Consider the following 54,861-nt stretch of genomic DNA (forward strand, 5'->3'; position numbering starts at 1 on the left):
CCCACTACGTCCTCGTCTCCACCGCCGACACCGACGGCGCCGGCCCCTTCCAGTTCCGCTCCTTCACGATCGTCGAGGGCGTCGTGACGGAGGAGGAGGTCAAGGTCGTCGAGGCGTACGAGGACTGACCGCCGGACCGCCGCATCGGGACCGACCTGCCGTCGAGCGACCACCGTTCCGGCAGGCGGTCACCGATCATCCATCATGTGAGATCACATTCCGGAACCCGGACCGGGAATCGATACGATGAGCCCATGGTTTCCCACGACGTGAGCGAAGAGACTCCGAGCAGCACCCTGCTCGTGGCACGCCTGCACGTCGACCTGTGCCGCCTCGCCAGCGCGATCTGTACCTGACACCGGCCGCACCTCAGCGCCGCGCTCCGAGCGACCGGCCGAGCGCCCTCACCGTACGACCCCCTCCGCGCGGGGCCACAGAAGCGCGCCCATCACGCCACTTCCGACAGGAGCCCACGCCATGGCCATCGAGGTCCGCATCCCGACCATCCTCCGCACCTACACCGACGGCGAGAAGGCCGTCGAGGGCAACGGCGAGACCCTCGCCAAGCTCTTCACCGACCTGGAGACGCGCCACCCCGGGATCGAGGCCCGCATCGTCGACGGCGGCAAGCTCCGCCGCTTCGTCAACGTCTACCTCAACGACGAGGACGTCCGCTTCCTCGACGGCATCGACACCCAGCTCACCGACGGCGACAGCGTCACGATCCTGCCGGCCGTCGCCGGCGGCATGGTCTGATCCACATGCGCTACGACTCCTCGCTGGCCGCGGTCGGCAACACGCCGCTGGTCCGCCTCCCCCGGCTCTCGCCCTCGGACGACGTCCGCATCTGGGCGAAGCTGGAGGACCGCAACCCGACCGGCTCGGTCAAGGACCGCCCCGCGCTCCACATGGTCGAGCAGGCGGAGAAGGACGGCCGCCTCACCCCCGGCTGCACCATCCTGGAGCCGACCAGCGGCAACACCGGCATCTCCCTCGCCATGGCCGCCAAGCTCAAGGGCTACCGCATCGTCTGCGTCATGCCCGAGAACACCAGCGAGGAGCGGCGCCAGCTGCTCGCCATGTGGGGCGCCGAGATCATCTCGTCCCCCGCGGCGGGCGGATCGAACACGGCGGTACGCGTCGCCAAGGAGCTCGCCGCCGAGAACCCCTCCTGGGTGATGCTCTACCAGTACGGCAACCCCGACAACGCCGGCGCGCACTACGCCACCACCGGCCCGGAGATCCTCGCCGACCTCCCCTCCATCACCCACTTCGTGGCCGGTCTCGGCACCACCGGGACCCTGATGGGCGTCGGCCGCTACCTGCGCGAGCACAAGCCCGACGTCAAGATCGTCGCCGCCGAGCCGCGCTACGACGACCTCGTCTACGGCCTGCGCAACCTCGACGAGGGCTTCGTGCCCGAGCTGTACGACGCCTCCGTCCTCACCACCCGCTTCTCCGTCGGCTCCGCCGACGCCGTCACCCGCACCCGCGAACTCCTCCAGCAGGAGGGCATCTTCGCCGGCGTCTCCACCGGCGCCGCCCTCCACGCGGCCATCGGCGTCGGCAACAAGGCCCTCAAGGCCGGCGAATCCGCCGACATCGCCTTCGTCGTCGCCGACGGCGGCTGGAAGTACCTCTCGACCGGCCTCTACACGGCCAGGACGACGGAGGAAGCGATCGAAGCGGTCCAGGGCCAGCTCTGGGCCTAGCCGTGGGCATGCGTTCCTCCCCCGGACTTCGTCCGGGAGGCGCCCCCCGGGCGGAACGGGTGGGCACAGCGGACGGCGCCCCAAGCCGGGCCTAGGCTTCCGCGCCGGAGCCCGCACCCGGCGGCCCCGCACCCGCGCTAACGCGCAAGATGGCGGACCTGGTCCCAGACGACCGGGTCCGCCATCCCCACTCTCCGGCGGAACTCCCACACCGGCACGTCCCGCAGCTCGTCCGTCTCCAGAAAGCTCGGCCGCCCCTGCGCGTCCCCCACGGACCCGGGCGGCAGCGCGATCACCCCCGGCCGCTCGTCGTGGTACTTGCTGGTGATCTTGACGACGACCGCACTGTCCCCCCGTACCACGAGCACCAGACAGGGCCGGTCCTTCGACCCGGGACCGTCCTCGAAGGGCACGTCCGCCCACCAGATCTCACCCGCCCGGGGAAGCCGCTCCGGCACCCGCCCCCGCGGCGCGGGCCCCCGCGTCGGACGGGCCGGCGGCCGGGTCCGCCCCGCGGGCCTCCGCCTCGACCGCTTCCGTCCGTCGGCGAGCGCCACCGCCAGCGCGATCACCACGACCGCGACCAGCGCGGGCCACCACGACGTGTCCATACCTCAAGAAGGTACCGGCGCGCGCCCCACCCCGCCGCCGAGCTCCGCCATCCATCCGAACCGGTGACAGAGCCCGTGAGTTCGCCCACAACGGGCCGTCACGGAGGAGCGACAGGCCCGGGTGCGCCGTACGCTCGACAGACCGCACAGCCTCCCCCCTCCCTCAGCGCGCTTTCCGCACCCGTCCACGGAGGTTCACGCTCCATGAAGCTCACCGTCGTCGGCTGCTCCGGGTCGTTCCCGTCCGCGGACTCGGCCTGTTCGAGCTACCTCGTCGAGGCCGACGGCTTCCGGCTGCTCCTCGACATGGGCAATGGCGCCCTGGGCGAGCTGCAGCGCCACATCGGTCTGTACGACCTCGACGCGATCTTCCTCAGCCATCTCCACGCCGACCACTGCATCGACATGTGCGGCTACTTCGTCGCCCGCTACTACCGGCACGAGGGCGGACGCTGCGACGCGATCCCCGTGTACGCCCCCGAGGGCGCCGAGCAGCGCCTGACCACGGCCTACGCGGACACCCCCTCGCCGTCCTCGATGGGCGAGGTCTTCGACTTCCACACGCTGAAGTCGGGCGGCAGCTTCGAGATCGGCCCGTTCTCCGTCCGTACGGAGAAGGTGTGCCACCCGGTCGAGGCGTACGGCATCCGGGTCGAGCACGGCGGCCGTTCGCTCACGTACTCCGGGGACACCGGGGTCTGCGACGCGCTGAACGACCTGGCCGCCGGCGCCGACCTCTTCCTCTGCGAGGCCTCCTTCACCCACGGCAAGGAGGACGTCCCGGACCTCCACCTCAACGGCCGCGAGGCCGGCGCGCAGGCGGCCCGGGCGGGGGTGGGACGCCTCGTGCTCACCCACATCCCGCCGTGGACCGACGGCGAGCGCAACCTCGCGGACGCGCGCGCGCTCTACACGGGCCCGTCGGAGCTGGCGCGGGCGGGAGCGGTGTACGAGGTCTGAGCGGGCCCACGGACATGGGGAAGGCCCCGGAACCCTCCAGGTTCCGGGGCCTTCCGCCGTGCCGACCGGCTCGTACCGGTGAGGCTCACGCCTTGGTGAGGTCCTCGATCTCCTCCTCGGGCTCGCGGCCCGGGGTGGGGAGGTTGAACTTGGTGATCGCGAAGCGGAAGACCACGTAGTAGATCGCCGCGAAGACGAGGCCGATCGGGATGATCAGCCACGGCTTGGTCGCGAGGTTCCAGTTGAGCAGGTAGTCGATGCCGCCGGCGGAGAAGGTGAAGCCCGCATGGACGCCGAAGGCCCAGGTGACGGCCATCGAGACGGCGGTCAGGACCGCGTGGATCGCGTACAGGACCGGCGCGATGAACATGAACGTGAACTCGATCGGCTCGGTGATACCGGTGACGAAGGAGGTCAGCGCGAGGGAGACCATCATGCCCATGACGGCCTTGCGGCGCTCGGGGCGGGCGGCGTGGGCGATGGCGATCGCGGCGGCCGGGAGGCCGAACATCATGATCGGGAAGAAGCCCGACATGAAGATTCCGGCGCTCGGGTCACCGGCGAAGAAGCGGTTGAGGTCACCGTGGACGACCTCGCCGGCGGCGTTGGTGAAGTCACCGATCTGGAACCAGGAGACGGTGTTCACGAACTGGTGCATGCCGACCGGGATCAGCGCGCGGTTGATGAGGCCGAAGAGGCCGGCGCCACCGGCACCGAGGCCGGTCATCCACTCGCCGAAGCTGGAGATGCCCTCACCGATCGGCTCCCAGACCAGGCCGAAGACGACGCCGACGGCGGTGCCGACGAAGGCCATGATGATCGGGACGAGACGGCGGCCGTTGAAGAAGCCGAGCCAGTCGACCAGCTTGGTGCGGTGGAACCGCTGCCACAGGACGGCCGAGAGCAGACCCATCAGGATGCCGCCGAGGACACCCGGGTTGTTGTACGTCGCGGCGACGTCGACACCCTTGTTGGCGGTCGTGTTGACGACGGCCTCGGTGATCGGGAAGGCCTTCAGCACGTTGCTGTAGACCAGGAAGCCGACGAGCGCGGCCAGGGCGGTGGAGCCGTCCGCCTTCTTGGCGAAGCCGATGGCGACGCCGATGCAGAAGAGCAGGGGCAGGTTGTCGAAGACCGCGCCGCCGGCGGTGGCGAAGACCGACGCGACCTTGTCCCAACCGAGACCGTCCTTGCCGAACACATCGGCCTGGCCGAGACGGAGCAAGATACCCGCGGCCGGCAGCACGGCGATCGGCAGCTGCAGGCTGCGACCGACCTTCTGCAGGCCCTGGAACAGGCCGGATCCGCGCTTCTTCGCGGGAGCGGCGGCCTGGGCGGTGGCCGTACTCATCAACTTCCTCCAGTAAGGCAAGGCGCCGCCAGGGCATGGACACGGGGGGAGGCGACGTCTCGTGGAACGCGGTGGTCTGGACCGCGTGGTCTACACCAATGAGTGGTGTAGACCAGTTGTAGCACGTGAGACTTAGATAAGGAACCTGTGAATTCTGTGGGTTCAGCCATAGCCGGAAATGCACGACAAAAGGCCCCCGGACGGTCAGGTCCGGGGGCCTTTCACGGGTCTTGCGAGGGGGTCGAAAGCCCCGAAAGGGGGCGGGCTTCGGGCTGTGATCGCGAGGCTACTTGACGTTCTCGCGCTCGATCTCCTCCTCGATCTCGTCCGGCTCGCGGCCGGGCGTCGGGAGGTTGAACCTGACGATCGCGAACCTGAAGATCAGGTAGTACACGACCGCGAACCCCAGGCCGATCGGAATGATCAGCCACGGCTTCGTCGCGAGGTTCCAGTTGATCACGTAGTCGATCAGACCGGCCGAGAAGCTGAAGCCGTCCTTCACGCCGAGCGCCCAGGTCAGCGCCATCGACACACCGGTCAGCACGGCGTGGATCGCGTACAGCAGCGGCGCGATGAAGAGGAACGAGTACTCGATCGGCTCGGTGATGCCGGTGACGAACGAGGTCAGGGCGACCGAGAGCATCATGCCGCCGACCGCCTTGCGGCGATGCGGCTTCGCGGTGTGGGTGATCGCGAGCGCCGCGGCGGGCAGCGCGAACATCATGATCGGGAAGAAGCCCGTCAGGAACTGGCCGGCGTGCGGGTCGCCCGCGAGGAACATGGGGATGTCGCCGTGGACCACCGTGCCGTCCGGTTTGGTGTACGTGCCGAACTGGAACCAGATGGGCACGTTCAGGAACTGGTGCAGGCCGATGACGAGCAGCGCGCGGTTCGCGAGGCCGAAGATGCCCGAACCCCAGGCGCCCAGCCCCACCAGCCAGTCGCTGAAGTTCTCCAGGCCGTCGCCGATCGGCGGCCAGATCCACAGGCAGATCGCGGCGAACGCGATCGCCACGAACGTCATGATGATCGGCACGAGCCGGCGGCCGTTGAAGAAGCCGAGCCAGTCGACCAGCTTCGTCCGGTGGTAGCGCTGCCAGAACCAGGCCGCCATCAGGCCCATGAGGATGCCGCCGAAGACGCCGGGGTTCTGGTACGTGTACCCGGTGAAGACCTGCTCGGGGGAGAGGCAGCCGCCGTTGATGTCCGCCGTGCCCGCCGGGCAGACCTTCGGGAACTGGCGCAGCACGTTGTAGTAGACGAGGAAGCCGACCACGGCCGCCAGCGCGGTCGAACCGTCCGCCTTCTTCGCCATGCCGATGGCGACGCCGATGCAGAACAGGAGGGGCAGGCCGAGACTGCCGTCGAGCAGCGCGCCGCCGGCGCCCGCCATCACCTTCGCGACGTTGTCCCAGCCCAGACCGTCGGCGCCGAAGACGTCCGGCTGCCCCAGCCGGTTGATGATGCCGGCGGCCGGGAGGACGGCGATGGGGAGCTGGAGGCTGCGGCCCATCTTCTGGAGCCCCTGGAAGGCGCCGCCCCAGGACAGGGACTTCTTGGGTTTGGGTGCGGCCGCAGCGCTGTCGGTACTCATCGCGTCCTCCCTGCCCGGAACATCCCGGGTCCGCATCTCGTTGCACACTGGTGTAGACCAGTTGCGATAGGCTCCGGGAGCCCGCTGAGGACAGGCCGCCGGTGATCGTCATCATTCGGCAGAACGGCTGCACACGCTCGCGAAGTTGGGCCAACCGTGGGTTACCGTGACAAAGCGGACCGTCGGTACGCAGAACGGACAGGGAGATACACATGGCCACCAAGGCTGAGAAGATCGTCGCCGGGCTCGGCGGCATCGACAACATCGAAGAGGTCGAAGGCTGCATCACCCGCCTGCGCACCGAAGTCGTGGACCCCGCCCTCGTCGACGAGGCCGCCCTGAAGGCCGCCGGCGCCCACGGCGTCGTGAAGATGGGCACCGCCATCCAGGTCGTCATCGGCACCGACGCCGACCCGATCGCCGCGGAGATCGAAGACCTGATGTGAGCCACTGACTCACATCGACGGGGGCCCGTTCCGGCAGGGGAACGGGCCCTCCGTCATGTCCGGCTAGGCTCGACCCATGTCTCGCATCGACGGCCGTACCCCCGAACAGCTCCGCCCCGTCACCATCCAACGCGGCTGGAGCAAGCACGCCGAGGGCTCCGTCCTCATCTCCTTCGGCGACACCAAGGTCTTCTGCACCGCCTCCGTGACCGAAGGCGTCCCGCGCTGGCGCAAGGGCAGCGGCGAGGGCTGGGTCACCGGCGAGTACTCCATGCTCCCCCGCGCCACCAACACCCGCGGCGACCGCGAATCCGTCCGCGGCAAGATCGGCGGCCGCACCCACGAGATCTCCCGCCTCATCGGCCGGTCCCTGCGCGCCGTCATCGACTACAAGGCCCTCGGCGAGAACACCATCGTCCTCGACTGCGACGTCCTCCAGGCCGACGGCGGCACCCGCACCGCCGCCATCACCGGCGCGTACGTGGCCCTGGCGGACGCGGTGGCCTGGGCCCAGCAGAAGAAGCTCGTCAAGGCCGGCCGCAAGCCCCTCACCGGCACCGTCTCCGCCGTCTCCGTCGGCATCGTCGGCGGCGTCCCCCTCCTCGACCTCTGCTACGAGGAGGACGTCCGCGCCGACACCGACATGAACGTCGTCTGCACCGGCGACGGCCGCTTCGTCGAGGTCCAGGGCACCGCCGAGGCCGAGCCCTTCGATCGCAAGGAGCTCAACGCCCTCCTCGACCTCGCCTCCGGCGGCTGCGCCGAACTGGCGGAAATCCAGCGCAAGGCACTCGAAGCAACCCTCTGACCTGTGACGGCGTCCTGACGGACGGGCGGGCGCGCGGATAGGCTCCGCGCACCCGCCCGTCCGCACGTCTGTACGCACCTGGGGGAAGGACCCGCCTTGAAGAAGCGCCGTCTCGCACTCGCCGTGGCCACGGCCGCCGCGCTCACTACCGTCCTGAGCGGCTGCGGAGCCCTCGACACGGCCATGGACTGCGTCAAGACCGCCGACGCGATAGCCACGTCCGTCCAGAACCTCCAGCAGGCGGTCTCGAACGCCACCAACGACGTGACGCAGATCGAAGAGTCCCTGAACCAGATCTCCACGGAACTCGGCAACATCAAGAACACCACGGACAACGCCGACCTCTCGAAGGCGGTCGACGACCTCACCAAGGGCGTGGACTCCGTCCGCACGGCGGTCAAGAACGGCGACACGACCCCCGACATCACGCCGATCACGGACGCGGCGGGCGAGGTGGCCAAGGTCTGCACCCCGGGATAATCGGGGGCATGACCCACCAGCGCCTGATCCTCGCCACCCGCAACGCGGGCAAGATCACCGAACTCCACGCGATCCTCGCCGACGCCGGCCTCGACCTCGAACTCGTCGGCGCGGACGCGTACCCGGACGTGCCCGACGTCAAGGAAACCGGCGTCACCTTCGCCGAGAACGCTTTGTTGAAGGCCCACGCCCTCGCCCGGGCCACCGGCCTCCCCGCCGTCGCCGACGACTCCGGCCTCTGCGTCGACGTCCTCAACGGCGCCCCCGGCATCTTCTCCGCCCGCTGGTCCGGCACCCACGGCGACGACCGCGCCAACCTGGACCTCCTCCTGGCCCAGCTCTCCGACATCGACGACACCCACCGAGGCGCCCACTTCGCCTGCGCGGCCGCCCTCGCCCTCCCCGACGGCATGGAACGAGTCGTCGAAGGCCGCATGCCAGGCACCCTCCGCCACGCCCCCGTCGGCACGAACGGCTTCGGCTACGACCCGATCCTCCAGCCGGAGGGCTACGAGGTGACGTGCGCGCAGCTGACGCCGGAGGAGAAGAACGCGATCAGTCACCGGGGCAAGGCGTTCAGGGCGCTGGTGCCGGTGGTGCGGGAGCTGCTGGGCTGAGGTGCCACATGCGAACGGCCTGCGCATCGATCCTTCGATTCGCAGGCCGTTTCTGTGCGGCGGAAGGGATTCGAACCCTCAAGCCCGATCAAGGGCCACAGATCCTAAGTCTGCTGCGTCGCCGTTGCGCCACCGCCGCTCAGTCGCCTGTCATCGTACCGGGCGCCACCCCGGCACCACGTGGCGGTGGTCGCATGGCAGTTGGGGCACAGCAGTCTCAGGTTGTCGCGCCGGTTGTCGCGCCAGTCCCCGTTGGCGTGGTCGATCTCCAGCGTCATCGGCTTGCCGAGCCACTCGGGTCCGACGCCGCATCGTGCGCATTGCTCAGGTGCGCCGACCTCGACCAGCGCGCGACGCAGTCTTGTTGTTGTCGTTCGGTACCCCTGGCCATGCCTCACCAGTACGTCCTCCGGACGTCTAGCGGTCGGGCTTGGCTTGCCCCGCTGGTGGGCCTGTCCCAGAAAGTGCGCGGTCGAGAGCTGATCGTCGGCGATCCACTTCCGAAAGTTCGCCCGCTGTGCACCGTTGTCCGCACGTCCAAGTCGGCGCAGAACTTCCCTGATGGAGGAGGATGCGCTGACGGCGGACTTCAGTTCGCCTGTGCTGGGCCGGGTGCGCCTGCCGATCGGTGGGAAATGCGAGACGTCGATGCCGTAGTGCGCGAAGCGCTTCATCAGGTAGCGAGGGAGGTTGGCGTAAGGCTCGCTACCGAGGAAGGCGACGGCCTCCTCGATGTCGGAGCACCGTGCTGCCGCTTCGGTCAGCCGCTCTCGGGTGTAGCGCATGCCGTGTGTCACGATGCTCGGCCCTTGTTGCGGCCACGGTAGGTGTCTGTCGCGGAGTGGCAGTTGGGGCAGAGTAGTCGCAGATTCTCGATCCGGTTGTTCCGCCAGTTGCCGTCGATGTGGTCGACCTCCAGCGGGAGAGGTTCACCCAGCCACACTCCCTCGTTCCCGCACTCTGCACACTGGTGCTCGACGCCGGACTCCAACATCACACCTTTGAGGCGGTCGCTTCGCAGGCGCCGGGCGTGGGGTGAATCGTTCTCGACCAGCACTTCCGCAGGTGTGCGGCGCCGCTGGTTGAACCGCATGTTCTCCGTCCAGGCGGAGGTGGTGAAGTGCGAGGTGTCGATGCCGTACGCCTTGATCCGGCGGCTGATATGCGTGTGCTGCCCGCCCACGACCTCCACCCCCAGCCGGCGCAGCACGTCGCACACGCTTGTGGACGCGGCCACCGCCTCTACCAGGACCTCCCGCGTCCACCGCACCCCCTCCCGCTCGAAGTGCGAGATGTCCACCCCCAGCTTCCGCATCCGGTCACGGACGTACCGCCGCGACCCGCTCTTCGGATCGATCCCCAACCGCTCCAGCGCTTCCGTCAGCGTCCGCGCCCCTCGCGCCGCCGACTCCAGCCGGTCCTTCGTGTACGGGCTCGTCCCCATCGGACCCCCTCCCCAGTACGGATCTCGCACGGGTTAACGAGCCGAATATCGGACGGTTACGCCATATCGCGTACTGTCGCGTGCGATAAACGGAACGGCCCGCACCACCCCGTCGGTGGTGCGGGCCGTTCCGGAAGAGCAGGGGATCAGACGCCCAGGTCCCGCATGATCTTGGCGACGTGGCCGGTGGCCTTGACGTTGTAGAAGGCGTGCTCGACCTTGCCCTGTTCGTCGACGACGATCGTGGAGCGGATGACGCCCGTCACGACCTTGCCGTAGAGCTTCTTCTCGCCGAAGGCGCCGTAGGCGGCGAGGGTCTCCTTGGAGGGGTCGCCGACGAGGGTGACCTTGAGGTTCTCCTTCTCGCGGAACTTGGCGAGCTTCTCGGGCTTGTCGGGGGAGACGCCGATGACGTCGTAGCCGGCGGAGGCGAGGACGTCGAGGTTGTCGGTGAAGTCGCAGGCCTGCTTGGTGCAGCCGGGGGTGAGGGCGGCGGGGTAGAAGTAGACGATGACCTTGCGGCCCTTGTGGTCCGCGAGGGAGATCTCGTTGCCGTCCGCGTCGGGAAGGGTGAAGGCGGGGGCGGTGTCGCCGGGCTGCAGTCGCTCGCTCATGGCTGGCTCTCCTCGGGGTGTTCTCGTGCGCATTCCAGAGCCTAATGGGGGTCTGACGCGACCCGATCGCGGCAGAGCTGACAGACTGACCGTCAATGACCGATTACGACTACGGAGGCAGCGCGGTGTCGGAGGCAAGGACCCCTGCGCAGATCGAGGCGGACATCGTCCGCCGGCGCGAGCAGCTCGCCGTCACTCTCGACGAGATCGGCATTCGGATGCACCCGAAGACGATCATCGGGGACGCCAAGGCGAAGGTCGCCTCGACGGTCGACCAGACGGCCGGACGCGCCTTCGTGGCCGTCAACCGGGTCGTCTCGGACGTGAAGGCCCGCTTCACCCACGAGGACGGCGCGCCCCGCCTGGAGCGGGTCGTTCCGGCGGCCGTCGTGGCCCTCGCCGTCGTCGGGCTGATCGTCTCCTCCTCGCGGAGGAACAAGGGGTGATCACTTTAGGGTCCGCCGAGGCAGGTAGGTTCACTCCGTGAGCGAGAACACGCACGACAAGCTGCCCATCCGGATGCTCCACGACCGGGTCCTGGTCCGCACCGACTCCCCGGAGGGGGAGCGGCGTTCCGGCGGTGGCATCCTGATCCCGGCGACGGCCGCCGTCGGCAAGCGCCTGGCCTGGGCCGAGGTGGTCGCGGTCGGTCAGAACGTCCGCACCGTCGAGATCGGTGACCGGGTGCTGTACGACCCCGAGGACCGCGCCGAGGTCGAGGTGCGGGGGGTCGCGTACGTCCTGATGCGGGAGCGCGACCTGCACGCGGTGGCCGCGGACCGGTTCCAGGGGACGTCGGACTCCACCGGGCTGTACCTGTAGGAGCAAGGAGCGAAGGCCCTGGTGACCGGAGTCACCAGGGCCTTTGCCTTTTCTTTGCTAGCCTGGAGACACCCCGACGAGACGCGCCGTACCGGGTTCACGACAAGACGACGCACCCCTGTTGATCCGTCTCTCGGAGGTGTCCGTCATGGCCTGGGTCCTGCTGATCGTCGCCGGTCTGCTCGAAGTCGGCTGGTCCATCGGAATGAAGTACACGGACGGTTTCACGCGGCTCTGGCCGAGCGTGTTCACCGGCGTCGGGATCGTCGCCTCCATGATGCTGCTGTCGCAGGCGGCCAAGACGCTGCCGATCGGTACGGCGTACGGCGTGTGGGTCGGCATCGGCGCGGCCGGTGCGGCGGTGCTCGGCATGGTGGTGCTCGGCGAGCCGGCGACCGCCGCCCGGATCTTCTTCGTGTGTCTGCTGCTCGTCGCCGTGGTGGGGCTCAAGGCGACGAGCGGTCACTGACCCCGGAGGGCCGTACGGAGGGCCGTGCGGCCCCCGGTCCCGCCTCGCCCGTCTGGTTCCGCTCCTCCGCCCCGTCCGGCACCGGCGGCGCCTCCGCGCCCGGCATCAGCCGGAGTTCGAAGTCCCGGGGCGGGGTCCCGTCCAGGGCCTCCCGGGTGAAGGCGCCCCAGATCTCGGCCGGGACCCCGCCCCCGTTGACGCGCGGCTGGCCCAGGGCCCCGTACAGCGGTTCCTGCGCGCCCGACTCGGGGTCCTGGCCCATGACCGCGACGACCGTCGCGAGCTCCGGGGTGTAGCCGGCGAACCAGGCGGCCTTGTCGTCCTCCGCCGTGCCCGTCTTGCCCGCCGCCGGGCGTCCGGCGGCCTGCGCGGCCGTGCCCGTACCGGCCTCGACGACGCTCCGCAGGATCGACGTGGTCGTGTCGGCGGCCTCGCGGCTCACCGCCTGCCGGCGGGCGGCGGCCGGGAGCTCCAGGCGCCGGCCGTTCCTGCTGATCTCCTCGACGAGCGAGCACGTGCCGTTCCGGCCGTGCGCGGCGAGCGTCGCGTACGCCGAGGCCATGTCGAGGACGCTGGCGGTGGCGGCGCCGAGGGCGATGGAGGGGGAGGCGGTGAGGTCGGGGGTGGTGCCGGGGACGCCGAGGTCGATCGCGGTGCGCCGTACGTGCGCGGGGCCGACGTCGACGGCCATCTGGGCGTACACGGTGTTCACCGACAGGTCGGTGGCGGCGCCCACGTTGATGTCGCCGTAGCTCGCGTCGTCCTCGTTGGCGGGGTCGTACGGGCTGCCGCCCCAGCCTTCCACCGGGCGCCGGTTGGTGCCGTCGTACATCGTGTACGGGGTGATGGGCCGGCCCTGCTGGGTCTGGGCGTCGTTCTGGACGGCGGCCGTGAAGACGAAGGGCTTGAAGGTGGAGCCGACCTGGTAGTCGCGGCGGGTGGCGTTGTTGACGTACTGCTGGGTGTAGTCGACGCCGCCGTACATGGCGAGGACCTTGCCGTTCGCCGGGTCGACGGCCGCGGCCCCGACCCGTACGTACCGGTCGGCGGGGGTGTTCGCCGGGTCGAGCCGGGAGACGACCCGGTTCTCGACGGCGTCGACGAGGGCCTCCTGCGTGGCGGGCTCCAGGGTGGTGGTGATGCGGAAGCCGCCGCCGGCGAGGGTCTTCTCGTCGATGATCCCGTGGCCGGTGAGGTACTCCTCGACGGCCTGGACGAGGTAGCCGCGCTGGCCGGAGAGGGCGGTGGCGGCGCGGGCGGTCTGCGGGGCGGGGAAGCGGGCGGCGGCGCGGGCCGCGGGGCTGAGCCAGCCCTCGCCGACCATGCCGTCGAGGACGTAGTGCCAGCGGGCGACGGCCCTGGCCCGGTTCTCGGGGTGGGTGGTGACGTCGTAGGCGCTGGGGGCGTTGAGGAGGGAGGCGAGGTACGCGCCTTCGGCGGTGTCGAGGTGCTCGACGTCCTTGCCGTAGTAGGCGCGGGCGGCGGCCTGGATCCCGTACGCGTTCCGGCCGAAGTAGCTGGTGTTCAGATAGCCCTGGAGGATCTCCTCCTTGCTCTTCTCGCGGCCCAGTTTGATCGCGATGAAGAACTCCTTGGCCTTGCGGGTCAGGGTCTGTTCCTGGCCCAGGTAGTAGTTCTTGACGTACTGCTGGGTGATGGTGGAGCCGGACTGGCGGCCCTTGCCGGTGACGGTGTTCCAGGCGGCGCGGACCATGGCCTTGGGGTCGACGGCGCGCGAGGTGCGGAAGTCGCGCTCCTCGGCGGCGAGGACGGCCTGCCGGACGGTGAGCGGGACCTGGTCGAGGCGGACGTTCTCGCGGTTGACCTCGCCGTCGCGGGCGAGGGGGGTGCCGTCCCGGTAGAGGTAGACGTTCGACTGGGCGACGGCGGCGGCGTTGGCGGGCGGGATCTCCACCAGGAGGTAGCCGGCGGCGAAGGCGACGGCGAGCAGCAGCGTGCCGAACAGGAGGAGCCCGAGGAGGGTCCGCAGGACGCGGCGCGGGCGGCGGCGTCTTTCCGCCGGGCCGGGAAGGGTGGGGTCCCTCGGCTCCCAGCCGTCCGGGTGGGGGTCGTCGTCGCTCGTACCGCTCGTGCCGCTCGCACCGGAAGAAGGGGACATAGCACCACATACTGCACGGGATGCCCGGAAACTCCCCCAACCGACCCGAAGGTGGCGCGAAAACCGCTCGCGGCACGCCGGGCGGCACCACTAGGGTCGTGCGCTTCGCCATCCACCGCGCGGAAGGGGACCCGCATGCTGCGGCTGTACGCGACGGTGGCCGCGGGCGGTTTCCGGCGCTTCGCCACCTACCGCGTGGCCACCGCCGCCGGCGTCTTCACCAACAGCGTCTTCGGCTTCGTCCTCTCCGCCACCTACATCGCCCTCTGGGACCAGCGGCCGCGCCTCGGCGGCTACTCCATGGACGACGCCCTCGCCTACGTGTGGATCGGACAGGCGCTGATCACCGTCTGCGGACTGATGGGCGGCGGCTTCGAGGACGAGCTGATCGAACGGATCAGGACCGGCGACATCGCCGTCGACCTCTACCGCCCCGCCGACCTCCAGGCCTGGTGGTTCTCGGTCAACGCCGGCCGCTCCGCCTACCAGCTGCTCGGCCGGGGCATCGCCCCGATGGCGCTCGGCGCCCTCGCCTTCGACTTCACCCTGCCGTCGAACCCGGGCACCTGGCTCGCCTTCCTCCTGGCGGTGGCCCTCGGCTCGACCGTCGGCTTCGCGATCTGGTACCTGGTGGCCATGAGCGCGTTCTGGCTGCTCGACGGCCAGGGAGTGACACAGGTGGCCTGGCTCGGCGGCCTGTTCTTCTCCGGAATGCTCCTCCCGCTGAACGTCTTCCCGGGCGCCCTCGGCGAGCTCGCCCGGATGCTGCCCTGGGCGTCGCTTCTCCAGGTGCCGGCCGACGTGTACCTCGGGAAGTACCAGGGCTGGGAACTGGCGGGGGCGTACGCCTTCCAGGGCTGCTGGGCGCTGGTCCTCCTCGGAGCGGGCCGGGTGGCGCAGGCGGCGGCGACGCGGAAGGTGGTGGTGCAGGGTGGCTGAGAGGACCGGGCAGGGGACCGGCTCCCGGCGTACGCACGGCAGAAGCGGACCGGCGCTCGGCTCCTGGCGTACGTACAGGCTGGTGGCGGGCATGTGGATCCGCTCCACGATGGCGTACCGCTCCTCCTTCGTCCTGACCCTCGTCACCAGCTTCTGCGTCACCTTCTTCGACTTCGTCGTCATCCTCCTGATGTTCGGTCAGGTCCGGGGGCTCGGCGGCTTCTCCTTCGCGGAGGTCGCCCTGCTGTACGGGACGGCCGGCACGTCGTTCGGGCTCGCGGACCTGACGATGGGCTCGCTCCAGCGGATGGGCAAGCGGGTGCGGGACGGCTCGCTCGACACGTTCCTGATGCGCCCGGCGCCGCTGCTCGCCCAGGTCGCGGCGGACAAGTTCGCGCTCCGGCGGTTCGGCCGGGTCGCCCAGGGCCTCCTCGTCCTGGTCTGGGCCCTGGCCCTCCTGGACGTCGAGTGGACGCCGCTGAAGGTGCTCCTGCTGCCGGTGACGGTGGTGTGCGGGGCGGTGATCTTCGCGGCGGTGATGGTGGTGGGCGCGTCGACGCTCTTCTGGCTCCAGGACGCGGCGGAGGTCACGAACTCCTTCACGTACGGCGGGAACACCCTCCTCCAGTACCCCCCGACGATCTTCGCCCAGGAACTGGTGCGGGGTGTCGTCTACGTCGTACCGCTCGCGTTCGTGAGCTGGCTCCCCGCGCTGTACGTCCTCGGCCGGCCGGCCCCGGCGGGGGTGCCGGACTGGGCGGCGTTCGCGTCGCCGCTGGTAGCGGCGGTGAGCTGCGGGGTCGCGGGGCTGGCGTGGCGGGCGGGAATCCGCTCGTACAGATCGACAGGAAGCTGAGGCTCTTGGTGTCCTTCATCGAACTGGACGGCGTGGAGAAGATCTTCACGGTCCGCCGCAAGACCGCCGGCCTGCTCCGCCGCGAGAAGAAGGAGGTCCGGGCGGTCGACGGCATCACCTTCGGCGTCGACCGCGGGGAGATGGTCGGCTACATCGGCCCGAACGGCGCCGGGAAGTCGACGACGATCAAGATGCTCACCGGCATCCTGACCCCCAGCGGCGGCCGGCTGCGGGTCGCGGGCATCGACCCGGCACGGGAGCGCACCCGCCTGGCCCAGCGGATAGGGGTGGTCTTCGGCCAGCGCACCACGCTCTGGTGGGACCTGCCGCTGAAGGACTCGTACAGACTCATGCACCGCATGTACCGCATCCCCGACACCCGCTACGAGGAGAACCTCGCCCGCTGCGTGGACCTCCTCGACCTGGGAGACCTCCTGGACGTCCCCGTACGCCAGCTCTCCCTCGGCCAGCGGATGCGCGGCGACATCGCGGCGGCGCTGCTGCACGACCCGGAGGTGCTCTACCTGGACGAGCCGACGATCGGCCTGGACGTGGTGTCGAAGGCGAAGGTGCGCGAGTTCCTCCGCGATCTGAACGCCGACCGGGGCACCACGGTCCTCCTGACCACCCACGACCTCACGGACATCGAACAGCTCTGTTCGCGCGTGATGGTCATCGACCACGGACGGCTGATGTACGACGGCGAGCTCGCCGGCCTCCACGCGGTGGGCGAGAGTGAACGGCTCCTGGTGGTGGACCTGGAGCGGGAGCTGCCCCCGATCACGGACGTGCCGGGCGCCCGCTTCGTCCGCTCGGAGGGCCCCCGCCAATGGCTCGCCTTCCCCGCGGCCGACTCGGCGGCGCCGCTGGTGGCGGCGGTGGCCGCGAAGTACCCCCTGCTCGACCTCTCGGTGCGGGAGCCGGACATCGAGGCGGTGATCGCGAAGATGTACGGGGGAACTCGGGAGGATCGCCGGGAGTCCCTGATGTAGGGACGGAGGAGGTCGAGTCGATGGTGAGTTTCTCGTACACGGCGGCGGACGAGGAGAAGAGCAGAGGCGTCCGCCGGATGAAGACCCTGGCGACCGCGCTGCTGGCGCTGGTGGCCGTGGTCTACGCCCTGGCGACCTGGGCCCGGAACGCGGGCTGGGGAGCCTGGGCGGGCTATGTCGCGGCGGCCGCGGAAGCGGGCATGGTCGGCGCGCTGGCGGACTGGTTCGCGGTCACGGCCCTCTTCCGGCGCCCCCTGGGCCTCCCCATCCCCCACACGGCGATCATCCCGACGAAGAAGGACCAGCTGGGAGCCTCCCTGGGCACCTTCGTGGGCGAGAACTTCCTCTCGGCGGACGTCGTACGGGGCAGACTGCACGCCCTGGGCATCGGCCGCCGCCTGGGAACCTGGCTGGCGGACCCGGCCCACGCCGACCGCGTGACGGCGGAACTCTCCACAGCGCTGCGAGGCGCCCTGACGGTCCTGCGTGACGCGGACGTCCAGGCGGTGGTGGGCGAGGCCATCACCCGCCGCGCCGAATCGGCGGAGATCGCCCCGGGCCTCGGCAAGACCCTCGAAAGGATCGTCGCGGACGGGGCACACCGCAGGGCGGTGGACCTGATCTGCACCCGCGCCCACGACTGGCTGATCACCCACGGCGAGTCGGTGATGGACGCCGTCCAGGGCGGGGCCCCGGGCTGGACCCCCCGTTTCGTCGACCGCCGCATCGGCGAACGCGTCTACAAGGAACTCCTCCGCTTCGTGACCGAAATGCGCGACATGCCCGGCCACCCGGCCCGCGGCGCGATCGACCGCTTCCTCGCCGACTTCGCCGCCGACCTCCAGGCCGACACGGACACACGGGCCCGCGTCGAACGCCTCAAGTCCGACCTCCTGGCCCGCCCCGAGGTCCAGGACATCATCGCCTCAGCCTGGTCGTCAGTACGGTCCCTGATCATCGCCGCCGCCGAAGACGACCGCAGCCAACTCCGTCTCCGCGCCCGCGCCTCCCTGATCTCCCTCGGCACCCGCCTGGCGACGGACACCCGCCTCCAAGGGAAGGTCGAAGGCTGGGCGGAAGACGCGGCGGCGTACCTCGTCACGACCTACCGCCACGAGATCACCTCCCTCATCACCGACACCATCGCCGGCTGGGACGCCACCCAGACCTCCCGCAAGATCGAAGCCAACATCGGCCGCGACCTCCAGTTCATCCGCATCAACGGCACGGTGGTCGGCGCCCTGGCGGGGCTTCTGATCTATACGGTGAGCCGGGCGGTGGGAGGCTGAGGCGGCCTTCGGGTCACTGCTTCCGGTGGTTGACGGTCTCGGCCGTCAGCCCTTCCCGCGGGTGACGGCCCAGGAGGCGGCCGCCATGCCCCCAGCCACGGAGAACACGGCCGGCCAGGCCCCGATCTTCTTCGCGAGCGGGTGAGACCCGGCGAAGGCGGCCACATAGGCCGTCGTCAGCCCCACGGCAGCCTTCGCCCCACCGACCTGCTGCCACTCCCGAGCGGCCACCCCACCGGCCGCAGCCAGCACGACACCCCCGAGCGGCCGCTTCTTGGTCCAGCGCGCGACGGCGTAACCACCGACGAGTCCGGCGGCGGCTATGGCGGGGGAGGGGATGCGGGGCATGGTGGGGCCTTCCTGGTCGACTGATCGATGGGTCGTCCTTCGAGCGTACGGGAGTCAGCTACGAGCGTTCAGGGCGCACTCGGCGCAGTGCGTCTCGTCGCCGACGGGCCGGAACAGCATGGGCTGGGTGTGGTCTCCGGCGCATTCGCGGGTGCCTTGGAGGCGTGGTGAGAGCTGGTGGGTGCGTGCGGGTTGGGGCGGCAGGGAGCGGGGTGGTACGTCGCGGAGGAGGTAGCGGATGAGGCCGCCGGGGCGGTGTACGGGGGTTCCGGTGCCGGGGAGGCTGCGCAGGATGTGTTCGTGGATGTCGGTGGGGGTGTGGCCGGCGTCGAGCCAGCGGGTGGCGAGGCGGGCGAGTTCGTCGCGCATGCCGGGTGGGATGTGGCGGAGGGCGGGGGAGAGGACCGGGAGGGTGCCGATGAGGGCGCGGCCTTCTTCGAGCCGGGGCGACTCGTCCTCCTCCTCGGCTGTCTTGTCGGCCTGCGGGGGAAGGTTGGAGGTGTCTTCGCCACGGTCTTTCTTTGGATGACGGTCGGTGGGCGGGGGTGTCGGTTGACCGGCGGCCGGTTTCCGGGCACTCGGTACGACCTGCGGAGACGCGGGTACGGGCTCCCGGGCGAGGAGCTTTGCGGCCTGGTCGGTGGTCAACGGGGTGTTGGAGAGGAGCTGTTGGGTGCACCAGCGGCCGCCGGGGCCCTGGACCCGTCGCTCGTGTACGAAGCCTTCCTCCTTGAGCTGTCGCTTGGCGCGTGTGAAGGCGCATGCTCCGATCCGGGCACGTTCAGCTGTGCGGGAGAGTGATTCGCGGGCGCCGTGGGGGAGGGAGAGCTGCCAGGTCAGGAGCCGTACGGCGTCGGAGGAGAGCCGGGGGTGCCGGATGATCTCGTGCGAGAACTGGGTGAAGCCGCGTGCGGGCGCGTTAAAGTGCCGATAGATCACGGTGGAACTAGTGCCTTCCACGAGTGGTTCAGGCCCTCGCAGATGGTTGGCGCCATCGCGAGGGCCGTTTTGCGCGAACGTAACGCACCGAACGCACCCAAACGGAAACGGCGATGGAAGAACGCTCGTGTGGGTGACGGAAGGTGCGCCTCAAAGACCGACCGACTCCAAGCGGGGCTTATGCGCAGCGGCCTGCCATCCTCAACTCCTTATGTCGATAAGGGGCGTGGCGATGAAGAAGATCGGGCTGATCGGCGGGATGAGCTGGGAGTCGACGGCTGAGTACTACCGGTTGTTGAACGAGTTCACGCGCGACCGTCTCGGCGGACTCCACTCGGCGCGGTGTGTGCTCTACTCGGTGGACTTCGCGGAGATCGAGCAGCTGCAGGTCCAGGGCCGCTGGACGGAGGCCGGCGAGGTCCTGGCCACGGCCGCTCAGGCTCTTGAGGCAGCCGGCGCAGACATGGTGCTGATCTGCACCAACACCATGCACAAGGTCGCCGACCAGGTCGAAGCGGCAGTCTCCATCCCCCTGCTGCACCTGGCCGACGCCACCGCAGAGGCCGTACGGGCGTCGGGCCTGCGTCGAGTCGGCCTGCTGGGCACCGCGTTCACCATGGAGCAGGATTTCTACCGAGGCCGTCTCGAAGCCTGCGGACTCGATGTGCGCATCCCGGACGCCGACGGCCGCGCGGAAGTCCATCGCGTGATCTACGAGGAGCTCTGCCTGGGCATCGTGCGCGAGGAATCACGCGCCGCCTACCAGAAGGTCATCACGAACCTGGTCGCCGACGGCGCGGAAGGCATCATCTTGGGCTGCACCGAGATCGAACTCCTCATCGGATCCAAGGACAGCCCCGTCCCAATCTTCCCCACCGCACGCCTCCACGCCGCAGCCGCCGTACACGCAGCCCTGCCCGACACCCAGGCACCAACACCACGAGCGTAACGAGGGGTTCCTCAGGGTGCCCCGGCTCCGTGGGCTTCTGGTGCGGCCGCCCTCTTTCCGAGTGTGGCGTCCTCCACCACCGCCTCAAGGGCGCTCCTCCGTCGCGTCGGCTCCGCCGATTCCGCTTCGCTCCACCCTTGACCCGGCGGCGGAGGCCGCCTTTTCACACTCGGAGGGCGGCCGGGGGCGAGGGTCCACGCGGGGGCGCCGGGGGCGTGTTGCGCCGTGGGCGGGTGACGGGTCCGGGGGTGGTGGCGAGGCCGGGCATCGGCTGTGCGGGTGTCGGCTGTGCGGGTCGGTGGGTGGGGGCTGGGTTCGTGGCGGGGGTGGGTGGGTTCGGTTCGCTGGGTGGGGTCGCGCGGTCGTTGCATGGGGCGGCCCGGCCGGGCTTGGCGGATGGCGGCCGTCGGATGGCTGGGACTCAGGCCCCGCTGGTCGCTCCCGGTGGGTGGTGGGTGCGAATAACTCCGCGCTACCGTCAGTAACACCCCCGGATCGGGGCCCCAGAAGGGGCATATCGCCCAACCGGCCTGAGTTACTGCAGGAAACCACCCGCCGGGAATGACCAGCGGGGCCTGAGCCCCAGCCGACCGACAGTGGTCAGCCGCTGAGCGCTGCCGGGCCGCCCCATACAACGACCGCGCACCCCGAGCCGACGGAAACGGCCCCACCCGCCCCCGCCGCGAACCCAGCCCCCACCCACCGGCCCGTCAGGCGCGTATCGGCCCCGGATGCTGCCCGGGGCTGGGCGGGGACCCCGGCCCCCGGACCGCCCTCCGAGAGGTCTTTCGTGCCTGGAGCCGCCGGGTCAAGGGTGGGCGCAGCCCATCGCGCAGCGACGCCGGAGGCGCCCTTGACGCGGTGGCGGAAGGTACGACTCTCGGAGAGAGGGCGGTCCCACCAGAAGCCCACGAAGCACGCCCACCCCGAGGGAGCCGGCCGCTCCTTCCTCAGCGTTCGGAGGCGTCTCGCCAGTAGTCCGCGAGCATCTCGCCGGGCCACGTCGGCTGGCTTACGGGCCCGCGAGGGAGCATTTCCTGAAAGACCGCCACAAGATCGACGACCTGAGTGCCGTCGTCGGCATCGAGGTCCACGACGTGCAGGTCGCGCCCGTCGACCTTGAGCAGTCGCGGAAAGGAAGTGGCCAGCCGGGCCGGGCGCCGATGGTTGTGGTGAACGAAGGTGCCGGTCGCCGGCCATGCCGGGTTGTCGCGGGGGCTGCGAGCATGAAGTGCGACGTCGTCCGGGGACCCGAGGTTGAAGAACCACGTGACCTGGAGGTGGGAGAACTGCTCGATGCCTTGCAGGGTCTCCACGGGGAACTCCGGTCGCAGGCGGATGACCGATTCCACGCCGCCCTTGAAGTCGTCGAGCCGTCCGGTATGGCCCCCGACGACGTCGGCGATGACCGGCACCTCGATGAACTGTGCAGGCACAGTTGGCCCTTCTTCCTTGTGAGGAACGCCACTTGTGGGGTACGGCGGCTCGATGCCGTCAGGTTACTCGTCGAAGTGCGACCCGGGCTCGCTCGTCCGCCTCGGAGAAACTGGGGATTCCGCGACTACGGAAGGGGGACAGGGGGGTCCGCATGGTGACGGCCGCTTCCCGCGTCCTGCCCGACAGGCCCCCCGCCTACTCGCAGAGCCTTCCGTAAGGACGGCAAGCTCTGGGCGGGCGATCAGGTGCGCGACGAGGCCGCCAATAGAGACGTCGTGATCATGGACCTCTTTCACTTGATGGGGCCCTTGGTCACGACGTTGATGACATGTGGGACATGGCGCAGACGCGGTTCGAAGCCGGCTTGTGAGTGGCGCGTGACTTGACGAGGTGGAACGAGCGTTGGTGTGCGGCGCGACCTCCTCATCTAGATTTCCCGCATGGGGATTCGAGACTTGCTCGGCGAGATCGCGAGCACATACGACCGTACGGCCGGTTCGGGGCGCGAGGTGAAGGGGCAGCAGGTCCTACGGAAGGTCGCGAGCCGTACCGATCTCGCGCTTCCGTCGGGCTTCAAGGCAGAGGGGCATGGGGGGCAGACCACGCCGGCCGCGACTCCGTGGATCGGCCTCTTCGAAGAAAATGGCCATCGTGACCCCAAGAAGGGGTTGTATCTCGCCTATATTTTCAGTGCCGATTTGAAGAACGTGTCGTTGACCCTGCAGCAGGGGATCACCTGGCTGGAGGAGCGACTCGGGAGAGGTCGCGCGCGCGAAGATCACCTCAGGCGACACGCCGCTCGACTCCGCCAGGCCGTGCAGCGGCAGCAGCGGCAGGGCTGGGTCGATGAGCCTGAACTTCGGGACGCGGCGGCACGCCCCAGGGCGTACGAGGCGGCCAGCGTCATCGCTAAGACGTACGAAACGGCCGCTCTGCCCAGCGACGTCACGCTCATGGAAGACCTGCTGCTTGGCGTCGAGTGCCTGCGGCGGGCTGAAGGGGCTGATCGCGTTTGGTGGGGGAGTGATGCCTCTGACGCGTTGGAGATGTCCTACGAGCCGGGTAGTCATGCCCCTCGGCCGGCAGCCGACCCGCTTGCCAACTTCCGACCGAAGGACAGTAGTGCCTATGTGGCGCAGATCAGCGCCCGTCAGCAGGTAAAGCAGCGGAGTCACGAGGAACTCATCAAGGACTTCGGTCTCTATATCTGCGAGCGCGGATACGAGCCGATCACGCATCTGCAGCATCCCAAGGATCTCGTGCTGCGCTCACAGGGCAATGCCGAGAATTCGGGTAGGGAGTGGCTAGTTGAGGCAAAGATTGTCCGTAGTGGGAATCCTACGAAGGCGGTTCGAGAGGCTATTGGACAGCTTTACGAATACCGGCATTTCCTGTACCTGAAACGACCTGAGCCGTTCCTCATAGGGCTCTTCTCTGAAGAGATCGGCGCCTACGCTCCGTACCTGGAGAAGCACGGAATCGCCTCGATTTGGCGCGACGGTTCCGGATGGGGCGGCTCCACCAAGGCGCAGGATTGGGGGATGACTTCGTAGCAGGTCCAGACTCAGCCCGCGTCGCCCCCGTGACACTCCCCGTACGTCCGCCCCGACCCGCACCAGCACTCCGCCCCCCGAGCCGGCGGCCAAGCCGTCGCCCGGGCTCGGGCCGCCAGGATCGTGGCGTACTGGGGGAGGAGGTCGGCGTGGGAGGGGTGGGTGGATTCGGAGGCGGCGAAGGCTTCGTAGGAGGGGACGGTGGCGCGGACGATGCCGAGGTTGGGGGTGCCGGCGGCGGAGAGTTCGCGGAGGGAGGCTTCGATGTCGGTCAGGTGGGCGCGGTAGGTGGGGTATTCGGCTTCGAGTTCCGGGTAGGCGGCGAGGAGCTCGTTCAGTTCCCGTTCGGGCCAGTGGAGGACGGCGACGGGGAAGGGGCGGGAGAGGGCGGTGCGGTAGGTGCCGAGCTCGGAGCGGAGGCGGGTGATTTCGGCCTGGAGTTCGGCGGGGTCGGAGGAGCCGAGGGACCAGAGGCGCTTCGGGTCGTGGAGTTCGTCGAGGGGGACCGTGCCGGTGTGGAGGTGGTCGGCGCGGTGGTCCCAGGTGTCGTGGGGGAGGGCCAGCATGCGGCGGATGCGGTGGCGGGTGGTGAGGAGGGACACCGTGGTGTGGGGGAGGTCCGCGGCCGTGGCCGTGGCCAGGAGGGTCGCGCCTTCCGTCAGGGTCGACTCCGCTGCTTCCAGCTCGTCGTGTGCTTCCAGGGTTTCTGCTGCGATCTCCCAGGCGGTCGCGTCCGTGGGCTTGGCGCGTCGTACGCCGTCGATGATGGCCCGGGCTTCGGCTTCGTGGCCGTACTCCCACAGGTTGGCGGCCTTGAGTGCCCTGATGAGGTGGGGGTTGGCAGGGGTTCCGGACAGGAGGGTGTCGTAGAGGGCGGTTGCGCCCTCGCGGTCTCCTGCGAGTTCTCGGTGGGCTGCGGCCTGGAGGTAGAGGGGCTCGCGGTCTCCGGGGTACTGCGCTGCCGTGCGCAGCAGTCGCTCGGCTTCGGTGGTGTGGGCGGCAGGCGTTTCAGGGCGCATGTTCTTCACCGTACTGCTGTACGGGCCTGGAGAGTTGGCGCCTCAGCGCTTATCGTGCCCCGCGTGCGGGCCAGGGGGCGGGAACGGGTGCCGGTGGTCGTCCAGAGGGGAGGACGATCTCGTACGGGCGCCCGCGCGCTGTGGCTGGGCGCCGAGACCGCCGTCACCTGCGGGGTTCTCATTCTGCTTCTTGTGGTCCATCAGCTCTGGTGGACGAATCGGGAGGCCCGCGCCGAGGCTCTGGGGCAGGTGCGCGTCCTGGAGAGGGAGTGGGACATCTCTCCGGCGCCCGAGATCGATTCCGGGGCCGGTCCTGAGGCTGGGGCTGATCCCGAGTCCGTGTCCGTGCCTGGGGCCGGGGGCGGTAGGGGGACGGTGGGGAGTGGGTCCGCCGCCGGGCCGCCTTCCGGCGGGGACTCCGCTCCTGCTTCCTCCGACACCTTCGCCGTTCTTCGGATCCCCCGGCTCGGGCTCGCCGTTCCCGTTGCCGAGGGGGTTTCCAAGAGGGCTGTGCTCGACAAGGGATATGTCGGGCACTATCCCGGTACCGCAGGGCCCGGGAGGGTCGGGAACTTCGCGGTGGCCGGGCATCGGAACACGCATGGGGAGCCGTTTCGGTACATCAATCGGCTTGTGCCCGGGGATGAGATTTTCGTGCGTACGCGGGCGCGTAGTTTCGTTTATCGCGTCGATCGGGTGTTGGGGTCGACCTCGCCCCGTGATGTGGGGGTCATTCGGGCGGTTCCTCGGTCGCTCGTCAAGCCTTCCTATGGGTATGACGTTCCCGGGGCCTATCTCACTCTCACCACCTGCACTCCGGAGTTCACCAGTGCTTACCGGTTGGTGGTGTGGGCGAAGCTCGTGTCGGCGGCAGGGTGATCAGGTGCGCTTTCGTCCCAGTGCGAGGGTGAGGGCGGCGCCGGCCACGGCCAGGGTCGCCGAGACGAGCAGGGCGGTGTTCGGGCCTGTGGTCAGTAGGGCCAGGGTGAGGGACACCCCTGCGGAGGAGCCGATGTAGCGGGCGGTGTTGTTGGCGCCGGAGCCCATGGCGGCCCGCTCGGGGGGTACGGAGTCGACGGCGAGGCGGGGGAGGGCGGCGTTCAGGAGGCCGCTGCCGAGGCCTGCGAGGAGGAGGCCGGGGAGGGGGCGGGGCCAGGGGCCGTCCAGGGAGCCGAGGAGGGCGAGGACGCCGGTCGCGGAGAGGGCGAAGCCCAGGGCCAGTTGGTGGGGGGCGGAGAGGCGGCCCGCGAGGCGGCGGGCTTGGAGGGCCGCGACGAAGGCCGTGCCCGACCAGAGGAGGAAGAGTGCCGCCGATGTCAGGGGGGACATTCCCGCTCTGCTCTGGAGGAGGGCGGGGATCACGCTGAACAGGCCGATCACGGCCAGGCCCGTGAACAGCGCCCCCAGCGTCGAGGCCAGGAAGGCGGGCCTCCGCAGCAGTGCCAGGTCGATCATGGGCGTACGGGTTCGGTGCTCGATCGCGGCGAAGGCCGCCGTCAGGGCGGCCGCCGCCAGGAGCGGGAGGCCTACGGGCGCCCTCAGCCAGCCGTCGCGGCCGAGGGTGAGGGCGGTGAGCAGGGCTGTCAGGGCCAGGCCGAGGGTGAGGGCTCCTGCCGTGTCCGGGCGGGGCGTTCCTGGAGCCTTCGTCGCCTTCGTGGCCTTCGTGTCCTTCGTGACCTTCGTGTCCTTCGGAAGCGTCCGTGTTCCCACGCCCGCGACCACCAGGGCCGCCGCTCCCAGTGTCCCGTAGGCCAGGCGCCAGTCGGCCAGGCTCAGGACGCCCGCGAGGAGGGGGCCGAGGGCGATGCCGCCGCTGACGGACGCGCCCCAGATGCCGGTGGCTCGGATCCGGTCCCGGCCCGCCGGGTAGGCGTGGGCGAGGAGGCCGAGGCTGCCGGCCAGGACGGCCGCGCTCGCCGCGCCCTGGGCGATCCGGGCCGCGGTGAAGGTGGGCGTCGAGCCGGCGAACGCCCCGAGGGCCGTGGTGAGGCCGAGGGTGAGGGTGCCGAGGAGGAAGATCCGGCGCCGTCCGTGCGCGTCGGCGAGGCTGCCGGCCACCAGGAGGAGGACGGCGAGGCCGAGCGGGGTGCCGTTGAGCAGCCATGCCTGCGCCGAGGGCGGGGTGCCGAACGCGGCGGCCATGTCCGGGAGGGTCAGCATCGGGGCCGTGTAGTTCATCAGCGCGACCGCGGTGGCGGCGGCGGTGACGGCGAGGGTCGCCCGGGGGTGGCCGGTGGGGGCGGGTGGCGCGGTGCGGGGCGTGGCGGCGAGCTGGGGCTGGGGCATGGCAGGGACCTCCACCCGTCGGTTCGGTGAATGAACTCACCGTAGCAGGTCGGTTCGATGAATGAATCCAGATCGGTTCGGTGAGTGAATCCCTGTGGGTTCGGTGAATGAATCGAGGTCGGTACGATGGGTCCCATGGCTCTCGGCAAGGACTACGCGCAGCAGCAGTGCTCCATCGCCCGCTCCCTGGAGGTCATCGGCGAGCGCTGGACCCTGCTCGTCGTCCGCGACGCCTTCTACGGCGTCCGGCGCTACAGCGACTTCCATGCCCACCTCGGCGCCCCCCGCGCCGTCCTCGCCGCCCGCCTCCAGGCCCTCGTCGAGGCCGGCGTCCTCGACCGGCGGCGCTACCAGGAGTCGCCCCCGCGCGACGAGTACGTGCTCACCGAACGCGGACTCGCCCTCTGGCCCGTCCTGCGCGCGCTCGGCACCTGGGGCCGGGCCGAGGCCCCCGGGGGCGTGCCGCTGCGCCACTTCCACCACGTCGACTGCGGCACCGAACTCGATCCGTACGACTTCTGCGCCTCGTGCGGAGTCGTCGTACCGCTCGCCGACATCGAGATGCGGCCCGGTGCCGGGCTCGATCCCGACCCCGCCGATCCCGTCAGCCGCGCCTTCCTCCGGCCCCGCCGCCTTCTCGTCCCCCTGGAGCACGCGAGCAGTTCCTGAGCCGGTGCGGGAACTCCTGGGTCTTCCCGTGCGTCATCCCCGTGAGACGTCGGTAGAGAGTCGAGAGGAGGTGGCGGGATGACCATCAGGGCCCTGGTCCTGCGCTTCGTCGCGCCGCTGTTCTTCCTCCTCGCCCTCGCCGATCTGCTCCTCTCGGACGGTGCGAGCATCTCCGCCGCCGTCGCCCTCGCCGCCACCGGCGTCGTCTGTGCCCTCTTCGGTGCCCGTACGGCCCCCGCCGTGCCGCCCACCGCCGTCCGCACCGCGATACGCGACCGCGAGCGGCGCACCGCCTTCCTGCCCCAGCGCGACCCCGATGCCGCCGGGCGGAGAAGACCTCGTGCTCCCGGCCGTCTCCTCCTGACGGCCGCGTAGGGAGCCCGTACCCGTACCCGTACAGCGAGCGCCCCTCGCGGATCCGTCATGCCGAATTCCCGTACCCCGGCACGACGAGACCCCACGGAGGGCTCCCTTGAACGTCTTCGCATCCCTGGTCGAGCGGCTCGCCGACCTGCTTCAGCCGCTCTTCGCCGGTGCTGCCACGGCAGCCGCGATCGTTGTCTTCACCTTGCTCGTACGGCTTGCCGTGCACCCGCTCTCCCGGGCCGCCGCGCGGGGGCAGAAGGCCCGGACCCGGCTCGCGCCGCAGCTCGCCGCGCTCAGGAAGAAGCACGCCAAGAACCCCGAGCGGCTGCAGAAGGCGATCGTGGAGCTGCACGCCGAGGAGAAGGTCTCGCCGTTCGCCGGCTGTCTGCCGAGCCTGCTCCAGGCGCCCGCGTTCTTCCTGATGTACCACCTCTTCTCCAGCGGGCGGATGGCCGGGCACAGCCTCCTCGGGGCCCCGCTCGGCGACCACTACGCCGACGCCCTCGCCCACGGCGGCGTCTTCGGCCCGGCCGGGCTCGTCTACCTCGTGCTGTTCGCGATCGTCGGGTCCGTCGCCACGTACAACTACCTCCGGGCCAGGCGGCAGCCGGCGCCGATCGCGGTCGACCCCGGGCAGCCGGGGGCCGGGGTGGCCGCGGGCATGGCCCGGTACCTGCCGCTGCTCTCCTTCGCGACCCTGGTCTCCGTCGCGGTCGTGCCCCTCGCCGCCGCGCTCTACGTCGTCACCAGCACCACCTGGACGGCCGTCGAGCGGACCCTGCTCTACCGGGACGTGCCCGGGGCGGCGACCGCGGTTACCGCCGCGTAAGGGTCCAGTGTGTGAACGGGGTCTTGCGGGCTGACCCGATGTCTTGGAGGATCGACCAATCCTCCGATGGCCGCACTCCATCGGCCGGGGCACCTCAGGGCCCTTCCCGGGCCCACCTCGACCACAGGGAGAAGACCATGAAGCTGCTGCGTGTCGGGCCGCCGGGAGCCGAGCGTCCCGCCCTGCTCGACCAGGACGGAACGCTCCGCGACCTGTCCGCCCTCGTCGACGACATCGACGGCAGTCTGCTCGCCGACGCCTCCGCCCTCGACCGCGTCCGGGGGGCGGCGGCCGCCGGTGTGCTGCCCCCGCTCGACGCCACCGGGCTGCGCGTCGGCCCGCCGGTCGCCCGCATCGGCAAGGTCGTGTGCATCGGGCTGAACTACCACGGGCACGCCGCCGAGACCGGCCAGACCACCCCCGCCGAGCCCGTCGTCTTCCTCAAGGCCGCCGACACCGTCGTCGGCCCGGACGACACCGTGCTCGTGCCGCGCGGCTCGGTGAAGACCGACTGGGAGGTGGAGCTCGCGATCGTCATCGGCCGCACCGCCCGCTACCTGGAGACCGACGAGCAGGCCCTCGCGCACGTCGCCGGATACGCGGTCGCCCACGACGTCTCCGAGCGCGAGTTCCAGATCGAGCGCGGCGGCACCTGGGACAAGGGCAAGAACTGCGAGACCTTCAACCCGCTCGGTCCCTGGCTCGTCACCGCCGACGAGGTGCCGGACCCGCAGGACCTCGGCCTGAGACTCTGGGTCAACGGCGAGCTCAAGCAGGACGGCCGCACCTCGGACCAGATCTTCCCGGTCGCGGAGGTCGTCCGGTACGTCAGCCGGTTCATGACCCTGTACCCGGGCGACGTCATCAACACCGGCACGCCCGCGGGCGTCGCCATGGGACAGCCCGAGCCCAAGCCGTACCTGCGCCCCGGCGACGTGGTCGAGCTGGAGGTCGAGGGCCTCGGCCGGCAGCGGCAGGAGCTCAAGAGCGCCTGATCACACGGGTCGTGCGCGCCTGGCCGCAGGGGCAGGAGACGCGCCTGACCGCACGGGTACGAAAGGGGCGGCGCTCCGCGTGGAGCGTCGCCATTTTCGTACCCTTTTTGCATATTGCCCGATATGGAAAGAATCCCGAGCGGGCGTCGGCGCGACCGTCGCCGTCTCGCCCTCATCGCCGCGTCCACGATCGGCGCCACCGCCCTCGTCGGCGCGCTCGCCGTCACCGGCCACGCCGATCCGCTGCCCGGTGGCCTCGGCCCCTGCAAGCCGGGCAACTGCCCCACGCGATACCCCGACGACAACGGCAGCGGCCCCGTCACCTACCGCGACAACAACATCAACGTCTTCGTCGGCGGCGACTTCCACGTCCGCCAGGCCGCGGCCGAGGCGGAGGGCAAGGTCGTCGTCCTCGGCGGCTTCGACCAGAACAAGAGGGCGGGCGTCTCCGCCGTCTACAACGTCGGCGTCGCCGGCGTCGGCTCGCGCGTCCCGCCCGAGAACGGCACCGACTTCCTCACCGTCGGCAAGGACCTGACGGTCGCCGCCGGCCAGCGCCTGCTCGCCGAGGAGGGCACGGTCAGCGGCGTCGTACGGTACGGGGGCGCCCTCTCCGGCACGGTGATCCCGACCCCCGTCCACGACGCCGCCGCGGCCGACCCGTACAAGGCGCTCCGCGGGCAGCTCACCGACGCGAGCCACTGCTACGCCTATGTGGACGGCGCCTCCCGGACCCCCACCGGCACCGCCGTGAACAACAACTACGAGACGCTCTTCACGGGTGACGGCACCTCGGCGCTCCAGGTCTTCAACGTCGACTTCGACCTGGAGTCGTCGAGCGGCGGCCAGCAGGGCATCCGCTTCGACAGGATCCCGGCCGGCGCGACGGTCCTCGTCAACGTCCTCGGCGCCGACCGCACCGTCGACTCCTACGTCAACCAGCTGCCGGACGGCCTGCGCGAGCGGGTCCTGTGGAACTTCCCCGACGCCACGGCGGTCAGGTTCGAGGGCACGGCCCAGTTCGCGGGCAGCGTGCTCATCGGCAACCAGGCCAGTACGACGACGGTGACGATGCCCGGCATGAACGGCCGCTTCTTCACCACCGGCAACCTGACCCACAGCTCCGAGACCAACGGCGGCGGCGGTCAGGAGATCCACGCCTATCCGTTCGACGGCGACCTGCCCTCCTGTACGGAGCCCACGCCGACGCCCACGCCCACGGAGCCGACTCCGACCCCCACGGAGCCCACCCCGACCCCGACCGAGCCCACCCCGACGCCCACCGACCACACGAGCGGCGGATCGTCCGACGGCGGCGGTGACAACGGCGGATCGACCGACGGTGGCTACGGCGACTCCGGTGGATACGGGGACTCCAGCGGCTACGGCGACTCCGACGGGAAGAACCGCGGCCCCCGCCCCCAGGGCGAGCTCTCCGAGACCGGCGCCGGCACCGGGAAGATCGTCATGGGCGTCACCGCGATCGGCCTCGGCCTCAGCGGCGGCGCACTGGTGCTGATCAGCCGTCGTCGTGGACGCCGTACGAGCTGAGCGGTCGCTCCCGACCCTCGACGACCAGGGCGTGGTCCTCGGCCCGCGGCGGCCCCGAGACCGTGACCGAGCCGATCACGCCCGCACCACGGTTCCCTCGCGTACCGACCGCAGGGCCGCCTCCAGGACGTCGAGGGCGGCGGCGGCCTCGTGCGCGGTGACCGGGTTCTCTCCGGTGCCGCGCAGCGCGGCGGCGACGGCCGCGTAGTACGCCGGGTAGTCGCCCGGCAGCGACTCCACCGGAATGCCGCCGCCGGTCAGCGGCGACTCCCCGGAGCCGATCCGGCCCCACAGCTCCTCGGGCTCCACGCCCCAGGGCGCCCCGGGCCCGGGCCGCAGTCCCTCGCGGAGGGCGGCCTCCTGGGGATCGAGGCCGTACTTCACGAAGCCGGCGCTCTGCCCGAGCACCCGGAAGCGGGGGCCGAGCTGGGCGGTGGTGGCGCTCACGTACAGGTGGGAGCGGACCCCGTTCGCGTGCGTGAGCGCGAGGAACGTGTCGTCGTCGGCCTCGGCGCCCGGCCGGCGCACGTCCGACTCGGCGTACACCGAGACGACCGGGCCGAACAGCACGAGGGCCTGGTCGACGACGTGGCTGCCCAGGTCGTACAGGAGCCCGCCGATCTCCTCCGGCGCGCCGGACTCGCGCCAGCCGCCCTTGGGTCGGGGCCGCCACCGCTCGAAACGGGACTCGAAGCGCTGGACCTCGCCGAGCGCGCCCTCGTCGAGGAGGCGGCGGAGCGTGCGGAAGTCGTTGTCCCACCGGCGGTTCTGGAAGACCGAGAGCAGCAGGCCGCGCTCCTCGGCGAGGGAGGCCAGCGCGCGGGCCTCGGCGGCGGTTCCGGCGAGCGGCTTGTCGACGACCACCGGGAGGCCGGCCTCCAGGGCGGCCGTGGCGAGGGGCACGTGCGTCTTGTTGGGGGAGGCGACGACGACCAGGTCCAGCTCCTCCGCCCCGCGCTCCCACAGCTCCTCGGGGCGGGCGACGACCCGGACGCCGGGGTGGGCGGCGCGGGCCTCGGCGGCCCGGTCGGGGTTGCCGGTGGTGACGGCGGCGAGGACGAGGTCCTCGGAGGCGGCGATCAGCGGGGCGTGGAAGACGGAGCCCGCGAGGCCGTAGCCGACGAGTCCGACGCGGAGCGGGGCGGTCATGCGCTCCACTTAAGCAACGCGGTTGCCGAAGTGCAAGCGGCGGCGACAATGGGGGCGTGAGGAAGGACCTGGGGGAGTGAACGTGAACGCGAACGTGCAGGTGTCGGCGGCGCGCGGCCACAGCGCCGCGCGCGTGCTCGACCTGCTGCGCACGGCAGGGGAGACCGGGATCAGCCGCCTGGAGCTGGCCGAGCGGACCGGGCTCACCCCGCAGGCCGTCAGCAAGATCACCGCCCGGCTCCGGGCCGAGGGCCTCGCCGTGGAGGCCGGTCACCGCGCCTCGACCGGCGGCAAGCCCCGTACGGTCCTGCGCCTGGAGCCCTCCGCCGCGTACGCCGTCGGCGCCCACCTCGACCGCGACGAACTGACCGTCCTCCTCACCGACCTCGCGGGCGAGGCCCTGGAGGTCCGCCGCCGCCCCCTGGACCTCGGCGCGGGCGCCGGGCCGGTCCTGGACGCGGTGACGGAGGAGGTACGGGCGCTGCTCGGGACGGCCGCGCCGGGCGGGGCGGTTGCGTGGGGCGGGGCGCCCGCGCCGGGCGGGACGGCCGCGTCGGGCGGGGCGGCCGCGCCGGGCGGGGCGGTTGCGTGGGGCGGGGCGCCCGCGCCGGGCGGGACGGCCGCGTCGGGCGGGGCGGCCGCGTCGGGCGGGGCGGTTGCGTGGGGCGGGGCGCCCGCGTCGGGCGGGGCGGCCGCATCCGGCGGGGCGGCCACGTGGGGCGGAGCTCTCCCGTCCGGCGCGACCGTGCTCGGCGTCGGCGTCGCCATGCCCGGACCCCTCGACCACCGGGCCGGGGTGCCGGGCCGGGTGACCGGCTTCCCCGAGTGGGCCGGCCATCCCGTACGGGACGAGCTGGCGGCGCGCCTCGGGCTGCCCGTCGTCCTCGACAAGGACACCAACGCCGCCGCCCTCGGCCTCGCCCTCCGCCCCACCGCCCCCGGCTCCTTCGCCTACGTCCACCTCGGTACGGGGCTCGGCGCCGGCCTCGTCCTCGGCGGCGCGCCGCTGCGCGGGGACAGGACCGGGGCGGGCGAGCTCGGCCACCAGACCGTCCAGCTCGACGGGCCGCCGTGCGGCTGCGGCGGGCGCGGCTGCCTGGAGGTCCTGTGCCTGGCGGCCGTCGCGCGCGGCGAACTCGCCGAGGCCGCGCGGATCCTGGGCGCGGGCGCCGCCAACCTCGTCCGGCTCCTCGACATCGACCAGGTCCTCCTGGGCGGACGCGTGGTCCTCGCCGCGCCGGAGGTCTTCGCGGAGGGGGTGCGGGAGGTCCTGACCGGCCTCGGCCTGACGGCCCCGGTGGGCCTCGCGACGGGACGGGACGCGGTGGCGGAGGGCGCGGCGTGGCTGACCCTGGCGCCGGTCTTCGGGAAGTGACAGAAGGAGCTCCCACCTTCAGGAGCTCCCACCTTCAGCAGCTCCCGCCTTCAGCAGCTCCCGTCTTCGGGGAGCGGCCGGAGAAGATCCGATCATCGGAAAGTAGGCCGATCGGGCGGTAACTTCGACCCCGACGGGGGTGCCCCCGGTGTCGCTCCCCCGCCCGGCCCCTCCCGCGTGGCAGCGTCGCCGCCGTCCCCATGCCCGCGAGCAGCAAAGGCACCCGCCCCATGGCAACCGCCCCCCGGCGCCTGAGCGGCGTTCGCGCACTGACCGTGGCCACCACCGTCGCGGCCCCCCTCGCGATCGCCACCCCGGCCCCCGCGGCCCCGGCCCCCGACCCGCCCGCCCCCACCTGCGAGACCCCGGCCGGCGGCGGCTTTCCGCTGGACACCCGGATCCATGGGGGTCCGGTCGACTATCCCGCCGGCGGCCCCTTCCAGGACTGGAAGCTCGATCTCACCAACACCACCGACGCCCCTTGTTCGGGCGTGCACCCGGTGCTCGTGCTCACCGACCGGGACCGGGTCCTGCGGCCGGACCAGATCCGGTTCGAGTTCTACGACGCCGGGTCGGCGCGCTGGTATCCGGTGGCGTTCGAGGCGACCGACGAGGCGGAGAACGTGGGCGCGTTCACCGGCTTCGGCGGTTTCGCGGTGCCCGCGGGCCGGACGGTCACGGTCCCCGTGCGCCTGGCGTTCGGGCGGGAGACGGCGCCCGACGAGGTCGTCGTCAACGCGGCGGTGGTGCAGCGCCGGGGCGAGGACGGCGACTGGGTCGGCGAGTCCGGCGACTACCGCCTGACGGTGGGTCCCGCCGAGCCCGGCGCCCCCACCGCACCTGACACACCCGCCCCCTCCGCACCGCCGAGGCCGGCCCGCCCGCCGGCCCCGACCCCGTCCGCCACCGGGAGGCCCGAGGCCCCCGCCGGCCTCGTACGAGATCCCGCGCGAAAGCCCGCGCGAAAGCCCGCGCGAGAGCCCGTAAGGGACCCCGCGCAGGACCCCGAACTGGCCAGTACGGGAAGGGGGTCCGAGGCGTACCTATGGGCCGGACTCCCGCTCGCCGCCGGCCTGGTCCTGCTCGGCGCGCTCCTGTTCCGGGCCGCCCGGCGCCCCCGGCACCGCTGAGCCATGCTCCGTACACCTTCCCGTTCATCCCCGTCTGCGACCATCCCCGGATGAACTACCAGACCAGCCCCGGCGCCCCCGTCCGCTCCGGCATCCCCGAGCACGGCCGCGTCCCCAAGTACTACGCCGTCAAGGCGAAGATCGCCCTGATGGTCGACGAACTGGGGGAGGGCGGGCTGCTGCCCACCGAGCGCGATCTCGCCGTCCGGTACGAGGTGTCCCGCGAGACCGTCCGCCAGGCGCTGCGCGAACTCCTCCTGGAGGGGCGGCTGCGCCGCCAGGGCCGGGGCACGGTCGTCGCGGGACCCAAGCTGGAGCAGCCCCTGTCGCTCGCCAGCTACACGGAGGGCGTGCGCCGCCAGGGCCGCCGCCCCGGCCGCAGCCTGATCTCGCTCGACCGCTTCCCCTGCCCGGAGGCGCTCGCCCCCGAGGTCGGCGCCGAACGCGGCGAGCCCGTCTGGCACATGGAGCGCGTGCTGCTCGCCGACGACGAGCGGGTCGGCCTGGAGAGCACGTACGTCTCCGAGGCCCGCGCCCCGCGCCTGGACACCGAGTTCGACCCCGACTCCTCCTTCTACGCGTACCTCCACGACCGGCTCGGCATCTCGTTCGGCGACGCCGACGAGCGCATCGAGACCGTCCTCGCGACCCCGCGCGAGGCCCTGCTCATCGGCACTCCGCCCGCCCTGCCGATGCTGCTGCTCCACCGCGTCTCCCGGGACACGGCGGGGCGGCCGCTGGAGCGGGTGAGGACGCTCTACCGGGGGGACCGGTTCAGCTTCACCACCCATCTGGGGCGGCAGGACTGACCGCCGGACAGATCGAGAACATCACGGAACGGTAACGGGTCTGGTCCAAGCTTGTCGGTCCGTTCACCGTTCCGTCGTCCGCCGGATCCGTCCGGTCCACCCGATCCCGCGACCGTCGTCGTCATGAAGGTGATCGTCGTAGGAGCCGGCGTGGTGGGAACCATGCACGCCTGGCACGCAGTGGAACGCGGCCACGAGGTCGTACACATCGAGCGCGAGGCCGAGGCGCGCGGGGCCTCCCTCCGCAATTTCGGCCAGATCTGGGTGAGCGGACGGGCGGGCGGCGAGGAGCTCGACACCGCCCTCCGCGCCCGTGAGCTCTGGGAGGGCATCGGCGCCCGCGTCCCCGGCCTCGGCTTCCGCGCCATCGGCTCCCTCACCCCCGTACGGAACGCGCTCGAACTCGCCGTCGCCGAGGCGGCCCTCGCCCGCCCCGACGCCGCCGCCCGCGGCTACGAGCTGCTCACCGCCGACGAGGCCCGCGCGGTCAACCCGGCCCTGCGCGGGGAGTTCGAGGCCGCCCTGTGGTGCGAGCGGGACGCGGCCGTCGAGCCGCGCCTCGCCCAGCTCGCCCTCCGCGAGGCCCTCCTCGCCACCGGCCGCTACACCTTCCTCCCGAACCGGGAAGTCCGTGACGTCGTCGGGGAGAACGGCGTCCGCGACGACCGGGGCGAGACCCACACCGGCGACGCCGTCGTCCTGTGCACCGGCGCCTGGCTCTCCGGCCTCGTCCGCGAGGTCGCCGGCGAGATACCCGTCCGCCGCGTCCGGCTCCAGATGATGCAGACCGAACCCCTCGGCGAGCCGCTCACCACCTCCGTCGCCGACGCCGACTCCTTCCGCTACTACCCGGCGTACGCGTCCCCCGCCCTGGACGCCCTCGACGAGAAGCAGGCGCAGGACCCGACCGCCGCCGCCCACAAGATGCAGCTGCTCATGGTGCAGCGGCTCGACGGCGGACTGACCATCGGCGACACCCACGAGTACGAGCACCCCTTCGCCTTCGACACCCTCGAAGACCCCTACGAGCACCTCACCCGCGTCGTCGAGTCCTTCCTCGGCCGCCCGCTGCCGAAGATCCGGCGCCGCTGGGCCGGGGTGTACGCGCAGTGCGTCGACACCAGCCGGGTCGTGCACCGCCAGCGGGTCCGCGACGGCGTGTGGCTGGTGACCGGACCCGGCGGCCGCGGCATGACCTGCTCGCCCGCCATCGCCGAGACGACCGCGAACGAACTGGGCTGGTGAACCACATGACCGACACGAACCTCGTCGTCCTCGACATGGCCGGCACCACCGTCGCCGACGGCGGCCTCGTCGAGCAGGCCTTCACGGCCGCCGCCGAACGACTCGGCGAAGACCCCGCCACGATGATCGACTACGTCCGCGCCACCATGGGCGAGTCCAAGATCTCCGTCTTCCGCCACCTCTTCGGCGGCGACGAGACCCGCGCCCAGCAGGCCAACCTCGCCTTCGAGGCGGCGTACGGAGAACTGGTCGCCGGCGGCCTGATCGCCCCGGTCCCCGGCGCGGCCGAGGCCATCGCCCAGCTGAAGGAGCAGGGCCGGACGGTCGTCCTCACCACCGGCTTCGCCCGCGTCACCCAGGACGCCATCCTCGACGCCCTCGGCTGGCGGGACCTCGTCGAGCTGACCCTCTGCCCGGCGGACGCGGGCGGACGCGGACGCCCGTACCCGGACATGGTCCTCGCCGCCCTCCTCCGCACCGGCGCCGTCGACGACGTCCGCCGGGTCGCGGTCGCGGGCGACACCTCGTACGACATGCTCAGCGGCGTCCGCTCCGGCGCCGGGATCGTCGCCGGCGTCCTCACGGGCGCGCACGACGAGGCCGCGCTCACGGAGCACGGCGCCACGCACGTCCTCGCCTCGGTCGTGGAACTCCCCTCCCTGATACGGGAGTACGAGGCATGACCAGCGGCATCCGCTTCGACGGCGTCACCGTCACCTACGGGAGCGGCACCGTCCTCGACTCCCTCGACCTCACCGTCGAACCCGGCGAGGTCATGGCGCTCCTCGGGCCCTCCGGCTCCGGCAAGACGACCGCGCTGAGGGCCGTCGCCGGATTCGTCCGGCCGGCCTCCGGGCGGGTGTTCATCGGCGACCGCGACGTCACCGCGCTCCCGCCGTACAAGCGGGGCATCGGCATGGTCGTCCAGCAGTACGCCCTCTTCCCCCACCTCAGGGTGGACGCCAACGTCGCCTTCGGCCTGAAGGCCCAGAAGGTGCCGAAGGGCGAGATCCCGGGGCGGGTCGCCGAAGCCCTGGAGATGACCGGCATGGCGGCCTACGCCCGGCGCCACCCCCGCGAACTCTCCGGCGGCCAGCAGCAGCGCGTCGCCATCGCCCGCGCGCTCGCCATCCGCCCGAACGTCCTCCTCCTCGACGAACCCCTCTCGGCGCTCGACGCCCAGCTCCGCTCCGGGATGCTCGCCGAACTGGCCCGGCTCCACCGCGAACTCCCCGACGTGTCGATCCTGTACGTCACCCACGACCAGGTCGAGGCGCTGACCCTCGCCGACCGGATCGCCGTCATGGACAAGGCGCGGCTCCAGGACTGCGGCACCCCGCAGGACCTCTACCGCCGCCCCCGCACGGAGTTCACGGCCTCGTTCGTCGGCAACGCGAACCTGCTGCCGGTGCGCGTCGGGACCGACGGGGTGACCTTCGCGGGCGCCGACCTCAAGGTCCCGTTCTCCGGCGCGGCCCCCGGCTCCGCCGCCACCCTCTGCGTCCGGCCGCACCTCGTCGGCCTCGGCCCCGGGCCGAACGCCCTGAGCGGGCGGATCGCCGAGGTGCAGTGGAGGGGGTCCACCCACCGGCTGTACGTGGAGGTGGGCGGGCACCGCGTGAAGGCGGACGTACGGGAACTCAGGGAGACGCCGGCGCTCGGCACCGAGGTGACGCTGCACTTCGCGCCCGATGACGCGGTGCTGCTGGCCGCGGGGGTGAACGATGGCTAGTCCCGGTACGGGTCTCATGGAAGGGCGGGCCGCACCGGGGGTCGTGCCCACCCTCCCCCGGACTCCGTCCGGGAGGGACCCCCGCGCCCCTGGCGGACGATTGCCCACAACGGTGCTCTGGGCCCTTCCTCCCGTCGCCGTCCTCGCCCTCGTCTTCCTCTACCCCCTCGCCCTCGTCGTCCAGGAGTCCCTCGCCCCCGGCGCGTACGCCGAGGTGTTCGCCTCCACGGCGTTCCGCGAGGCGCTCGTCACCACCGTGTGGCTCGCCGTCGCCGCGACCGCCGGCTGCCTCGTCCTCGGGTTCGTCCTCGCGCTCGTGATCGCGTTCGTGCCGTTCCCCGGCGGGAAGGCGGTGGCGAAGTTCATCGACGTCTTCCTCTCCTTCCCGTCGTTCCTGATCACGCTCGCCCTGCTGTTCGTCTACGGGACGGTCGGCATGGCCAACGGGCTGTGGACGGACGTCACGGGGGCCGCCGAAGGGCCCTTCCACTTCCTCACCACCCCGTGGGGCGTCCTCCTCGCGGAGATCACGTACTTCACGCCGTTCGTGATGCGCCCGCTGCTCGCCGCGTTCTCGCAGATGGAGACCGCGCAGCTGGAGGCGGCGTCCTCGCTCGGCGCGCGGCCGGCGCGGATCGTCCGGCAGGTGATCCTGCCCGAGGCGCTGCCCGCGCTGGCCGCCGGCGGCAGCCTCGTCCTCGTCATGTGCCTCAACGAGTTCGGGATCGTCCTCTTCACCGGCGCCAAGGGCGTCACGACCCTCCCGATGCTCGTCTACGGCAAGGCGATCCTCGAATCCGACTACGCCGCCGCCTGTGTCGTCGCGGTCGTCAACGTCGCGCTCTCGGTCGGCCTCTACGTCCTCTACCGGGGGGTGAGCCGCCGTGCTGGTGCATAGCCGTACGGGCAGGTGGACGGCCTGGGCCGTGTGCGCGGTCCTCTTCGTCCCGCTCTTCGCGCTGCCCCTCCTCGTCATCCTCACCGCCTCGTTCTCCACCCACTGGTCCGGCGCCTTCCCCTCCGGGCCGACCACCGCCCACTACACGGCGGCCGTGCGCGGGGAGTCCCTCCAGGCGCTCACCACCAGCCTGGTCACGGCCGTGACCGCGAGCGTGATCGCGCTGACCGTCGGCACCTGGGCGGCGCTCGCCGCGGCGGCCCTGGGGAAGAGGGGCAGGAGGCTGCTCGACGCCCTGTTCATGCTGCCGGTCGCCGTGCCGTCCGTGGTCGTCGGCCTCGCCGTGCTCGTCGCCTTCTCGAAGCCGCCGCTGCTGCTCAACGGCACGCGGTGGATCGTGATCCTCGCGCACACCGTCCTCGTCACGGCCTTCGCCCACCAGTCGGTCTCGGCGGCCGTCCGGCGCCTGGACCCGATGTACGAGCAGGCGGCGGCCGGTCTCGGCGCCCGCCCCTCGTACGTACTGCTCCGGGTGAAGCTGCCGCTCCTGCTGCCGTCGCTGACCGCGGCCGCCGGGCTCTGCTTCGCCCTGTCCATGGGGGAGCTCAGCGCCACGATGATGCTCTACCCGCCGGACTGGATGCCGCTGCCGGTGCTCATCTTCACCGCCACCGACCGCGGCTCCCTGTTCACCGGCTCGGCGCTGGCCGTGGTCCTCATGGCCGCGACGCTGCTCGCGCTGCTCGCCGTCTCCCGCATCCGCACCAAAGCCTCGTACCGCTGAGCACCGCTCGTACCGCCAAGCACCGCTAGGAGAGAACCACGTTATGCGTACGTACGCCAAGCCGGTCGCCGCCGTCACCGGCGCCCTCGTCCTCGCCGCCACCCTCACCGCCTGCGACGGCTCCGCCACCGCCTCCGACGAGAAGGTCGTCACCGTCTACAGCGCCGACGGCCTCAAGGGCGAGGCGGGCGACGGCTGGTACGACAAGGTCTTCGCCGACTTCGAGAAGCAGACCGGCATCAAGGTCAAGTACGTCGAGGGCGGCTCCGGCGAGATGGTGCAGCGCGCCCTCCGCGAGAAGTCCAACACCCAGGCCGACCTGCTCGTCACCCTGCCGCCCTTCATCCAGCAGGCCGGCTCCAAGGGCCTGCTCCAGTCGTACGAGCCGAAGGGCTCCGACCAGGTCGACGGCGCCGACAAGGCGGGCGACGGCACCTGGACCTCCGTCGCCGACAACTACTTCGGCTTCGTCCACAACAAGAAGGAGCTCCCCGCCGCCCCGAAGACCTGGGAGGAGCTGCTCGACGCGAAGTACAAGGACAAGCTGCAGTACTCCACCCCCGGCGTCGCGGGCGACGGCACCGCCGTCCTCATCAAGGCGATGCACGACTTCGGCGGCAAGGAGCCGGCGATGGAGTACCTGAAGAAGCTCCAGGCCAACAACGTCGGCCCGTCCTCCTCCACCTCCAAGCTCGCCCCCAAGGTGGACAAGGGCGAGCTCCTCGTCGCCAACGGCGACGTCCAGATGAACTTCGCCCAGGCCAAGTCCATGCCGAACCTCGGCATCTGGTTCCCGGCCAAGGACGGCGGCAAGCCCACCACCTTCGCCCTGCCCTACGCCGCCGGCCTGGTGAACAAGGCCCCGCACACCGAGAACGGCAAGAAGCTCCTCGACTTCATGCTGAGCGAGGGCGCCCAGCGCGAGGTCAGCGCGATCGGCGGCGGCTTCCCGGCCCGCAAGGACGTCAAGACCACCGACGCCAACGCGATCGAACTGGCCAAGCTGATGGAGGGCGTCGAGGTCTTCGAGCCGGACTGGGCCGACATCGACAAGAACCTCGCGGCGTACGTCGACGCGTGGAAGTCCGCGACCGGCAGCTGAAGGCAACGGGTCTGGTCCAAGGCTCCGGTGAGGAAGGTGCGCGCCGGAGCCGCTCGAACACCCGGGCGGTACCCTCTCCCGCGTGACCGCGCTGAACCGGCTCTCGCTGGGCTTTCTCCCCTCCGTCTCCTTCGACCAGGCCTATGGCGACCAGGAGCTTCGTGCTGCCGCGAACAGGCTGGTCAAGCACGGCGACTGGGGCCCGGCCCGCGATCTTCTGCTGGCGAGCGGCAGCGACTGGGCGCTGAAGGACCACCGGGTGCAGTATCTGTCCCTTCGCGCGGCGGGAAAGCCGGTGCTGCGGGAGTGGGCCGAAGTGGACCGGGAGAGCAGTGATCCGCTGACCGTTCTCTCACGCGCGGAGGTCATACGTGGATGGACCGCCCGAGGCGCGAAGAGGGCGAAGTACGTCCGCAAGGACGCCTGGCCGACGTTCTTCAGCGCTCTGGCCCACGCGGACGACCTCGCCGCGCAGGCGAGTGAGCGGGCACCGCTCGACCCCACGCCGCTGGCGACCGCCCTGCACATAGCGCGCGGGCTGTCGGTGTCGCGAAGAGAATTCGATGCCCGATGGGAGGCGTTGGCCGCTCGCGATCCACTGCACCGGACAGGGCACCGTCATGCTCTGCAGTACCTGTGTGCCAAGTGGAGCGGCTCTCACAAGGAGATGTTCCGCTTCGCCCGGAACGCGGCCGAGCAGGCTCCGGCGGGTCACCCGCTCGTCGTGCTGCCGATGGTCGCCCAACTGGAGATGCGCCTGGCCAAGGGCAATACGGGGATGGGATCAGGACGCTTCGGGATGGATCTGGCCCGAGTCCGGGAACGCTGGAGCGAGGCGGAGCGGCAGCAACACCCGCGCATCGCCGAGGACCACGCACTGCTTGCTCTCTACCTGAGCCTGCTGGGGCGTCGCCCCGAGGCCGCCGCCCATTTCAGGGCCATGGGCCGGCATGCGTCCACCGAAGGATGGGTGTACACCAGTCTGGTGCCTCGGGGGGCGTTCCTCATGGGGCGTGCGGCCGCCCTGCGCTCGGCGGACGGCAACCAGAGGTCATGAGTTCACCGTCGCCGTCCTCGCCGGCGCCTCCGGCGTGAGCTTCCGCTTCCGGTACAGGGGGCGTCGCCACCTTGCCACGGCGGCACCCCCGGACCACACCCGACGCCTTCCTCAGACCAGGTCGACGATGTCCGCGATCGAGTCCACGACCTTGGTCGGCCGGTACGGGAAGCGCTCGACGTCCCCCGCTGAGGTCAGCCCCGTGAGTACGAGGAAGGTCTGCATACCGGCCTCCAGGCCTGCAAGGATGTCCGTGTCCATACGGTCTCCGATCATGGCGGAGCTCTCGGAGTGCGCCCCGATGACGTTCAGGCCCGTGCGCATCATCAGCGGGTTCGGCTTACCCACGAAGTACGGCTCCTTACCCGTCGCCTTCGTGATCAGAGCGGCGACGGATCCGGTGGCCGGAAGAGGCCCCTGGGGAGACGGGCCGGTGTTGTCCGGGTTGGTGCAGATGAATCGGGCGCCGCTCTCGATCAGCCGGATCGCCTTCGTCAGCGCCTCGAACGAGTAGGTTCGCGTTTCACCCAGGATCACGAAATCGGGATCAAGGTCGGTCATGACATAGCCGGCATCGTGCAGCGCGGTCGTCAGGCCGGCCTCGCCGATGACGTAGGCCGTACCACCAGGGTGCTGGCTTTCGAGGAAGCTGGCCGTGGCGAGCGCCGATGTCCAGATGTTCTCGACGGGCACTTCGAGCCCGATCCGGTTCAGTCGGGCGTGAAGATCGCGTGCCGTGTAGATCGAGTTGTTCGTGAGGACCAGGAAGGGCTTGCCCGACGCGCGCAGCTTCTTGATGAATGCATCGGCTCCGGGGACTGGCACACCCTCGTGCATGAGCACCCCGTCCATGTCGGTGAGCCATGATTCGATGGGCTTGCGTTCTGTCATGGTGGAGGGCTCCTGCCGTACGCGGACTCCTGAGATGACCATGCTATGCATCTGGCGCCATCGGATCCCGAACGTCTCGCCCCCCGGGACGCGGGACCGCCCGTGGCATGTGCCTCCAGACGATCTTGACGAGTTCGGGACGGAACATGCCTCGCTGCGCACCGCCCTTACCTGCGCCGCTGATCACGACGGACTCGATGCTCCGCTGGATCTCCTGCCGTTTCATGTCCACCGTGTAGCTCTCCCACTCACGGACGATGCGGGCAGCGGCGGAGCCTGCACGGGCAGGGGTGAGGCTCAGCCTGGACGCCTTCTCCCTGGTCTCTCTCTCCTTCTGTTCAAGGCGACGGATCTCACGGGCGAACTCCGGCAGCGACAACAGATCGTCGGCTCGGAGCTGACGGGCCTCGGCTTTGTCGGCCTCGATCTGATGCAGCGTCGCCTTCGCTCGCGCCGTCTCGAGGTCTTCTTCTCCGGCCGACTGCGTATCGTGTGCCTGCTTGTCGAGGTTGTCGAGAAGGATCTTCTCGACGTAGTCCTCAACCGGGGGACCGCTTCGGGAAAGTTTGCCGCACCCTCCATCAGCCACACGGCAGTAGTAGTAATACCCGTGCCTCTCGTAGCTGGTGGTACCCCGCTGGTACACGCCGGAGGACAGGCCGCTGCCGCACTTCGCGCAGCGTGCGATGCCGGTGAGGAGCCGCTTGGTGACCGTGCTCCCCTTCTTCCGGCCTCTTCCCCCGTTCTTGCGGGAGTCCAGCGCGTCGACCAGTTCGTTCCACTCGTCGGGCGTGAAGATCGTCTCCCATTGTCCGACGACGGGGGTGCCGTCCGTGCGCTCGACAAGGTACTCGGCAGGGTCCACTCGGCCGGAACGATCACGGATCTGTTGCGGGATGTATGCGCGGTATCCGCACAGGCGGGGGTTCCTCAGCACGTACCGGACACTGCTGTAACCGATGGTCTTTCCCTCTGGACTCTGAGGACTGCGTACGCCCGATGCCGCCCACTCCTTGTGGATGGTGGCCAGCGTCGCGCCCTTGAGTACGTCCGCGCGAGCCTTTCGGAGGAGTTCCGCTTCCCGCGCGTCGACGTGTACCGCGTCCTTCCACCCGAAGGCGCGTTGGCCCTTGTGCGGCCTCCCGGCGGTGGCTTCGGCCAGCTTCTGCCGGGCGACGCGACGAGCCGCGTCCGCCGAGAACTTGTTCGCGATGGTCACGTAGATGCGGGCCTGGAAGCGGCCATCCGCAGTGGTCAGGTCGTAGTCGCCCGCCGTGGTGGCGAAGACCAGAGGACGGTGGGTCTGTTCGTAGATGTCGATGAGGCGCTCGAGGTCCCGCGGCTGTCGGGCGACGCGATCGATGTTGCAGGCGAGGATGCCACTGATCACGCCGTTCCCGAGATCGACGATCATCTCCTCGAAGTCCTTGCGCTTGACGCGCCGCTTGTAGGCCGAGGTGTCGTTGTCCTCGTAGAAGCGGTGCACCTCGTAGCCCATGAGCTTGGCGAGGTCGTATACGTCCTCACGCTGGCGGACGACGCCCTCCCGACCGTCGCGTCCGTCGCTCATCTGCCCGATGTCCGAGATCCGGATGTAACCACCGACCTTGAGCATGCCTGCCCCCGCCTGCCAGTGCTGCTTCTTTCGAGGTGAGTCGACCGTATGTGTTTTGTGCGTGCGGGGAGCAGGCGGACGTACTAGTTCACTCGATCGAGGCGGTCCGCCGATCGACCACGGCACCAGTGGTAGACCCCCTGCGGATGCGAGAAGCGCGGATCCGGGTGACCCTGCCAGTATCAGGAGGTCACGATGCGTTCAGGTCCCATTGCTCTCCGTGCCGCAGGGGCGGCCCTGGTGCTCGTCCTGGCACCGGCGGCCGGTGGCGCGTACGCCCACGACGGGGTGAAGGCCACCGTCAGCCCGTCCACCGCCTCGCCCGGCGCCGACGTCGACGTCCGCGTCCAGGGCTGCAGGGGTACGACCGGCGCCGCCAAGTCCAAGGCGTTCGTCGCCGACGCGGAGCTGACCGGCCGGGACGGCGGGGGCAACCCGCTGTTCGGCGACACCACGATCCGGTCGGGCCTCCTGGACGGTACGTACAAGGTCAGCGTGACCTGCGACGGCCACGACCACCCGGACGTCGGCACCGTGGAGGTCCGGCACCGGCAGGAGCCCACCCGCCGGCCGACGCACCAGCCGACGCATCAGCCGACGTACCGGCCGACGCACCAGCCGACGTACTACCCCAGCCCCGTGGCGCCGGTGCGCGCCGGCGGGGGAGGGACCGCGGCCTTCGCCGCGCCGGCGGCCCCCGGCGTCGCCCAGACGACCTCCGAGAGCGGCCTCGGCACCCCGTACACCCTGCTCGGCCTCGGCATGGCCGCGGTCGCCGCCGTGGCGGTCGCCTTCCGCAGCGCCCGCCGCCGCACCGGCAGCGACGGAGAGTGAGCGTGTCGTCCGGAACCCGCCCGACGGGCACCGGGCGACTCGTCACCGGCGTGACCTGGGCCCTCCTGCTGTCAGGGCTCTGGCTCTGGGGCCGCGAGGCCACCGACGGCCCCGGCGGCAGCTCCGCGCCGACCACCGGCGACATCGCCGCGGTCGGCCGCCCCCTCGGCGTCGCGCTGCCCCCGGCCCGCGACCCGCTGCCGGCCCTCGAACCCCGGCGGGTCGAGATCCCCTCCCTGGGCATCAGCGCGCCCGTCGTGGCGCGCGGCCTGGACGACACGGGCGCGATCGATCCGCCGCCCTTCGAGATGCCCCACACGGTCGGCTGGTACGGCTCCGGCACCCGGCCGGGCGCGGCCGGCGCCGCCCTCCTCGTCGGTCACGTCGACACCGAGACCCGCCGGGCCGTCTTCTACGGCCTGAGCGCGGCCCGCCCCGGCACGAAGGTCCGCGTCACCCGGACGGACGGATCCGTCGCCGAGTTCACCGTCGACGACGTCCAGGTCTTCCCGCGCGACGGCTTCGACGCGGGCAAGGTCTACGGCGCCCGCGACCCCCACCGCGCCGAGCTGCGCCTGATCACCTGCGGCGGCACCTTCGACCGGGCGACGGGGGCGTACACGGCGAACGTGGTGGTCTCGGCGTATCTGACGGGAACGGGCTGAGCGTTTCCTCCGGGCCGGGCCGAGCCGGACCGGACCGGGCCGGGCCGCGCCTCGGTCGGCGGGGCGAGTCCCGGGCCGCCGCCGACCGGGCCGGTCCTCGACCGAGGGGCTCACGGGCCGCGGGAGGAGCCCGGTGCCGCCACGGGAGGTCGGGGTTCCGCACACTGTAGAGGCCCGGCCCCCGCCCGGCCCAGGGATGTGGCGTAACTGGCGCACGACGCACAGTAGTTGGCTCGGAAAGCCCGGAGAAAGACCAAGGCCCCTCACCGATGGTGAGGGGCCTTGGCTCTGCGTGCGCCGCCAGGGACTCGAACCCCGGACCCGCTGATTAAGAGTCAGCTGCTCTAACCAACTGAGCTAGCGGCGCCTGCTGACAAAGAGAACTCTACCTGACGTGCGGGGGTGCTCCTGACCAATACCGGTCGCCCCCGGCCTGTCGGATGGTCGTATCGGGCCTTCGATCCGTCAAAATGCGATTTGTCCAGACAGTTGAGACACTGACGCCCGAAACAAGGGTCAAAAGATCTTGACGAGTGTGGAGGGGATCACATGAGCGTGCCGGTTTTCGAGGAGTTCGAACCCGCGGCCGACTGCGGCTGTCCGGGCTGCGCCCGGCAGCGGCGTGACCTCGCCCTGGGCCTGCCCGTCCGGGCGGGCGGCCACCCGGCGGCGCACGGCGCCCGCCGCGCGCTGGTCCTGGTCACGGCGGCGGGCGTGGCCCTGGGCGGGGGAGGGGCCGGGGTGGCGACGGCCCTCACCGGCCCGCCGGGCTCCGCCGAGTCCGCCGGCGCGTCCCTGCCGGGATCCGACACCCCCCAGGGCGGGCGGGGGCCGCTGCACGGCAGGCCGGGCCCCGGCCCGGACCCGGCCCCGGGCGCCACCCCGACGACCACTCAGATCTCGACGGAGACGCTGCGGGAGACGACCCGCGCGGAGATCATCAACCGGGCCAAGACGTGGGTCTCCGCGCAGGTCCCGTACTCCATGGAGAAGTACTGGTCGGACGGCTACCGCCAGGACTGCTCCGGCTACATCTCCATGGCCTGGAACCTGAGCGGCAACGAGTGGACCGGCAGCCTCGACCGCTTCGCCGTACGGATCGACCGCACCGAGCTCCAGCCCGGCGACATCCTGCTCTTCCACAACCCGGACGATCCGACCCGCGGCTCGCACGTCACGATCTTCGGCGGCTGGACCGACTACACCCACACCTCCTACATCGCCTACGAGCAGACCAAGCCGCACACGCGGAAGCAGGCGACGCCGATGGCGTACTGGGAGAACTCCGACCGGTACGTGCCCTACCGCTACAAGGGCGTGGTGAGCGGCGGCAGCACCGGCGGCGGGGCGGAGCCCACGGTGTCGGCGGCGTACCCGGGGTCGGGGATGTTCGGCCCGGGCGCGGACAACGCGTACGTCACCCAGCTCGGGCAGCTGCTCGTCGCGCGCGGCGGCAAGAAGTACTACACCCGGGGCCCCGGCCCGCGGTGGGGCGAGGCGGACCGCAGGGCGACCCAGGCGTTCCAGCTCGCGCAGGGCTGGAAGGGCAAGGGCGCGGACGGCCTGCCCGGGCCGCAGACGTGGCGGCTCCTCGTGACCGGTGGGGGCAAGGGCATCGGCGGTTCGAGTGGTTCGGGCGGTCCGAGCGCGAATGCGGCGGGGTTTCCCGGGCGTGGCTCCTTCCGTCCGGGCCAATCCAACGCATATGTGGAGAAGCTGGGCAAACAACTGGTGAAGCGGGGCTTCGGCAAGCACTACCTGTCGGGACCCGGTCCGCGCTGGACGGAGGCGGACCGCCGCAACGTCGAGGCGTTCCAGCGGGCGCAGGGCTGGCGCGGCGCGGCGGCCGACGGCTACCCGGGCCCGGAGACCTGGCGGCGCTTGTTCCGATGACCCCGAGAGCATGAGGTGGACCCGAATGACGGCATCGACCCCGAACCCCGCGGACTCCGGCGCGGCGGCCTCGCGTGACGCGGCCCGCACCGCCAGACGTCTGACGGACGGCACCCTCCCGCGCACGTCCCCACCGGACCCGGGCTGCCCTCCGGCCACCCCGGAACCGCCGGGGGAGGGGACGCCCGCGGGAGGGCCGGAGGCCGGTGCGTCGACGCCGATCGCCCAGGCGCCGGAGCCGGTACCGGAGTCGGCACCGGTACCGGCACCGGCACCGGCACCGGCACCGGCACCGGTACCGGAGCCGGAGCCGGGTGAGGCGGTCGGGTCCGCCTCCGGCCCGGAGGCCGTCGCCCCGGGTGACGACCACCCTGCCGAGAGGGCCGCCGCCGAGAAGGCCGCCGAGGAGAACGCCCCTGCCCCTGCCCCCGCCCCCACTCCCGCCCCCGCCGACGCGCTCGACTTCGGGCGGATCAGGGCGGCGGGGGTCGGTGCCGTCGCGGTGCCCGTCGCCGCCGTGGTGCGGGTCGCGCGGCGGAAGAACGTGATCGGGACCGAGACGACCGGCTCCATCCCGGTGCACCTCCTCTTCCGGGACGGGCCGGAGCCCGTCGTCCCCGTCGCGGCGGACGACGACGGGGGGCCCGACACCATCGCCATGGCCGCGCCCACCCCGCCGGCGGTGGGCCGCAGGCCCGCCATTCCGGCCCCGTCGAAGGTCCAGGCCCCGACCAGGCCGGACCCGGAGCCCCGGATCGAGCCCCGGACCGAGCAGCAGTCCACGCGGCAGTCCAGGCCGCAGCCCGCAGCGAAGCCGAAGCCGCAGCCCAAGGCCCAACCCGGACTCCAGCCCAGGTTCCCACCCAAACCCCAGCCCCAGTCCCGACCTCAGCCCAAGGCGCAGTCCCGTCCCCAGCACCCCGTCTCCCGCCCCGCCCCCACTGCCGATCCCGCGCTCGTCGAGCGCCCGGGGCCGGTGCTGCCCGGGTGGGTCGGGGTCGTCGCGGGGGCGTTGGCGGTCGCCGGGTGTGCGGCGGTCGTGTGGTGGGCGGGGGCGGTGCCGGCGGAGGCGGCGCGGATGCTGCGGCTGCCGGCGCGCCCGTACCACGGCATTCATCTCGGGCAGTGGGCCCTTCTGGCGCTCGGGGTGGTGCTCGCCCTGTTCGCGCTGGGCGGTCTCGGCCGGGGGAGGGTCGGCTACGCGTGGGTGCTGACCCTGTTCGGCGACTATCGCGGGACGGTCCGCCGCACGGGTCTGGTGTGGGTCAGTCCGCTGCTGCTGCGCCGCCGGGTGGACGTCCGGCTGCGGCACTGGCGCAGTGAGCCGCTGTCGGCGGTGGACGCGAAGGGCACCGCGCTCGACGTGACCGTCCTGGTGGTGTGGCGGGTGCGGGACACGGTCCGGGCGGCGCTCGGGGTGGACGGGCACGAGGAGTATCTGCGGGAGCAGGTGGAGGCGGCGATGGCCCGGGTGCTGTCGCAGCTCCCGGCGGACGCGTTCCACGAGGACGCGCCGACGCTGCGGGACGCGGAGGCGGTCGGCGAGGCGCTGACGCGGATGCTGTCGGCGGAGTGCGCCCCGGTCGGTGTGGACGTGTTCTCGGCGCAGCCGACGCGCATCGAGTACGCGCCGGAGGTGGCGGCGGCGATGCGCCGGCGCCGGATCGCGGCGATCGACGCGAAGCACCGGGACAGCGTCCTGACCTCGGTGGTGGACGCGGTGGACGACGTGGTCCACCGGCTGACCAGTCGTGGTCTGGTGGAGCTGGACGACTACGAGCGCAAGGCGCTGGTCAAGGACCTGACGGTGGCGTTCTACACGGGCAGGACGGGGCCCGTGGAGGGGGCGTGAGGGGGATGGACATGTTCAACGTCCGTCCATACCTTGGTAGTTGGTCCAGACCAAAGCGTGAGTGAAGCAGTGAAGCAGTACCCGTACGCGCGCACGGCCCGACGGAACTCCCCCACGTTCTCCTGGAGCGACAGCATGCGCAAAAAGTCAGTCGGGGCGGCGGTGGTGGCGCTCGGCGTCGCCGGCGCCACCCTCCTGGGCACCGGCACCGCCGGGAGCCACGGCTACACCGACGCGCCGATCAGCCGTCAGAAGCTCTGCGCCAACGGCACCGTGACCAACTGCGGCGACATCCAGTGGGAGCCGCAGTCGGTCGAGGGGCTCAAGGGCTTCCCGTCCGCGGGCCCCGCGGACGGGAAGATCTGCGCCGGCGGGAACTCCCGCTTCTCGCAGCTCGACGACCCCCGCGGCGGCGCCTGGCCCACGACGAAGCTCGTGGCCGGGCAGAGCTACGGCTTCCGGTGGCAGTTCACCGCCCGCCACGCCACCACGGACTTCCGCTACTACATCACCAAGAACGGCTGGACCGGGACCAAGGCCCTGACCCGGGCCGACCTCGACCCCCAGCCGTTCCTGACCATCCCCTACAACAACCAGCAGCCGCCGTCGACGCTCACCCACTCCGGGACGATCCCGGCGGGCAAGACGGGCCGGCACCTGATCCTGGCGGTGTGGACGGTCGCGGACACCGCGAACGCCTTCTACGCCTGCTCGGACGTCTCGTTCTGACCGTTCATTTCTGACGAGACGTCAGCTAAGGTCCGGCCCATGAGGAGCGCGGACACCGTCGCGGAGCTCGTACGGCGCCAATGGGGCGACCACCGGACCGGCCTGAGGGACGAGCACCACACCCTCACCCACCACCAGGTCGCCGCCGGAGCCGCCGCGCGGGCCGCACTCCTCGTGGACCTGATGCCACCCGTGCCGGGGGGCGAGCCGCACCTCGGCATCCTGCTCGACAACACGCCGGAGTACCCGCTCTGGCTCAGCGCGGCGGCCCTCGCGGGGGCCGCCGTCGCCGGGATCAACCCCACCCGGCGCGGCGCCGAACTCGCCCGGGACATCCGGCACACCGCGTGCCGGGTCCTCATCACCCAGCGCGCCCACCTGCCGCTCCTCGACGGGCTCGCGCTGCCGGGCCTGCGGATCCTGGTCACGGACACCGAGGCGTACCGGGAGCTCCTCGCCCCGTACGCGGACGCCCGCCCCGGCGAGGCCCGGCTCGGCCCCGTACGCCCCGACAGCCGCTTCCTGCTCTCCTTCACCTCCGGCTCGACGGGCGCGCCGAAGGCCGCCCTGTGCAGCCAGGGACGCCTGGCGGCGGCCGGCGCCTCCCTCGTCTCCCACTTCTCCGTCGGCCCGGACGACGTCCACTACATCTGCATGCCGATGTTCCACGGCAACGCCGTGATCGCCGACTGGGCGCCCGCGCTCGCCGCCGGGGCCGGGGTGGCGCTGCGGGCCCGCTTCTCGGCCTCCCGCTTCCTGCCGGACGTACGCCGCTTCGGCGCCACCTACTTCACCTACGTGGGCCGGGCCGTCCAGTACCTCCTGGCCACCCCGCCCGGCCCCGACGACCGCGCGCACCCGCTGCGGCTCGGCTTCGGCACGGAGGCGGGCGCGGTGGACGCGGCCCGCTTCCGGGAGCGCTTCGGGGTCCCGCTCGTGGAGGGGTACGGCTCCTCCGAGGGCGGCGCGGCGATCCAGCGGACCCCGGACACGCCGACGGGCGCGATAGGCCGGGCGGCACCGGGGGACGACCTGGCGGTCATCTCCTCCGACACGGGCGAGGAATGCCCCCGGGCCCGCTTCTCCGCCACCGGCCGCCTCCTCAACGCCACCGAGGCGGTCGGCGAACTCGTCAACCGGGGGCGCTCGCCCTTCGAGGGCTACTGGCGCAACCCGGAGGCGGAGGCGGCGCGGCTGCGCGACGGCTGGTACTGGACGGGCGACCTCTTCTACCGGGACGCGGACGGCTTCCTCTACTTCGCGGGCCGCACCGACGACCGGCTGCGGGTCGACAGCGAGAACCTGGCCGCGGCGATGATCGAGAACATCCTGGCGCGCTGGGACCGGGTCGCCGGGGCCGCCGTCTACGCGGTACCGGACCCGGTCGCGGGGGACCAGGTCATGGCGGCACTGGCCCTGCGGGAGGGCGAGGCCTTCGACCCGGAGGCCTTCGCGGACTTCCTCGCGGCCCAGTCGGACCTGGGCACGAAGATGCCGCCGCGCTTCGTCCGCGTCATGCGGGAGCTCCCCCTGACCGCCACCAACAAGATCCACCGTGCGGCCCTCCGCCAGGCGTCCTTCCGCTGCGAGGACCCGGTCTGGTGGCGCCCGGCCCCCGGAGCCCCGTACGAGCCCCTGACCCCGGCGGCGCTCGGCGCCCTCCGCGCCCACCACACCCGGCACGGCCGTCCCGAGGCCTACGGCTAGGGCCTGCCCCAGGGGGGCGCGCACCACTTCCGGCAGGCGCGGCAGGGCCCGGAGCGCGAGGCACGGCTCGGCGGAGCCCGGGGCCGTACGGGGCCGAGGCCCGCGCCCCGGGTCGTACGGGGGTGGGGCCCGCCCCACCCTCCGTACGCCCTCCAGGGCCATGGTCCCGCCCCCGGCCCCGCCCCTACGGTGGGCGCCATGGAACCCCGTACGCCCTGGCAGGCACTCGTCCGGTCCCGGTATCCGCGCAGCTCCTGGCCCTGGCGGTCCGTCGGCTATCTGGCCGGCGGGGCCGTCGTCGGGGCAGCCGCCGGGGTGGTGTTCCTGGTGCTCGGGGTGTTCTCGGTGTTCCTCGTCGGGCTGCCGCTGCTCCTGCTCTCCGGGATCGCCCTCGGGCGCGTCGAGCGACTCCGCCTGGGGACCGTCGACCTCGACCCCGCCCCCGACCCGCACCGCGTCCCCGCCGCGCCCGGCCTCGCCGCGTGGCTCCGGACCCGGGCGAAGGAGCAGGCCACCTGGCGGGAGCTCGCGTACGCCCTGCTGTTCGCGACCGTCCTGTGGCCGCTCGACCTCCTCGCGCTCGCCGTCGGAGTCGGCCTGCCCGTCGCGCTCCTCAGCGCCCCCCTCCAGCTGGCCGTGGACGGCCAGGAGGCCAAGGTCGTCAAGGCGTACCTGGTCTCCTCCTATCCCGAGGCCTTCGCGACCGCCCTCCTCGGCGCCGTCCTCCTCCTCGCCCTCGCCTATCCGCTCGCCGCCGTCGCCGGGGCCCGCGCCGCCCTCGCGAGGGCCCTGCTCACGCCCCGCGAGAGCGAGCGGCAGGACGGCATCGGCGAGGTCATCGCCTCCCGCGCCCGGCTCGTCGACGCCTTCGAGGCCGAGCGGCGCCGCATCGAGCGCGATCTCCACGACGGGGCCCAGCAACGCCTGGTCGCCCTCACCATGACCCTGGGCCTGGCCCGGCTCGACGCCCCGCCGGGCGGCCCGCTCGCCGAGCAGCTGGCGAAGGCCCACGCGGAGGCCGGGCAGGTCCTCGGCGAGCTGCGGGAGCTGATCCACGGCATCCACCCCCAGGTCCTCGCCGACTACGGCCTCGGCCCGGCGCTCGCCGACGCCGCCGACCGTTCCGCCGTCCCCGTCGACACCGACGCCGAAGGACTGCCCCGGCTGCCCCGCGCCGTCGAGAGCGCCGCGTACTTCGCCGGCCGCGAGGCCCTCGCCAACATCGGCAAGCACAGCGGCGCCCGCCGGGCGCGGATCACCGCCCGGCACACGGACGGCGTCCTGCTGCTCGACGTCGAGGACGACGGGCGCGGGGGCGCCGATCCGGCCGGCGGTTCCGGCCTCACCGGACTCGCCGACCGGATCGCCGTCCTCGATGGCACACTGACGATCATGAGCCCGCCGGGCGGGCCGACCCTCCTGCGAGTGGAGATCCCGTGTCCCGCACTGCCGACAAGCTCCGCGTCGTCCTCGCCGAGGACAGCGTCCTCCTCCGGGAGGGACTGATCGGACTCCTGGCGCGCTTCGGCCACGAGGTCGTCGCCGCCGTCGGCGACGCCGACGCCCTGCGCGAGGCGGTCGCCGCCCACGAGCCCGACATCGTCGTGACCGACGTCCGGATGCCGCCCGGCTTCCAGGACGAGGGCCTGCGCGCGGCGGTCGCGCTCCGCGCCGAGCGGCCCGCCCTGCCGGTCCTGGTCCTCAGCCAGTACGTGCAGCGCAGCTACGCCGCCGACCTCCTCGACGCGGGCGACGGCACCGGCGTGGGGTACCTGCTCAAGGACCGGGTCGGGCAGGTGGAGGAGTTCGCGGACGCCCTGGCCAGGGTCGCGGCCGGCGGCACGGTCGTCGACCCGGAGGTCGTACGGCAGCTGCTGCGCCGGCACCGGGACCCCCTGGAGGCGCTGACCCCGCGCGAGCGCGAGGTCCTGGGCCTGGTCGCGGAGGGCCGTTCCAACGGGGCGATCGCCCGCCACCTCGTCGTGACCGAGGCCGCCGTCGGCAAGCACATCGGCAACATCCTGGCGAAGCTGGACCTGCCCCCGGCCGAGGACACCCACCGGCGGGTCCTCGCCGTCCTCACCTACCTCCGGGCGTGACCCCGTCCGTACGACGAGAAGGCCCCCTCACCGAAGTGAGGGGGCCTTCCCTGTCTGTGCGCCGCCAGGGACTCGAACCCCGGACCCGCTGATTAAGAGTCAGCTGCTCTAACCAACTGAGCTAGCGGCGCCTGCTGACAGAGAAAATACTACCTGGTCCCGAGGGGTGCTCGTGACCACCCCGCCGGGACCACCTGCCAGGACCCTCCTCCGGGCGCCTCGGATCGGCGC

The 54,861-nt window shown here is 71.4% G+C and carries 57 protein-coding genes, 3 tRNA genes and 1 riboswitch (1 of these 61 only partly in view); of the genes, 42 read left to right on the plus strand and 18 right to left on the minus strand.

The genetic code is table 11. The features are described 5' to 3' along the window. The 4 genes from ACFYUS_RS10140 to ACFYUS_RS10155 all read left to right on the plus strand — a co-directional run. A protein-coding gene (locus ACFYUS_RS10140) for a Mov34/MPN/PAD-1 family protein (RefSeq protein WP_388848014.1) crosses the window boundary here: on the plus strand, positions 1-128 show its end. The gene continues 301 nt to the left of window position 1, outside the view; only the last 128 of its 429 coding nucleotides appear in the window; its start codon lies beyond the left edge, outside the window; it ends in the stop codon at positions 126-128. A gap of 126 nt (positions 129-254) precedes the next feature. Next, positions 255-356 carry a putative leader peptide gene (locus ACFYUS_RS10145; RefSeq protein WP_388848017.1) on the plus strand — a complete coding sequence of 34 codons (102 nt, stop codon included), beginning with the start codon at positions 255-257 and terminating at the stop codon, positions 354-356. A gap of 121 nt (positions 357-477) precedes the next feature. Continuing rightward, positions 478-756 (plus strand): MoaD/ThiS family protein, encoded by a 279-nt coding sequence (locus ACFYUS_RS10150; protein WP_388848020.1) that lies wholly within the window; start codon positions 478-480, stop codon positions 754-756. Positions 757-761: 5 nt separating this feature from the next. Next, complete coding sequence (locus ACFYUS_RS10155) at positions 762-1,712, plus strand: PLP-dependent cysteine synthase family protein (protein ID WP_388848023.1); 951 nt, start codon at positions 762-764, stop codon at positions 1,710-1,712. Between the two features lie 137 nt (positions 1,713-1,849). On the opposite strand, the gene ACFYUS_RS10160 is transcribed toward ACFYUS_RS10155, so the two are convergent. Continuing rightward, a complete protein-coding gene (locus ACFYUS_RS10160) occupies positions 1,850-2,323 on the minus strand; it encodes a type II toxin-antitoxin system PemK/MazF family toxin (RefSeq protein WP_388848026.1) in 474 nt (157 codons plus the stop codon). Positions 2,324-2,527: 204 nt separating this feature from the next. Between ACFYUS_RS10160 and ACFYUS_RS10165 the strand changes: the two genes are divergently transcribed. Then, complete coding sequence (locus tag ACFYUS_RS10165) at positions 2,528-3,283, plus strand: MBL fold metallo-hydrolase (protein ID WP_388848029.1); 756 nt, start codon at positions 2,528-2,530, stop codon at positions 3,281-3,283. Between the two features lie 85 nt (positions 3,284-3,368). On the opposite strand, the gene ACFYUS_RS10170 is transcribed toward ACFYUS_RS10165, so the two are convergent. Together ACFYUS_RS10170 and ACFYUS_RS10175 are read right to left on the minus strand one after the other, a co-directional pair. Beyond that, positions 3,369-4,634 carry a PTS transporter subunit EIIC gene (locus tag ACFYUS_RS10170; RefSeq protein WP_376584545.1) on the minus strand — a complete coding sequence of 422 codons (1,266 nt, stop codon included), beginning with the start codon at positions 4,632-4,634 and terminating at the stop codon, positions 3,369-3,371. A gap of 286 nt (positions 4,635-4,920) precedes the next feature. Beyond that, complete coding sequence (locus ACFYUS_RS10175) at positions 4,921-6,228, minus strand: PTS transporter subunit EIIC (RefSeq protein WP_388848034.1); 1,308 nt, start codon at positions 6,226-6,228, stop codon at positions 4,921-4,923. A gap of 212 nt (positions 6,229-6,440) precedes the next feature. Here ACFYUS_RS10175 and ACFYUS_RS10180 point away from each other — a divergent pair, with 212 nt between their 5' ends. The 4 genes from ACFYUS_RS10180 to rdgB all read left to right on the plus strand — a co-directional run bounded on the left by ACFYUS_RS10180 (position 6,441) and on the right by rdgB (position 8,579). Further along, entirely contained in the window at positions 6,441-6,674 is a 234-nt protein-coding gene (locus ACFYUS_RS10180; protein ID WP_150269859.1) for a glucose PTS transporter subunit EIIB, read from the plus strand. A gap of 76 nt (positions 6,675-6,750) precedes the next feature. Then, positions 6,751-7,482: a ribonuclease PH gene (gene rph / locus ACFYUS_RS10185; RefSeq protein WP_388848038.1), complete on the plus strand. Its 732-nt coding sequence runs from the start codon at positions 6,751-6,753 to the stop codon at positions 7,480-7,482. Between the two features lie 96 nt (positions 7,483-7,578). Next, a complete protein-coding gene (locus ACFYUS_RS10190; protein WP_388848041.1) occupies positions 7,579-7,962 on the plus strand; it encodes a hypothetical protein in 384 nt (127 codons plus the stop codon). Between the two features lie 8 nt (positions 7,963-7,970). Further along, a complete protein-coding gene (rdgB, locus tag ACFYUS_RS10195) occupies positions 7,971-8,579 on the plus strand; it encodes an RdgB/HAM1 family non-canonical purine NTP pyrophosphatase (protein WP_388848044.1) in 609 nt (202 codons plus the stop codon). A 55-nt stretch (positions 8,580-8,634) separates the two neighbouring features. Here the strand turns inward: rdgB and ACFYUS_RS10200 are convergent. The 4 genes from ACFYUS_RS10200 to bcp form a co-directional block, all read right to left on the minus strand. Next, positions 8,635-8,718, minus strand: a tRNA-Leu gene (locus ACFYUS_RS10200). Next, positions 8,684-9,364 carry an HNH endonuclease signature motif containing protein gene (locus ACFYUS_RS10205; RefSeq protein ID WP_388848047.1) on the minus strand — a complete coding sequence of 227 codons (681 nt, stop codon included), beginning with the start codon at positions 9,362-9,364 and terminating at the stop codon, positions 8,684-8,686. The genes ACFYUS_RS10200 and ACFYUS_RS10205 overlap by 35 nt, the downstream gene beginning before the upstream one ends. Before the next feature lie 8 nt (positions 9,365-9,372). Beyond that, entirely contained in the window at positions 9,373-10,023 is a 651-nt protein-coding gene (locus ACFYUS_RS10210; protein ID WP_388848050.1) for an HNH endonuclease signature motif containing protein, read from the minus strand. 146 nt (positions 10,024-10,169) lie between these two features. Beyond that, entirely contained in the window at positions 10,170-10,637 is a 468-nt protein-coding gene (bcp, locus tag ACFYUS_RS10215) for a thioredoxin-dependent thiol peroxidase (RefSeq protein ID WP_388848053.1), read from the minus strand. Positions 10,638-10,762: 125 nt separating this feature from the next. On the opposite strand from bcp, the gene ACFYUS_RS10220 reads away from it, so the two are divergent. From ACFYUS_RS10220 to ACFYUS_RS10230, 3 genes are all read left to right on the plus strand, one after another. After that, entirely contained in the window at positions 10,763-11,083 is a 321-nt protein-coding gene (locus tag ACFYUS_RS10220; RefSeq protein WP_369144464.1) for a DUF3618 domain-containing protein, read from the plus strand. A gap of 37 nt (positions 11,084-11,120) precedes the next feature. Continuing rightward, positions 11,121-11,459 (plus strand): GroES family chaperonin, encoded by a 339-nt coding sequence (locus tag ACFYUS_RS10225; RefSeq protein WP_388848056.1) that lies wholly within the window; start codon positions 11,121-11,123, stop codon positions 11,457-11,459. A 46-nt stretch (positions 11,460-11,505) separates the two neighbouring features. After that, a riboswitch (guanidine-III (ykkC-III) riboswitch) is annotated at positions 11,506-11,576 on the plus strand. A gap of 31 nt (positions 11,577-11,607) precedes the next feature. Further along, the gene (locus ACFYUS_RS10230) at positions 11,608-11,928 is read left to right on the plus strand and encodes a DMT family transporter (RefSeq protein ID WP_388848059.1); all 321 of its coding nucleotides are present in this window, start codon (positions 11,608-11,610) and stop codon (positions 11,926-11,928) included. On the opposite strand, the gene ACFYUS_RS10235 is transcribed toward ACFYUS_RS10230, so the two are convergent. Continuing rightward, complete coding sequence (locus tag ACFYUS_RS10235; protein WP_388848062.1) at positions 11,906-14,047, minus strand: transglycosylase domain-containing protein; 2,142 nt, start codon at positions 14,045-14,047, stop codon at positions 11,906-11,908. The genes ACFYUS_RS10230 and ACFYUS_RS10235 overlap by 23 nt on opposite strands. A 138-nt stretch (positions 14,048-14,185) precedes the next feature. On the opposite strand from ACFYUS_RS10235, the gene ACFYUS_RS10240 reads away from it, so the two are divergent. From ACFYUS_RS10240 to ACFYUS_RS10255, 4 genes are read left to right on the plus strand one after another with little or no spacing between them, the layout of a single operon-like run. Beyond that, on the plus strand, positions 14,186-14,986 hold the full coding sequence (locus ACFYUS_RS10240) for an ABC transporter permease (RefSeq protein ID WP_388849143.1): 801 nt from the start codon (positions 14,186-14,188) through the stop codon (positions 14,984-14,986). Further along, positions 14,979-15,842: an ABC transporter permease gene (locus ACFYUS_RS10245; protein ID WP_388848065.1), complete on the plus strand. Its 864-nt coding sequence runs from the start codon at positions 14,979-14,981 to the stop codon at positions 15,840-15,842. The genes ACFYUS_RS10240 and ACFYUS_RS10245 overlap by 8 nt, the downstream gene beginning before the upstream one ends. An 8-nt stretch (positions 15,843-15,850) precedes the next feature. Then, positions 15,851-16,834: an ATP-binding cassette domain-containing protein gene (locus ACFYUS_RS10250; protein ID WP_388848068.1), complete on the plus strand. Its 984-nt coding sequence runs from the start codon at positions 15,851-15,853 to the stop codon at positions 16,832-16,834. A 20-nt stretch (positions 16,835-16,854) separates the two neighbouring features. Further along, on the plus strand, positions 16,855-18,123 hold the full coding sequence (locus ACFYUS_RS10255) for a DUF445 domain-containing protein (RefSeq protein ID WP_388848071.1): 1,269 nt from the start codon (positions 16,855-16,857) through the stop codon (positions 18,121-18,123). Positions 18,124-18,168: 45 nt separating this feature from the next. On the opposite strand, the gene ACFYUS_RS10260 is transcribed toward ACFYUS_RS10255, so the two are convergent. Together ACFYUS_RS10260 and ACFYUS_RS10265 are read right to left on the minus strand one after the other, a co-directional pair. After that, positions 18,169-18,471, minus strand: a complete 303-nt coding sequence (locus ACFYUS_RS10260) for a hypothetical protein (RefSeq protein WP_388848074.1) — start codon at positions 18,469-18,471, stop codon at positions 18,169-18,171. 54 nt (positions 18,472-18,525) lie between these two features. Then, positions 18,526-19,410, minus strand: coding sequence for a hypothetical protein (locus ACFYUS_RS10265; protein ID WP_388848076.1), 885 nt, complete (start codon positions 19,408-19,410; stop codon positions 18,526-18,528). Positions 19,411-19,642: 232 nt separating this feature from the next. Here ACFYUS_RS10265 and ACFYUS_RS10270 point away from each other — a divergent pair, with 232 nt between their 5' ends. Next, entirely contained in the window at positions 19,643-20,359 is a 717-nt protein-coding gene (locus ACFYUS_RS10270; protein ID WP_388848079.1) for an aspartate/glutamate racemase family protein, read from the plus strand. Positions 20,360-21,309: 950 nt separating this feature from the next. Here the strand turns inward: ACFYUS_RS10270 and ACFYUS_RS10275 are convergent. Beyond that, positions 21,310-21,795 carry a TrmO family methyltransferase gene (locus tag ACFYUS_RS10275; RefSeq protein ID WP_388848082.1) on the minus strand — a complete coding sequence of 162 codons (486 nt, stop codon included), beginning with the start codon at positions 21,793-21,795 and terminating at the stop codon, positions 21,310-21,312. 441 nt (positions 21,796-22,236) lie between these two features. Here ACFYUS_RS10275 and ACFYUS_RS10280 point away from each other — a divergent pair, with 441 nt between their 5' ends. Then, entirely contained in the window at positions 22,237-23,349 is a 1,113-nt protein-coding gene (locus ACFYUS_RS10280; protein ID WP_388848085.1) for an MrcB family domain-containing protein, read from the plus strand. Positions 23,350-23,360: 11 nt separating this feature from the next. On the opposite strand, the gene ACFYUS_RS10285 is transcribed toward ACFYUS_RS10280, so the two are convergent. After that, positions 23,361-24,368 (minus strand): SEC-C metal-binding domain-containing protein, encoded by a 1,008-nt coding sequence (locus ACFYUS_RS10285; RefSeq protein WP_388848088.1) that lies wholly within the window; start codon positions 24,366-24,368, stop codon positions 23,361-23,363. 63 nt (positions 24,369-24,431) lie between these two features. On the opposite strand from ACFYUS_RS10285, the gene ACFYUS_RS10290 reads away from it, so the two are divergent. Then, a complete protein-coding gene (locus tag ACFYUS_RS10290; RefSeq protein WP_388848091.1) occupies positions 24,432-25,247 on the plus strand; it encodes a class E sortase in 816 nt (271 codons plus the stop codon). Here the strand turns inward: ACFYUS_RS10290 and ACFYUS_RS10295 are convergent, their stop codons facing one another. Then, positions 25,248-26,654, minus strand: coding sequence for an MFS transporter (locus tag ACFYUS_RS10295; RefSeq protein WP_388848094.1), 1,407 nt, complete (start codon positions 26,652-26,654; stop codon positions 25,248-25,250). It abuts the gene before it with no gap. A gap of 135 nt (positions 26,655-26,789) precedes the next feature. Between ACFYUS_RS10295 and ACFYUS_RS10300 the strand changes: the two genes are divergently transcribed. From ACFYUS_RS10300 to ACFYUS_RS10320, 5 genes are all read left to right on the plus strand, one after another. After that, positions 26,790-27,323 carry a winged helix-turn-helix transcriptional regulator gene (locus ACFYUS_RS10300; RefSeq protein ID WP_388848097.1) on the plus strand — a complete coding sequence of 178 codons (534 nt, stop codon included), beginning with the start codon at positions 26,790-26,792 and terminating at the stop codon, positions 27,321-27,323. Positions 27,324-27,401: 78 nt separating this feature from the next. After that, positions 27,402-27,698, plus strand: coding sequence for a DUF6412 domain-containing protein (locus ACFYUS_RS10305; protein WP_388848100.1), 297 nt, complete (start codon positions 27,402-27,404; stop codon positions 27,696-27,698). A gap of 97 nt (positions 27,699-27,795) precedes the next feature. Beyond that, the gene (locus tag ACFYUS_RS10310) at positions 27,796-28,518 is read left to right on the plus strand and encodes a YidC/Oxa1 family membrane protein insertase (protein WP_388848103.1); all 723 of its coding nucleotides are present in this window, start codon (positions 27,796-27,798) and stop codon (positions 28,516-28,518) included. Between the two features lie 137 nt (positions 28,519-28,655). Beyond that, a complete protein-coding gene (locus ACFYUS_RS10315; protein ID WP_388848106.1) occupies positions 28,656-29,513 on the plus strand; it encodes a fumarylacetoacetate hydrolase family protein in 858 nt (285 codons plus the stop codon). Between the two features lie 123 nt (positions 29,514-29,636). After that, on the plus strand, positions 29,637-31,064 hold the full coding sequence (locus tag ACFYUS_RS10320; RefSeq protein ID WP_388848109.1) for a choice-of-anchor A family protein: 1,428 nt from the start codon (positions 29,637-29,639) through the stop codon (positions 31,062-31,064). A 75-nt stretch (positions 31,065-31,139) separates the two neighbouring features. On the opposite strand, the gene ACFYUS_RS10325 is transcribed toward ACFYUS_RS10320, so the two are convergent. Next, entirely contained in the window at positions 31,140-32,213 is a 1,074-nt protein-coding gene (locus ACFYUS_RS10325; protein ID WP_388848112.1) for a Gfo/Idh/MocA family oxidoreductase, read from the minus strand. Positions 32,214-32,295: 82 nt separating this feature from the next. Here ACFYUS_RS10325 and ACFYUS_RS10330 point away from each other — a divergent pair, with 82 nt between their 5' ends. The 10 genes from ACFYUS_RS10330 (at position 32,296) to ACFYUS_RS10375 (ending at position 42,345) form a co-directional block, all read left to right on the plus strand. Further along, positions 32,296-33,588 (plus strand): ROK family protein, encoded by a 1,293-nt coding sequence (locus ACFYUS_RS10330; RefSeq protein ID WP_388848115.1) that lies wholly within the window; start codon positions 32,296-32,298, stop codon positions 33,586-33,588. A 230-nt stretch (positions 33,589-33,818) separates the two neighbouring features. Next, positions 33,819-34,718, plus strand: coding sequence for a hypothetical protein (locus ACFYUS_RS10335; RefSeq protein WP_388848118.1), 900 nt, complete (start codon positions 33,819-33,821; stop codon positions 34,716-34,718). Positions 34,719-34,768: 50 nt separating this feature from the next. Next, positions 34,769-35,527, plus strand: a complete 759-nt coding sequence (locus ACFYUS_RS10340; protein WP_388848121.1) for a GntR family transcriptional regulator — start codon at positions 34,769-34,771, stop codon at positions 35,525-35,527. Positions 35,528-35,650: 123 nt separating this feature from the next. Continuing rightward, complete coding sequence (locus tag ACFYUS_RS10345; protein WP_388848125.1) at positions 35,651-36,772, plus strand: TIGR03364 family FAD-dependent oxidoreductase; 1,122 nt, start codon at positions 35,651-35,653, stop codon at positions 36,770-36,772. 5 nt (positions 36,773-36,777) lie between these two features. After that, positions 36,778-37,455: a phosphonatase-like hydrolase gene (locus ACFYUS_RS10350; RefSeq protein ID WP_388848128.1), complete on the plus strand. Its 678-nt coding sequence runs from the start codon at positions 36,778-36,780 to the stop codon at positions 37,453-37,455. Continuing rightward, positions 37,452-38,504 carry an ABC transporter ATP-binding protein gene (locus ACFYUS_RS10355; protein WP_388848131.1) on the plus strand — a complete coding sequence of 351 codons (1,053 nt, stop codon included), beginning with the start codon at positions 37,452-37,454 and terminating at the stop codon, positions 38,502-38,504. Before ACFYUS_RS10350 ends, ACFYUS_RS10355 begins: the two co-directional genes overlap by 4 nt. 16 nt (positions 38,505-38,520) lie before the next feature. Continuing rightward, a complete protein-coding gene (locus tag ACFYUS_RS10360) occupies positions 38,521-39,402 on the plus strand; it encodes a 2-aminoethylphosphonate ABC transporter permease subunit (RefSeq protein WP_388849146.1) in 882 nt (293 codons plus the stop codon). Next, complete coding sequence (locus ACFYUS_RS10365) at positions 39,389-40,186, plus strand: ABC transporter permease (RefSeq protein ID WP_388848134.1); 798 nt, start codon at positions 39,389-39,391, stop codon at positions 40,184-40,186. The genes ACFYUS_RS10360 and ACFYUS_RS10365 overlap by 14 nt, the downstream gene beginning before the upstream one ends. Positions 40,187-40,229: 43 nt before the next feature. Next, positions 40,230-41,288 (plus strand): 2-aminoethylphosphonate ABC transporter substrate-binding protein, encoded by a 1,059-nt coding sequence (locus ACFYUS_RS10370; RefSeq protein ID WP_388848137.1) that lies wholly within the window; start codon positions 40,230-40,232, stop codon positions 41,286-41,288. 82 nt (positions 41,289-41,370) lie between these two features. Further along, positions 41,371-42,345, plus strand: a complete 975-nt coding sequence (locus ACFYUS_RS10375) for a hypothetical protein (RefSeq protein WP_388848139.1) — start codon at positions 41,371-41,373, stop codon at positions 42,343-42,345. Positions 42,346-42,456: 111 nt separating this feature from the next. Here ACFYUS_RS10375 and ACFYUS_RS10380 read toward each other — a convergent pair whose 3' ends face one another. Next, positions 42,457-43,236: an HAD-IIA family hydrolase gene (locus ACFYUS_RS10380; RefSeq protein ID WP_388848142.1), complete on the minus strand. Its 780-nt coding sequence runs from the start codon at positions 43,234-43,236 to the stop codon at positions 42,457-42,459. A gap of 43 nt (positions 43,237-43,279) precedes the next feature. Continuing rightward, entirely contained in the window at positions 43,280-44,851 is a 1,572-nt protein-coding gene (locus tag ACFYUS_RS10385) for a recombinase family protein (protein ID WP_388848145.1), read from the minus strand. 195 nt (positions 44,852-45,046) lie between these two features. Here ACFYUS_RS10385 and ACFYUS_RS10390 point away from each other — a divergent pair, with 195 nt between their 5' ends. Together ACFYUS_RS10390 and ACFYUS_RS10395 are read left to right on the plus strand one after the other, a co-directional pair. Continuing rightward, on the plus strand, positions 45,047-45,685 hold the full coding sequence (locus ACFYUS_RS10390) for a hypothetical protein (protein ID WP_388848148.1): 639 nt from the start codon (positions 45,047-45,049) through the stop codon (positions 45,683-45,685). Between the two features lie 2 nt (positions 45,686-45,687). Further along, on the plus strand, positions 45,688-46,350 hold the full coding sequence (locus ACFYUS_RS10395) for a class F sortase (protein ID WP_388848151.1): 663 nt from the start codon (positions 45,688-45,690) through the stop codon (positions 46,348-46,350). A 293-nt stretch (positions 46,351-46,643) separates the two neighbouring features. Here ACFYUS_RS10395 and ACFYUS_RS10400 read toward each other — a convergent pair. After that, positions 46,644-46,717 (minus strand) — tRNA-Lys (locus ACFYUS_RS10400). 182 nt (positions 46,718-46,899) lie between these two features. Here ACFYUS_RS10400 and ACFYUS_RS10405 point away from each other — a divergent pair. From ACFYUS_RS10405 to ACFYUS_RS10430, 6 genes are all read left to right on the plus strand, one after another. Beyond that, complete coding sequence (locus ACFYUS_RS10405) at positions 46,900-48,243, plus strand: peptidoglycan-binding protein (protein WP_388848154.1); 1,344 nt, start codon at positions 46,900-46,902, stop codon at positions 48,241-48,243. A gap of 25 nt (positions 48,244-48,268) precedes the next feature. Next, positions 48,269-50,095 (plus strand): SPFH domain-containing protein, encoded by a 1,827-nt coding sequence (locus ACFYUS_RS10410; RefSeq protein WP_388848157.1) that lies wholly within the window; start codon positions 48,269-48,271, stop codon positions 50,093-50,095. 135 nt (positions 50,096-50,230) lie between these two features. Further along, positions 50,231-50,824: a lytic polysaccharide monooxygenase gene (locus ACFYUS_RS10415; RefSeq protein WP_388848160.1), complete on the plus strand. Its 594-nt coding sequence runs from the start codon at positions 50,231-50,233 to the stop codon at positions 50,822-50,824. A 39-nt stretch (positions 50,825-50,863) separates the two neighbouring features. Beyond that, positions 50,864-52,531, plus strand: coding sequence for an AMP-binding protein (locus ACFYUS_RS10420; protein ID WP_388848163.1), 1,668 nt, complete (start codon positions 50,864-50,866; stop codon positions 52,529-52,531). A gap of 198 nt (positions 52,532-52,729) precedes the next feature. Beyond that, complete coding sequence (locus ACFYUS_RS10425) at positions 52,730-54,037, plus strand: sensor domain-containing protein (RefSeq protein WP_388848166.1); 1,308 nt, start codon at positions 52,730-52,732, stop codon at positions 54,035-54,037. Continuing rightward, a complete protein-coding gene (locus tag ACFYUS_RS10430) occupies positions 53,968-54,630 on the plus strand; it encodes a response regulator (protein ID WP_388848168.1) in 663 nt (220 codons plus the stop codon). Before ACFYUS_RS10425 ends, ACFYUS_RS10430 begins: the two co-directional genes overlap by 70 nt. 57 nt (positions 54,631-54,687) lie before the next feature. Here the strand turns inward: ACFYUS_RS10430 and ACFYUS_RS10435 are convergent. Next, positions 54,688-54,761, minus strand: a tRNA-Lys gene (locus ACFYUS_RS10435). Positions 54,762-54,861 lie beyond the last annotated feature (100 nt).

Source organism: Streptomyces sp. NPDC004284, from assembly GCF_042874035.1.
Lineage (GTDB): Bacteria > Actinomycetota > Actinomycetes > Streptomycetales > Streptomycetaceae > Streptomyces.

Bases quoted from the DNA above. Each gene is read 5' to 3' on its own strand.
- ACFYUS_RS10315 (WP_388848106.1), top strand. From the start codon at position 28,656: ATGAAGCTGCTGCGTGTCGGGCCGCCGGGAGCCGAGCGTCCCGCCCTG.
- ACFYUS_RS10320 (WP_388848109.1), top strand. From the start codon at position 29,637: ATGGAAAGAATCCCGAGCGGGCGTCGGCGCGACCGTCGCCGTCTCGCC.
- ACFYUS_RS10380 (WP_388848142.1), bottom strand. From the start codon at position 43,236: ATGACAGAACGCAAGCCCATCGAATCATGGCTCACCGACATGGACGGG.
- ACFYUS_RS10350 (WP_388848128.1), top strand. From the start codon at position 36,778: ATGACCGACACGAACCTCGTCGTCCTCGACATGGCCGGCACCACCGTC.
- ACFYUS_RS10355 (WP_388848131.1), top strand. From the start codon at position 37,452: ATGACCAGCGGCATCCGCTTCGACGGCGTCACCGTCACCTACGGGAGC.
- ACFYUS_RS10270 (WP_388848079.1), top strand. From the start codon at position 19,643: ATGAAGAAGATCGGGCTGATCGGCGGGATGAGCTGGGAGTCGACGGCT.
- ACFYUS_RS10210 (WP_388848050.1), bottom strand. From the start codon at position 10,023: ATGGGGACGAGCCCGTACACGAAGGACCGGCTGGAGTCGGCGGCGCGA.
- ACFYUS_RS10300 (WP_388848097.1), top strand. From the start codon at position 26,790: ATGGCTCTCGGCAAGGACTACGCGCAGCAGCAGTGCTCCATCGCCCGC.
- rph (WP_388848038.1), top strand. From the start codon at position 6,751: ATGTCTCGCATCGACGGCCGTACCCCCGAACAGCTCCGCCCCGTCACC.
- ACFYUS_RS10410 (WP_388848157.1), top strand. From the start codon at position 48,269: ATGACGGCATCGACCCCGAACCCCGCGGACTCCGGCGCGGCGGCCTCG.
- ACFYUS_RS10325 (WP_388848112.1), bottom strand. From the start codon at position 32,213: ATGACCGCCCCGCTCCGCGTCGGACTCGTCGGCTACGGCCTCGCGGGC.
- ACFYUS_RS10180 (WP_150269859.1), top strand. From the start codon at position 6,441: ATGGCCACCAAGGCTGAGAAGATCGTCGCCGGGCTCGGCGGCATCGAC.
- bcp (WP_388848053.1), bottom strand. From the start codon at position 10,637: ATGAGCGAGCGACTGCAGCCCGGCGACACCGCCCCCGCCTTCACCCTT.
- ACFYUS_RS10205 (WP_388848047.1), bottom strand. From the start codon at position 9,364: ATGCGCTACACCCGAGAGCGGCTGACCGAAGCGGCAGCACGGTGCTCC.
- ACFYUS_RS10150 (WP_388848020.1), top strand. From the start codon at position 478: ATGGCCATCGAGGTCCGCATCCCGACCATCCTCCGCACCTACACCGAC.
- ACFYUS_RS10260 (WP_388848074.1), bottom strand. From the start codon at position 18,471: ATGCCCCGCATCCCCTCCCCCGCCATAGCCGCCGCCGGACTCGTCGGT.
- ACFYUS_RS10425 (WP_388848166.1), top strand. From the start codon at position 52,730: ATGGAACCCCGTACGCCCTGGCAGGCACTCGTCCGGTCCCGGTATCCG.
- ACFYUS_RS10155 (WP_388848023.1), top strand. From the start codon at position 762: ATGCGCTACGACTCCTCGCTGGCCGCGGTCGGCAACACGCCGCTGGTC.
- ACFYUS_RS10415 (WP_388848160.1), top strand. From the start codon at position 50,231: ATGCGCAAAAAGTCAGTCGGGGCGGCGGTGGTGGCGCTCGGCGTCGCC.
- ACFYUS_RS10335 (WP_388848118.1), top strand. From the start codon at position 33,819: ATGGCAACCGCCCCCCGGCGCCTGAGCGGCGTTCGCGCACTGACCGTG.
- ACFYUS_RS10345 (WP_388848125.1), top strand. From the start codon at position 35,651: ATGAAGGTGATCGTCGTAGGAGCCGGCGTGGTGGGAACCATGCACGCC.
- ACFYUS_RS10145 (WP_388848017.1), top strand. From the start codon at position 255: ATGGTTTCCCACGACGTGAGCGAAGAGACTCCGAGCAGCACCCTGCTC.
- ACFYUS_RS10285 (WP_388848088.1), bottom strand. From the start codon at position 24,368: ATGCGCCCTGAAACGCCTGCCGCCCACACCACCGAAGCCGAGCGACTG.
- ACFYUS_RS10385 (WP_388848145.1), bottom strand. From the start codon at position 44,851: ATGCTCAAGGTCGGTGGTTACATCCGGATCTCGGACATCGGGCAGATG.
- ACFYUS_RS10360 (WP_388849146.1), top strand. From the start codon at position 38,521: ATGGAAGGGCGGGCCGCACCGGGGGTCGTGCCCACCCTCCCCCGGACT.
- ACFYUS_RS10340 (WP_388848121.1), top strand. From the start codon at position 34,769: ATGAACTACCAGACCAGCCCCGGCGCCCCCGTCCGCTCCGGCATCCCC.
- rdgB (WP_388848044.1), top strand. From the start codon at position 7,971: ATGACCCACCAGCGCCTGATCCTCGCCACCCGCAACGCGGGCAAGATC.
- ACFYUS_RS10305 (WP_388848100.1), top strand. From the start codon at position 27,402: ATGACCATCAGGGCCCTGGTCCTGCGCTTCGTCGCGCCGCTGTTCTTC.
- ACFYUS_RS10280 (WP_388848085.1), top strand. From the start codon at position 22,237: ATGGGGATTCGAGACTTGCTCGGCGAGATCGCGAGCACATACGACCGT.
- ACFYUS_RS10390 (WP_388848148.1), top strand. From the start codon at position 45,047: ATGCGTTCAGGTCCCATTGCTCTCCGTGCCGCAGGGGCGGCCCTGGTG.
- ACFYUS_RS10160 (WP_388848026.1), bottom strand. From the start codon at position 2,323: ATGGACACGTCGTGGTGGCCCGCGCTGGTCGCGGTCGTGGTGATCGCG.
- ACFYUS_RS10175 (WP_388848034.1), bottom strand. From the start codon at position 6,228: ATGAGTACCGACAGCGCTGCGGCCGCACCCAAACCCAAGAAGTCCCTG.
- ACFYUS_RS10405 (WP_388848154.1), top strand. From the start codon at position 46,900: ATGAGCGTGCCGGTTTTCGAGGAGTTCGAACCCGCGGCCGACTGCGGC.
- ACFYUS_RS10170 (WP_376584545.1), bottom strand. From the start codon at position 4,634: ATGAGTACGGCCACCGCCCAGGCCGCCGCTCCCGCGAAGAAGCGCGGA.
- ACFYUS_RS10370 (WP_388848137.1), top strand. From the start codon at position 40,230: ATGCGTACGTACGCCAAGCCGGTCGCCGCCGTCACCGGCGCCCTCGTC.
- ACFYUS_RS10165 (WP_388848029.1), top strand. From the start codon at position 2,528: ATGAAGCTCACCGTCGTCGGCTGCTCCGGGTCGTTCCCGTCCGCGGAC.
- ACFYUS_RS10420 (WP_388848163.1), top strand. From the start codon at position 50,864: ATGAGGAGCGCGGACACCGTCGCGGAGCTCGTACGGCGCCAATGGGGC.
- ACFYUS_RS10255 (WP_388848071.1), top strand. From the start codon at position 16,855: ATGGTGAGTTTCTCGTACACGGCGGCGGACGAGGAGAAGAGCAGAGGC.
- ACFYUS_RS10235 (WP_388848062.1), bottom strand. From the start codon at position 14,047: ATGTCCCCTTCTTCCGGTGCGAGCGGCACGAGCGGTACGAGCGACGAC.
- ACFYUS_RS10230 (WP_388848059.1), top strand. From the start codon at position 11,608: ATGGCCTGGGTCCTGCTGATCGTCGCCGGTCTGCTCGAAGTCGGCTGG.
- ACFYUS_RS10295 (WP_388848094.1), bottom strand. From the start codon at position 26,654: ATGCCCCAGCCCCAGCTCGCCGCCACGCCCCGCACCGCGCCACCCGCC.